Raw genomic sequence first — 56,997 nt, 5'->3', positions numbered from 1 at the left:
AGGTGATGGCGTGATGGCGGGATTCCGGAGTCTGGCCTACCAGGTGCGCGACGCGCGCAACGACCGGGCCCTGCGGCGCCACTCGCTGCGCCGCTGCCTGGAGCGGTTCGCACCCTACGGGCACCGGGCCACCTGGTGGCACCTGTGCGACCGGCACGGGATCGCCCCCGAGGACCGGGGGGCGGACCCGCTGCGGCTGGTGGCCGCGCTGGAGGAGCTGGAGGACGCGCGGACGGTCTGGCTGGAGTACGAGCGCCAGTTCGCGGAACGGCGCCGGAGGGAGAAGCACCACGGGCTGCGCCGGCCGGAGTGGGCCTGGGGCGGGAGCGGGGACGCGGTGGTGCGCTGCGCGGACCCGTGGGTGCGGCCCGAGGGGGCGCTGGGCGAGGTGCTGCGGCGGCTGGTCCGGGCGCTGGAGTCGGAGCCGGGCACGGCGTGCCCGGTCTGCGGTGACACCGAGCTGCGGTGGCCGGAGGTGGCTCCGGTGGGCCCCTGGGAGGGGGCGCTGGCCTGGGACGGGCCGGTGTGCGCGGGCTGCGGGATCGTGGTGCCGAGACCGGCCCTGGCGGACTTCCCCTCGACGGACGCGGCGTGAGGGCTGCCGGCGGGCCGGTCGTGGTGTCGGTCAACGGGTCGCGCGGCGCCGCCGACGGGCCCGCCGTGCCCATGTCGCCGCAGGACCTGGTGGAGTCGGCGGTACGGGCGGTCGCCGCCGGGGCGGACGAGGTACTGCTGCACCCGCGGACGCCGTGCGGGCGGGAGAGCCTCTCGCCGCGGGTGGTCGGGCCGGTGCTGGAGGCGCTGCGGGGCGCGGGGGCGGGCGTACCGCTGGCGGTGCCGGCGAGCGTCACGGCCGAGCCGGATCCGGCGGAGCGGCTGGCGCGGGTGGGCGCGTGGACGGTCCTGCCCGATCGGGCGGTGGTGTGCTTCGCGGAGCCGGGGGCGGCCGGGCTCGCCGAGGCGCTGCTGGAGCGGGGGGTGGCGGTGGACGCGGTGGCCCCGCCGGGCGGTCCGGCCGGGCCGGAGCCGCTGGAGCGGCTGCGGGCCTGGCTGGTACGGAGCCCGGGCGGCGCCCGCGGCGGGGTCCGGGTGGTGGCCGAGATCGCGGGGGTGCCGGTGGACGGGCCGACGCCCGGGCCGGCCCTGCCGGCCGGTCTGCGCGGGCTGCCGGCGGGGGCGCTGCTGCTGTTCGGGCGGGACGGGGCCGCCTGGCCGGCGCTGCGGCTGGCCGCCCGGTGCGGGACGGCCGCGCGCACCGGCGTGGGAGATGTGCTGCACCTGCCGGACGGGCGCCCGGCGGGATCGAACGCCGAACTGGTGGCGGCGGCCCGGGAACTGCTGCCCCGCCCGGGGGCCGTCAGAGCCGGGAGCCGGTGAGCCGTTCGCCGAAGACGTCGTCCGGGTTGGACAGGGCGCAGGTCTCCATCGAGAGGCAGCCGCAGCCGATGCAGTCCGTCAGGTGGTCGCGCAGGCGGGCGAGTCGGCTGATTCGTTCGTCGAGCTCGGTGCGCCAGGCCTCGGACAGGCGGGCCCAGTCCTCGCGGTTGGGGGTGCGCTCCTCGGGGAGCTGGGCGAGTGCCTCGCGGATGCTGGCGAGCGGGATGCCCACGCGCTGGGCCGCGCGTACGAAGGCCACCCGGCGCAGCGCGTCACGGGTGTAGCGGCGTTGGTTGCCGGAGGTGCGGCGGCTGCTGATCAGGCCCTTGGCCTCGTAGAAGTGGAGCGCGGAGACGGCGGCGCCGCTGCGGGCGGACAGCTGGCCGACGGTGAGTTCGTGGATTTTCTCGGGAATCTGCGGCACCCGGCCGAGGGTAGCCGGAGGTCCGTCGGCACACACATGAGGTCCGTTGACATAGCCATGCGGTCCCAGCATGCTGAGCAAGCGCTTATTCGTCCGTCAGTGGTCCCGCGAGAGACAGGAACAGGCATGGCCGAGCCGAGGGTCTTCACGTCCGCCGAGGAGCTGCACGCCGGGATCGGCGAACCGCTCGGCCCGAGCGGTTGGCTGGAAGTGGACCAGAAGCGGATCGACCTCTTCGCGGACGCGACCGGCGACCACCAGTGGATCCACGTGGACCCGGAGCGCGCCGCGACCGGACCCTTCGGCTCCACCATCGCGCACGGCTATCTGACGCTGTCGCTGCTGCCCAGCCTGGTGCCGCAGGTCATGCGGGTCGAGGGCATGCGGATGGGCCTCAACTACGGCACGAACAAGGTGCGCTTCCCGGCGACGGTGCCGGTCGGTTCCCGGCTGCGCGCCACCGCCGTGATCACGGAGGTCGCGGAGGCGGGCGGCGGCGTACAGGTCACCGCAACGGTGACGGTCGAACGCGAGGGCGGCGAGAAGCCGGTGTGCGTGGCGGAGTCGGTGTCCCGCTACTACTTCTGAGGGCGCGGCCGCGCGCCCACCATGCGGAGCACGAGGTCGGCGTAGAGCGCGCCGACCTCGTCGGGCGTGCGCTGTCCGGCCGCGCTGAACCAGCGGGCCACGTCGATGCACAGGGACAGCACGGCGAGGGTGGTGCCCGGCACGTCGGGGACGTCGAACTCCCCCGCCGCGACCCCGTCGGCGAGGATGCGGCGCACGGCGGCGTCGCTGCGCCGGCGCAGCGTCACGATCTCGGAGCGGTGCTCGGGGGCGAGGGCGTCGAGTTCGTACTGGACCACGCGCGCGGTGGTGTGGTGCGCGGCGTGCCACCGTACGAAGGACCGTACGGCGGCGTCGAGGCGCTCGGCGGCGCAGCCGGGGCCGTCGGCGGCGGTGGTGAGGATCTCCAGCGCCTTGTCGTGCCCGATCCGGCTGATCCGGTGGAGCAGCTCTTCCTTGGTCTTGTAGTGGATGTAGAGCGCGGCCGGGCTCATGCCGGCGCGGCCCGCGATGTCACGGGTGGTGGTGGCGTGGTAACCGCGCTCGGCGAAGGCCTCGACGGCTGCGACGAGCAGCCGCCGTGCGGCGTCCGGGGTGACCTCGGACCACGGCCGGTAGCCGTCGACCGTGTCCTCCGCGCTGTCCATCGCTCACTCACCTCTTCACCGTTCGGGAAAGAACACCCTACAGGGAAGGTGAGCAAGCGCTTAGCGTTCTCGGGTCGGCCGCCGCGGACCGTGCGGCTACTTCGGCGAGAAGGGGTCGTACTCGGCCATCATCTTCTCCATCCTGGCCTGATCCACCCGGCTGACGATCTGCGTGACCTCCTGGCGGTCGCGGATCACCTTGGCGAGGGTGAAGGCCGAGGTGGTGAGGTAGAGGACCGCGATCCCGAGGAAGGCGCGGACCCAGCCGTCGGCGTCCAGGCGGTAGATCCCGACGGCCACGGCCACGAGGGCGATGGCGAAGGAGGCGACGGCCTGTCCGTAGTACGCCCCCGTGCTGTTCTGCTTGACCGGTGTCTCGTTCATGCGTCGAGCATCGGGCGGGCGGCGGGAGAGCACATCCGCGCGCGTACTCATACCGGTACTCAGAAGGCGGAAACCCCGGTGAGGGCACGGCCGATGAGGAGCTTCTGGATCTGGCTGGTGCCCTCGTACAGGGTCGCCACGCGGGCGTCGCGGAGCAGCTTCCCGGCCGGGTACTCGTCGACGTATCCGTAACCGCCGTGCACCTGGAGGGCGTTGTTCGCGGCACGCACGGCGGCTTCGGAGGCGAAGAGCTTGGCGGTGGAGGACTCGGTGGCGAAGGGCCGTCCGCGGTCGATGAGGTCCGCGACCCGCCAGGTCAGCAGCCGGGCCGCGTCCACGTCGACCGAGATGTCGGCGATGAGTTCCTGGACGAGCTGGTGCTGGGCGATCGGCTTGCCGAACTGCTCGCGCCGGGCGGCGTACGAGACGGCCGCGTCCAGCGCGGCCTGCGCGATGCCGACGCAGCCGGCGGCGACCGACATCCGTCCCTTGGCCAGGGCGGACATGGCCACCGAGAAGCCCTTGCCGGCCGGGCCGAGCAGGGCGGAGGCGGGCACGCGGACGCCGTCGAGGACGAGTTCGGAGGTGGCCTGGCCGCGCAGGCCGAGCTTGCCGTGGATGTCGCGGCGCGTGAGGCCGGGGGTGTCGGCCGGGACGAGGAAGGCGGAGACGCCGCGGTGGCCCGCCTCCTCTCCGGTACGGGCGAAGAGCAGCACGACATCGGCCCAGGAGCCGTTGCTGATGAACATCTTGGTCCCGTGCAGGACGTAGGAGTCCCCTTCGCGCACGGCGCGGGTGCTGAGGTTCGCGGCGTCGGAGCCGGTGCCGGGCTCGGTCAGGCCGAAGCAGCCGAGCGCGTCGCCGGAGCACAGGCGGGGCAGCCAGGTGCGCTTGTGCTCCTCGGTGCCCCAGGCGGCGATGGTCTTGGCGACCAGGCCGAGGGAGACGGAGACGATGCCGCGCACGGCGGAGTCGGCGCGGCCGAGCTCCTCGGTGACGAGGACGTAGGAGAGGTGGTCGCCGCCGGAGCCGCCGTACTCCTCGGGGACGGTCAGGCCGAGGAAGCCGAGCGCGCCCAGCTTCTTCACGACGGCCCGGTCCACGCTCTCGGCCCGGTCCCACTCGGCGGCGTACGGGACGATCTCGCGCTCGCCGAACTCGCGGGCGAGCCGGCGTACGGCGCTCTGCTCCTCGCTCAGTTCCAGATTCACCGGGACCTCCTGCGGGCGGGTGACGGATGGCGGGTGGCGGGCGGCATCCGGTGCGCTTTAACTAGCACCGGTAGTTTTTCGGGGGCAGGCTTTACTATGTGGCGCATGGCCAGACCGCGCAAGCCCCTTCTCAGCCGGGACCGGATCGTCGAGGCGGCCGGGGCACTGGTCGACGCGGAGGGGCTGGAGGCGGTGTCGACCCGGCGGCTGGCGGCGGCGCTCGGGGTCAGCGGGCCCTCGCTCTACAACCATTTCCGCACCAAGGACGAGATCCTGGACGCGGTGGCGGACGCGGTGAGTTCGCGCGTCGACCTGTCGATGTTCGACGGCGGTCAGGACTGGCGGGGAGCGCTGCGGGCGTGGGCGCACTCGTACCGGGACGCCCTCGCGGACCATCCCCACATCGTGCCGGTGCTGGCGCGCGGGCCCGGTCGGCGCCCGGCGGGACTGCGGGTGGCGGACGCGGTGTTCGGCGCGATGACGGAGGCCGGGTGGCCGGCGGCGCAGGCGACCCGGATCGGCGCGCTGATGCGGTACTTCATCCTGGGTTCTGCGGTGGGTTCCTTCGCCCGGGGCTTCGTCGACGACCGGGCGGCCTACGACCCCGCGGACTACCCGCACCTGGGCCAGGCCCACCTGCTGGCCGAGCGGCAGCGCGAGGTGGACGAGGGCGCGTTCGAGACGGGCCTGGAGGCGCTGCTGGACGGACTGGCCCTCCAGTACGAGGCGCTGGCGCGCGCGAACCGGGACGACTGAGGCCCGCGCGCCCGGCTCCGGGCCGGGGCCGGTGGGGCTCAGGGCCGGGGCCGGTGGGGCTCAGGGCCGGGGCCGGGCGCGGGGGTCTAGAAGACGACGAGGGAGCGGCCGCCCTTGCCCGCGACCATGGCGTCGAACGCGGCCGGGATGTCGTCGAGGGTGATCCGGTCGGTCACCAGGGCGCCCAGGTCGAGGCGGCCCGCGCGGACGTGCTCGGCGATCACCGGGAGGTCGCGGGCCGGGTCGCTGTTGCCGTAGACGCAGCCGGTGAGGGTGCGGGCGAAGTGGAAGATCTCCAGGGCGTGGAAGGTGACCTGCTGTTCCTTGCCGCCGATGCCGACGACCGTGGTGCGGCCGCCGCGGCGGGTCGACTCCCAGGCGCCGCGGATGGTCTCGGCGCGGCCGACGCACTCGACGGCGACGTCCGCTCCCTGCCCGCCGGTGAGCGCACGGATCTGCTGGGCGGTGGTGTCGGAGGCGAGCACGAACTCGGTGGCTCCGGCCGCCCGCGCCAGCTCCTCCTTGGCCGGTGACACGTCGACGGCGACGACCGGGCCCGCCTGAGCGATCCGGGCGGCCTGCAGCGCGGCCAGGCCGACCCCGCCGACCCCGAAGACGGCCACCGACTCGCCCGGGCGGACCTGGGCACTGTGGTGGACGGCCCCGTAGCCGGTGAGGACGGCGCAGCCGAGCAGGGCGGCCTCGGCGAGCGGGATCCCCGCGGGCGCGGGCAGCACGCAGCCGGCCGCGACGACGGTCTCCTCGGCGAACGCGGCCACGTTCAGCCCGGGGTGCAGCGGGGTGCCCTGGGCGTCGTGCGCGTGGACGTTCCCGACCCCGGCGAGGGCGGTCGCGCAGAGCCAGACCTCGCCGATGGTGCAGTGGTGGCACTTCCCGCAGGACGGGGCCCAGTTGAGCACGACGCCGTCACCGGGGGCGACATGGGTGACGCCCTCCCCGACGGCGAGGACCGTGCCCGCGCCCTCGTGGCCGAGGACGGCGGGCACGGGGACCCGCATGGTGCCGTTGGTGAGGGACAGGTCGGAGTGGCAGACGCCGGCCGCGGCCAGCCGGACGCGCACCTGCCCGGGGCCGGGGTCGGGCAGCACGATCTCCCTGATCTCCAGCGGTGCTCCGACGGCGGGCAGGATGGCGGCGCGGACCATGGGCGTCGTCTCGACTTTCCGGTGCGGGGGCGGATGCGGTGGGATCTGCGGTGGAGACTGCGGCTCAGAACTGCAGCGACTTGGTCTGGAGGTACTCGGCGAGCCCGTGGGGGCCCAGCTCACGGCCCACGCCCGACTGCTTGTGGCCGCCGAAGGGCGCGAGGATGTTGTAGCGGCCGCCGTTGATGTCCACCTGCCCGGTGTCCATGCGGCGCGCGAAGGCCGCGGCCGTCTCCTCGTCCGCGGCCCAGACGGCGCCGCCCAGGCCGTAGACGGTGCCGTTGGCGATGCGCAGGGCCTCCTCCTCGTCCTCGTACGCGAGGATGGACAGCACCGGACCGAAGATCTCCTCCTGGGCGATGGCCATGTCGGGGGTCACGTCGGCGAACACGGTCGGGGCGACGAAGTACCCCTGCTCGTACGGCGCGTCCGGCCCACCGGCGACCAGGCGCGCACCCTCTTCCATGCCCTTGGCGATGAAGCCGCGGACGCGCTCGTGCTGCTTGGCGTTGACGACGGGGCCGACGCGGGTGCCGGCCTCGCGCGGGTCGCCCGTGGGGTGGTCGGCGACGGCGGCGACCGCGAGCGAGACCGCCTCCTCGTACTGGTCCCGGTGGACGAGCATCCGGGTGAGCGCGTTGCAGCTCTGGCCGGTGTTGTTCATGACGTGGCCGACGCCCGCCGCGACGGCCTTGGGCAGGTCGGCCCCGGGCAGGATGACGTTCGCCGACTTGCCGCCCAGCTCCAGCGCGACGCGCTTGACGGCGGCTCCGGCCGTGGCGCCGACCTGCTTGCCGACGGCGGTCGAGCCGGTGAAGGAGACGAAGTCGACTCCCTCGTGGGCGGCCAGGGCCTGGCCGGCGACCGGGCCCGTACCGGTCACCAGATTGAAGACTCCGGCCGGAATCCCCGCCTCGTGCACGGCCTCGGCGAAGAGCTGCGCGGTCAGCGGGGTGTCCTCCGCCGGCTTCAGGACGAGGGTGCAGCCGGCGGCGAGAGCGGGTGCCACCTTTGCAACGATCTGGTACAGCGGGTAGTTCCAGGGGGTGATGGCCCCGACCACGCCGACCGGCTCCAGCAGGACGGTGGAGTTCCCGATGCGCTCCTCGAAGGCGTACGAGGCCGCGAGTTCCACGTAGGTGGAGACGACGGCGATCGACGCGCCGACGTGGACCGCCTTGGCGAAGGGCAGCGGGGCGCCGAGTTCGGCGGTGACAGTCTCGGTCAACTCGCCCTTGCGGGCCTGGAGCGCGTCGCGGAGCGCGCCGATCAGGGCGGCCCGCTCGGCCGGGGGCGTGGCCGACCAGCCGGGCAGGGCCGCGCGTGCCGCGCGTACGGCCGCGTCCACGTCCTCCTCGGTGCCGGCCGGGACCTGGGCGATGACCTGGCCGTCGGCGGGGTTGACGACCTCGATCCGGCCGGCTGCGACGGCGGGCCGCCATGCGCCGTCGATGTACATCCCGTCCTGGGCCTTCATGGCATTCCTCCCGAGTCCGCACATGCGCGTGGATCCACCTCCCCGCCACCCTACAAACTAGCGCCGGTAGTTTTTGGCGGCCAGGGGGCGGCCGGGTCAGATGATGCCGAAAAGCATCCCTGCCGCGAGGACGACGAGGGAGGTGAGGGCCGCCCACTTCACGGTGAACCGGGTGTGGTCGCCGAACTCGACCTTGGCCATGCCGACCAGGACGTAGACGGCCGGAACCAGCGGGCTCGACATGTGCAGCGCCTGGCCGACGAGGGAGGCACGGGCGATTTCCAGCGGGGAGACACCGTGGGCGGCGCCGGCCTCGGCGAGGACGGGCAGGACCCCGAAGTAGAAGCCGTCGTTCGACATGAAGTAGGTGAGCGGCAGGCTGAGCAGGCCGGTGACCAGCGCCATGTGCGGGCCCATGCCCTCCGGGATGGCGCCGACCAGCCAGTCGGCCATGTCCTTGACCATGCCGGTTCCGGTGAGGACCCCGGTGAAGACGGCGGCGGCGAAGACCATGCCGGCGACGTTGAGGACGTTGTCGGCGTGGGCGGCGAGCCGGGCCTTCTGGTCGGGCATGTGCGGGAAGTTGACCGTGAGGGCGAGGGCCGCGCCGAGCAGGAACAGCACCGGGATGGGCAGCCACTCCATGATCATCGCGGTGAGGAGGGCGATGGTGAGGCCGGCGTTGAACCAGTAGAGGCGGGGGCGCAGGGTGGGCCGGTCGGGGTCGAGGCCCTGGAACCCGTCCTCGGGATCGGGCCCGGCGGCGGAGGCAGCGCCGCCGGTGGGGGCGGGGACGGCGGCGGAGGCGGAGGCGGGCGTGGAGGTCGAGGCGGTCGTGGAGGCGGAGGCGGGCGTGGCTCCGGCGGCCGCGCTCGATACCACGGGGCCGGCGGAGACCGTCCGGTCGGCGTTCCCGGCGGCGACCCCGACCAGGTCCTCGTCGGCCTCCACCAGGTCCTCGGGCGCCTTGTGGCCGGGGAGCGCGAGCACTCCGACGCGGCGGCGCTCCCTCAGGCCGAGGACGTACGCCAGGGCGAACACGAAGAGCAGGCCGACCGCGAGGGCCGGGATCATCGGGACGAAGATGTCGGCGGCGTCGAGCTTGAGGGCGGTCGCGGCGCGGGCCGTGGGGCCGCCCCAGGGCAGGGTGTTCATGACGCCGTTGGCCGTGGCCGCGACGCCCGTCATGACCACCAGGCTGAGGCCGAGCCGCTTGTAGAGCGGGTACATGGCCGAGACCGTGATCATGAAGGTGGTCGATCCGTCGCCGTCGAGGGAGACGATCGCGGCGAGGACCGCCGTGCCGACCACGACGCGCATCGGGTCGGCCTTGCAGAAGCGCAGGATGCCCCGGACGATCGGGTCGAAGAGGCCGACGTCGATCATCAGGCCGAAGTAGACGATGGCGAACATCAGCATGGCGGCGGTCGGTGCGAGCTTGCCGACGCCTTCGATGACGTAGTCGCCGAGGTGTGCGCCCTTTCCTGCGAACACGCAGAACAGTGCGGGGATGAGGACGAGCGCCGCGATGGGCGACATTTTCTTCATCATGATCAGGACCAGGAAGGTCGCGATCATGGCGAAGCCGAGGAAGGTCAGCATGGGGGGAAGGTAGGTGCCACCTCCTTGCGCCAACAAGACGTCGGCGCGTGAGCAATACGAGCAAAACCCCAGCTCAGGGCAGGGGTGTCAGCTCGACGGGGAAGGCGTTGAGCACGGCCGTGCCGGAGAGCCGGTCGATGCGGGTGCCGTCGAGCAGCTGGTTGACGTTGGCGCCGGGCGTGGCGGAGGCGACGCCCAGGCGGGCGCCGGCGCGGTCGTGCCCCCAGCCGTGCGGGAGGCTCACCACTCCCGTGCGTACGGCGTCGGTGACCTCGACGGGGACCTCCAGGCTCCCGCCGTCGGCGGCGATCCTGGCCCGTCCGCCGTCGGTGAGGCCCAGCCGGGCCGCGTCCTGCGGGTGGACCTGGAGGGTGCAGCGGTTGGAACCTCCGGTGAGGGCCGGGACGTTGTGCAACCAGCTGTTGTTGGACCGCAGGTGGCGGCGGCCCACGAGCACCAGGGCGGCGGGGCGGTCGGCGAGCGCGGCGCGCAGTCCGGGCAGCTCGGCCGCGATCGGGTCCGGGAGCAGGTCGATCCTGCCGCTGCGCGTCTTCAGTACGTCCGGAAGCCGCGGCCTCAGCGGACCGAGGTCGATGCCGTGCGGCGCCTCCAGCAGGTCGTCGAGGACCAGCTCGTACGGCCCGAGGCGCAGCATCATGTCCAGCCGCCTCTCCGGGCCGGTGCGCCCGGTCAGCCGGCGGGCCTGCTCGGACGGGTCGGCGCCGTGGAGCGGTGAGTGCGGGTCGGTGACGGCCCGGGCGAGGGTGTCGGCGATGACGCGTTCGTCGACGGCCCCGGGCGGGGCACCGTGCAGCCCCGACACGGCGAGGAGCAGGCGCGCGTGGATCTCGCATTCGTCCATCCGGCCTTCCTGCAGGGGGACGGCGGGCGGCGAGTAGCGGGCCTGGTTGCGTACGGCGAAGGCGTTGAACGCGAAGTCGAAGTGCGGGCTCTGCGCGGGCGGTGGCGGCGGCAGCACGACGTGGGCGTGACGGGAGGTCTCGTTCAGGTACGGGTCGACCGAGACCATGAAGTCGAGGCCGGCCAGCGCCCGGTCGAGGCGGTCGCCGTCGGGTGCGGACAGGACGGGATTGGCGGCGATGGCGATCAGGGTGCGGATCCGCCCCTCCCCCGGCGTCTCGATCTCCTCGGCCAGGGCTGCGATGGGCAGTTCGCTCTTGGCCTCGGGGCGGCCGCTGACCCGGCTGTGCCAGCGGCCGACCGTGAAGCCCTTGCCGGGGCCCGCCGGCCCCGGGGCGCGGTCGGTGGCGGAGAGCGGGAAGAGTGCTCCGCCGGGCCGGTCGAGGTTGCCGGTGAGGATGTTCAGTACGTCGACGAGCCAGCTGGCGAGCGTGCCGTGCTCGACGGTGCAGCTGCCGATCCGTCCGTAGACGGCGGCGGTGGGTGCGGCGGCGAGCTCGCGGGCGAGGCTGCGGATCTCGTCGGCCGTGAGGTCGCAGGCGGGTGCGACGGCCTCAGGTGTGAAACTCCCGAGGGCGGCGCCGAGTTCCCCGAGCCCGTCGAGGTGTTCCTCCAGCCTCCCGGGTGCGGCGAGCTTCTCGGCGAGCAGGGTGTGCGCGAGGGCGGCGAGCAGGAGCGCGTCGCTGCCGGGGCGCGGTGCGAGGTGGCGGTCGGCGAGTGCGGCGGTCCGGGTGCGGCGCGGGTCGACGACGACGAGGGTGCCGCCGCGGGCGCGCAGGGCCTTGAGGCGGCCGGGGAAGTCGGGGGCCGTGCAGAGGGAGCCGTTGGACTCGACCGGGTTGGCTCCCAGGAGCAGCAGGAAGTCCGTCCGGTCGAGGTCGGGGACGGGTATGGCCAGGGGGTCGCCGAAGAGGAATCCGCTGGAGACGTGCTTGGGCATCTGGTCGAGCGTGCTGGCGGTGAACAGGTTGCGGGTGCCGAGGGTCTTGAGGAGCAGCGGCGGGTAGAGCGCGCCCGCCATGGTGTGGACGTTCGGGTTGCCGAGGACCACGCCGACGGACTGGGGTCCGTACTGCCCGACGAGGCCGGGCACGGCGGCGGCGACGGCCTCGAAGGCCTCCTCCCAACCGGCCTCCCGCAGCCGTCCGTCACGGCGGACGAGGGGCGTGCGCAGGCGGTCGGGGTCGGCGTCGATCTGCCCGAAGGCCGCTCCCTTGGGGCAGATGAAGCCGCGGCTGAAGACGTCGTCGCGGTCACCGCGGGCGCCGGTCACGGCGGTTCCCTCGATGGTGAGGGTGAGGCCGCAGGTGGCTTCGCAGAGGGGGCAGATGCGCAGGGCGGTGCGGGGCATGGGCCCTCCAGGGCGGCAGGCTGCGGCGCGGGCATGCGGGGCACCGAGCATACCGACTGGTAGGCACGGTGGCGAGGGAGTGCGCGGCACTCCCTCGCCGCGCACTACGGGCGGATCGGGGCAGGGGTGCGGGCGGGGCCGGAGGAGCACCCGGGGGCGCCGGGCGCGGGCTCAGTCCAGTACGCGGGCCAGGTAGGCGTGCATCATCGCGCGGGTCTCGTCGACGATGCCGGGGTCCCCGGCCGGGTCGGTCCGGAAGGCGAGTTGGATGAGCGCGTCGGTGGCCTCGACGGCGACGAGGACCGCCCGCTCCAGCGTGGCGTCGGGGGTCAGGCCGAGGTGCGCGGAGAGCAGTTCGGTCAGGCGGGCGGCGACCTGGTGGTTGGGGTCGCCCTCCGGGTCCCCGGCCGGCGGGGCGGGCACGCCGAAGTCGACGAGCGCGAAGCCGGGAACGCTGCGCTTCATCGCCAGGTACTCGTCCAGTATGGCGTCCACGACCGGCCGCCAGTGGGTGGCGGGGAGGCCGTCGAGACGTTCGGCGATGCCGTCGGCGTAACGGTCCAGGTTGCGGTGGGCGAGGGCGATGGCCATGGCCCGTTTGTTGCCGAAGAAGCGGTAGACGGATCCGATCGGCACGCCGGCACGCAGTGCGACGGTGCGGGTGCTGAGGTTCTCGTACCCGGTCTCGTCCAGCAGTTCGGCGCAGGCGTCGAGGATCCGGGCGAGCCGGTCGGCGCTGCGCTGCTGGATCGGTGTACGGCGCAGGGAGTGGGCGGGAGGCACGGGGTCCATCATGCCGCTCCTCACTTCCGGGTCCGGCGGGGGCCTCGTCAGTTGAGCAGGAGACTGAGGCCCCCGATCGTGTAAATGATCATCAGGGTGAGCAGCGGCAGCTGTCCGGCCACCGCCCGGGCGGGCGGGAAGAGGCGTACGGAGCGGTCGTGGGCGGCGACGACACCGAGTACGTGGCCGGTGACGACAGCGATGACCTGGAGGGCGGCGAGGCCGCCGGGACCCAGCGGTGGAGCGGGTTCGGGGGCGTTGTCAGTGCCGAGTGCCATGATTACTGTGCGTGGTCCTTCGGCTACCAGGAGGGAGAAGTAGTGGGCGATGAGATAGCCGAGGGCGATCGGGACGAGTGAGTGCGCGAAGGCGGTCAGCGGGCCGGGGTGCGGGCCGCTGACGAGGCGGGTGGCAGCGGCGCACAGGCAGTAGAGGGTGGCGACGAGGGCGATGGAGCCGAGCAGTCCGAGGGTGGCCGTGGGGGTGCGGCCGAGGGGGGAGGTCTGGAGGGTGTTGATCCACGAGGGGTTGTCGGAGAAGCCGTCGTAGGCGGTGGATCCGAGCAGGACGCAGACGGTGGCGACGAGTCCGGGCCGCTCGGGCGTCGCGTCGAGTCCGTGGAAGGGGTTGCGGAGGACGAGGTGGCCGTCGTTGCGGCGGCCGAGGGGGGAGAGGCGGGCGAGGAGGCAGGAGTACGCCTCGAAGGCGTCCCCGTCCGCGAACCAGCTCTCGCCGTAGCGGGCGGCGAGCAGCAGTTGGGCGGCGGTGTAGGCGGCGACGGCGATCAGGAGGGTGGTGGTGGATGCGGGATCGGGAGAGACGAGTTCGAGCCAGGTGAAGCCGAACAGTCCGGCGGCGGCGGGCCACAGCCCCAGCCGGGCGGGAAGGGGGTGGTGGCCGGTACCGGGGCGGCGCAGGGCCCTGGAGATCAGGCGGTGCAGGGTGCGCAGCGGGTTGAACAGGCGCCAGACGGGGCCGAGGAGGAGGGAGGCGGGTACGAGCCCGACCCAGAGGAGGACGTAGACGGCGCCGGGAGCGGGGTTGCGGGCGGGGTCGTCGGGACCGAGGAGGAGGTACAGCAGGACGACGAGCGCGGCGGCGAGCCCGAGCCCGCGCAGGGTGGTGCGGGTGGCCGGCGCGTCGGCCGCCCGCTGGAGGGCCGCGGGCAGGGCGAGGCCCGAACGCGCTCCGCGGAAGCGGGAGGTGGACCAGAGCAGGCCGAGTGCCAGGAAGGAGACGAACAGCGCGGCGAAGGCTCCGGCGAACGCGTAGAAGGGAGAGATCGGCAGATCGTGCTGGGATCCGATGCCGTGCGCCAGCGCGGTGACCGGTTCGGCCGGGTGACGGACCACGCCCTGGCCGAGGCCGAGGCCGAGATCGAGGCTGCCGAGGCCGGGGCCGGGGCTGAGGGGGCTCGGGTTCACCGTCGGACCGCCGAACTCGGCGTGCCGCCGCCGGATCGGCCTTGCGTCCCGTGCTCGGGCCCGAGCACGGGCGGCGGGGCCGCGGCCTCGGTGGCGGGCGGGGTGTCGGTGGCGGGCGGGGTGTCGGAAGGGTGCGGGGTGCCGGAAGGGGGTGCGGCGCGGCGGGCGTTCATCGGACGAGGAGTTGGGTCAGGACGAGGCCGGACTCGTGGGTCTCGACCTCGAAGAGGCCCGTGCGGTCGGTCGTCAGGATCAGGGTGGCCTCCTGGCCTGCCGGCAGGGCGAGTTCCTTGTCGTAGCCGTGGACGTGCAGGGTGTCAGCGCGGTCGCTGGTGACGCGCAGGGCGACGCGTTCGCCGCGCCGCAGCTCGGTGCGGGCCGGGGCGGGGCTGACCTTGCCGTCCCGGACGGTGATGGTGACCGTGCGGTCCGCCTGCTCCTGGCCCGGTGTCGGCGACTGCTGCGACTGCGGCGGCTGTGCGGGGGCTTCGCCGTGGCTGTGGCCGCCAGACGTGCCCGGAGCGGGAGCGGTGAGCTGTACCGCGCCCTCGACGGGTTTGCCGGAGACCGCCCAGGCGGTGTGGTCGTCCGCGTAGAGGCGGACGGTCAGGGTGTGCGCGCCCTCGGGGACCTGCGCCGCGGGCAGGTGGAACCAGGGGCCGTACACCCTGGCGATCTTGCGTCCGTCGAGTTCCAGGTGGGCATGGCCGGCGCCCGGGAGGGCGGCGCCGCCGGTGCTGTCGGGGGTGAAGCGGAAGTTCTTCACGCTCAGCTGGAGGTTCCAGCCGTCCTCGGAGTCCGGGCGGAGGGCCAGTTGGACCTCCGGGGCGCCCTCGGCCGGGACCTCGCGGAGCTTGTGGCCGGCCGCGTCGGCCGTGGCGAGCAGGGTGCCGACGCTGCCGGAGGCCTGCTCGTGGCTGGTGCCGGGCTTGTGGTGGGTGGTGGCCCGCCCGCCGCAGCCCGTCGCCGCGCCGCCCGCGAGGAGCAGGGCGAGGGCGAGCAGGGCCGCGGTACGGGTGGCTCCGCCGGTTCGCGCGGTACGGGCGGTGCGCCGGGGCCCGCGTGCTGCCCGGGGTGCCCCGGCCGCGCGGTGCGGCGTCCCGCAGACGCCGCACCGCATCCGGCCGCCGACCCCGGCTCCGGACCGCGTGTCGGGCTGGCCGTCGGCGCCGTGGCCGGACCGGGCAACGGTCCGACCGCCGGTCCGGTCCACGAGCCGCGTGGTGGGCCCGCCCTCGGACCGCAGGTCGGGCCCGGATTCGGGCCGGCCATCAGGCCGGCCCTCGGTTCCGTCGCCGGAGCGTACGTCGGGCTGCGCACCGAACCGCGTGGTGGGACCGCTCCCGGGCCGGTCGTCTGACCGCATGCAAGGCCGGCCCTCGGTTCCTTCGCCGGAATGTATGTCGGGGAGGCCACCGGGCCGGCCCTCGGGCCGCGCGGTGGGACCACCCCAGGGCCGGTCGGCGGGCCGGGTCTCGGGCCCGGGTTCGGGTCCGCTCCGGGGGTGGCCGTCGGGCTGCGCGGTGGGGGTGGGGCGGGGCTCGGGGTACCGGGTCACGCCTGGCCTCCCGTGGCTCCGGGTGCCTCGGCGGGCTCGGCCGGCCGGGACTCGTGCAGGGTGGGGGCGGGGCCGGGCGGGGCCGGGGCGCGGTCGCCCTCGGGGTCGTCGCCGGGGCCCGCGGGGCGGGCCGGGGCGGCGCCCGGCCGGGCGGAGGCCACGACCGCCCACAGGACCCAGACCACGGCCACCAGGGCCCGCACCCAGGCGGGGCTCAGCGGGGTCCACGGGATCATCAGGACCGCCTTGTCGAAGGCGTCCAGCAGGGTGAGCCCGGCCAGCAGCAGGGTCAGGCGGGCCAGCCAGGGACGGGTGGCCCGCAGCACCAGGCCGGCTCCCGTCCACCACAGGCCGAGCAGCAGCAGCGCCAAGGCCGGGACGAAGGTGGCGGTCAGCGCCGTGGTGGAACCGGCCACGTCGAGGGCCAGGCCCGCCAGCCCGGCGAGCGTGGCCGCCGTGCCCAGGCGGGTGCCGCGCAGGCGGCGCCACCACAGGACCCCGCCGACCAGCAGCAGCACCGCGGCCACGGCCAGCGCGAGCTGGGTCTCCACCCGTTCGAGTCCGCGCGCGCCGTACCAGTCGCAGCCGGCCGGGAGTTTGCGCGCCTGGACGTTGTAGTCCGCGCAGACGAGGAGCTGGACCAGCTTGACCGGTTCACCGACCAGGCGGGCCGACGCCCCCGAGACCTCGCCCCGGCGCTCGCCGCACCGCGGGACCGTGCCGGGGGTGGAGCTGTCGGGGCCGTCCTGCCAGCAGTTCCCGCTGCCCTGGCCGTCCCACCAGACGTCCATGCCGTTGGGGCGGGAGGCTCCGGACCTGTCCTTGCCGAGGACGTTGCCGGCGTAGCGGTTGTGGTGGGAGGTGTCCGTCTGCTTCGACCAGGCCTCCTCGCCGCGGATGAAGGCGGGAACCGCACTGAGGAAGAAGCCCGCGCGCTGGTGCCCGTACACCCAGTTGCCCTCGTAGAGGTTCCAGTTGCCGCCCGCGGTGATGATGCCGGTGCCCGGCGGCATGGAGATCTGCGGGCAGACCACGCCGCGCTCGTAGCCGCGCTCGATCGGGGGTTTGGCGCAGGTTCCGTCGGCGACGTGGCGGTAGTAGTCCTGGTTGTTGTCGTGGATGAGGTTGCGCTCGAACTTGGCGTGATTCTGCGGGAGTCCGGGGTGGCCGGGGAAGGCGCTGTCCATCGAGGCGCCGCCCATGTTCTGGTCGAACTCGTTGTCGTGGACCCACACCGAGTCGCCCGCGGTGCCGGAGTAGCCGACCATGTTGTGGTGGCTGCGGCAGCCGGTGATCTCGATGGAGTAGCGGGGGACCTCGTAGCCGCGGCCGTCGTTGATGTTGGAGGCGCTGCCGGGGTAGATGCCGGAGTCGCCGTTGCCGTACGACTCGCAGTTCTTGTAGAGCCCGTGGTCGCTGGCGAAGGTCAGGAAGCCGTACTCGTCGTTCCAGCGGGTGAGGACGTCGTCGATGACGAAGCCGTCGGCGGCCAGGACGTACAGCGAGTTGAAGGTGGTGCGCTGGGCGGTGAAGTTGCGGAAGTAGACGCCGTCGGACTTGTCGGCGCGGATGGCGTTGAGCTTCTGGTACTTGGCGTCGACGACCACGTCCAGGCGGGAGGCACCGGTGCCCTCGATCTGCAGGTTCTTCTTGCCGAGGATGGCGACGAGGTTCTGGTTGTGCCGGCACTGCACCTGCTGCTCGTAGGACAGGATCTGGTAGCCGAGCGCGGAGTCGGGCGCCTTGAGCGCGGCGCACTCCCCCGTCGGCTTGGGCAGTGAGGGCTCCTCCTCGTAAAGGCCGGGGAGGATCGCGATGTTCATCCCCGGCCGGTCCACGGCGTCGACGGCTTCCTGGAGGTGCCGGTAACCGCTCTTCTCGCAGCGCTCGTACAGGGCGAGGTTGCGGGCCTTGAGGTCCTCGGGGAAGGCGGATATCCGGCGTTCGAAGGCAGGCCGGTCCGTCTTGCAGACGATGAGGTCGGGGTCGGCCTTGCGGTACTCCGGAACGGATCCGGAGCCGTCCGGGAAGGTGACCGGGCGCTCTTCGTGCGCGCGGGCGGCGGGCGCGGCGGCGAAGAGGGACAGGAGGGCGAGGAGGGCGGCGAGGAGCGCCGCCGGCACGGCAGGGAACCTGCGGGTCCACGACATGCGCGTGAGAGTAGAGCAATGTTCATCTTTTGTGATCCCCCCGGGAGCGAATCCGCGCGGCCGCCCCGCCGCCCCGCCGGCCTTCCTCCCGTTTCCCGCCGTTTCCTCCCGCCCGGACCGCGGCCTCGCGCCGGATGCCGCCGGGACGCCGTTGACGCGCGGGCCGCGGAATCCTACTGTCGACCATAGGATTCCTTCGACGGAGCGGGAGCAGCACATGAGCGAGCAGGCCGGCAGCGAGCAGGCCAGGAAGACGGCCGAGGCACTGGAGTACCTCACCGGCTTCGGCAACGAACACAGCTCCGAGGCCGTCCCCGGCGCACTGCCGCTCGGCCGGAACTCGCCCCAGCGCGCACCCCTCGGCCTCTACGCCGAGCAGCTCAGCGGCAGCGCCTTCACCGAGCCCCGCAGCCACAACCGCCGCTCCTGGCTCTACCGGATCCGCCCCTCGGCCGCGCACCCGCCCTTCACCCGGATCGACAACGGCGCCCTGCGCACCGCCCCCTTCACCGAGGCGCCCGCGGACCCGAACCGGCTGCGCTGGAACCCGCTGCCCGACCCGGCCCCCGGCACCGACTTCCTGGCCGGCCTGTGGACCCTCGGCGGCAACGGCGACGCGACCCAGCGCACCGGCATGGCCGTCCACCTCTACGCCGCCAACGCGTCCATGACGGACCGGGTGTTCAGCGACTCCGACGGCGAGCTGCTGATCGTCCCGGAGCGCGGCGGGCTGCTCCTGCGCACCGAGCTGGGCCTGCTCTCCGCCCGCCCGGGCGAGGTGGCGCTCATCCCGCGCGGCGTCCGCTTCCGCGTCGAGCTGCTGGACGCCGACGCCCGCGGCTACGTCTGCGAGAACTACGGCCAGCCCTTCGTCCTGCCGGACCTCGGCCCGATCGGCGCCAACGGCCTGGCCGCCGCCCGCGACTTCCGGGCCCCGGTGGCCGCGTACGAGGACGTCGAGCGCCCCACCGAGGTGATCAACAAGTTCTGCGGGAACCTCTGGTCGGCCACCTACGGCCACTCCCCGCTCGACGCGGTCGCCTGGTACGGCACGCACGTCCCCTACGTCTACGACCTGCGCCGCTTCAACGTCCTGGGCACGATCAGCTACGACCACCCCGACCCGTCGATCTTCACCGTCCTGACCTCGCCCTCGGACACCCCGGGCCTGGCGGGCGTGGACTTCGTGGTCTTCGCGCCGCGCTGGCTGGTCGGCGAGGACACCTTCCGCCCGCCGTACTTCCACCGCAACGTGATGAGCGAGTACATGGGCCTGATCGAGGGCGCCTACGACGCCAAGGCGGAGGGCTTCGTCCCCGGCGGCGGCTCGCTCCACAACATGATGTCCGCGCACGGCCCCGACCACGAGACCTTCGACAGGGCCAGCGCCGCCGAGCTGAAGCCGCAGAAGATCGACGACGGCCTGGCCTTCATGTTCGAGACCCGCTGGCCGATCACCGCCACCGCCCAGGCGGCCGGCGCGGACCACCTCCAGCGCGGGTACGACGACGTGTGGCAGGGTCTGCAGCGCCACTTCCGCGCCTGACCTGCACTGCATACCCTGCATGCGCCGCCGCGCGTCAGCCCCGTCCAGCCGTTCGGAGATCCACCCGTGACCGCCTTCGCCCCCGACTCGCTGGTCCTGAACCGGAAGCTCCCGCTCTGGTACCAGGTCTCGCAGTCACTGCGCGCCTCGATACTGGGGCGCACCCCGGACGCCTCGCTGCGCCTGCCCACGGAGGAGCAGCTGGCCGAGCACTACGGGGTGAGCGTGCTGACCATGCGGCAGGCGCTCAAGGAGCTCGAGGGCGAGGGCCTGATCAGCCGGCACCGGCGGCGCGGCACCTTCATCGAGCCGGGCGCGCTGCGCAGCACTCCGGTGCGGCTGCTGGGCTCGGTCGACGCGATCGTGGCCCAGCAGTCGGGCGAGCGCACCACCGTCCTCGGCCACGGGCCCACGCCCGTGGCCGGGGAGCTGCTGGACCACTTCCCCGACACGCCCGAGGTGGTCACCTACCGGCGTCTGCGGCGCGACCGCGAGAGCGGCGAGCCGACCAACTGGGCGGAGAACGCGGTCCTGCCGGAGTTCGCGGAGGCCGTCGACGTGGCCGACCTGGAGCGCTGGCCGATGACGAAGGTGCTGCGGGACGTCGTGGGGGTGCGCATCAGCCGGATCACGGACACCGTGGAGGCCCGGCTCGCGGACCCGGAGACGGCCGAACTGCTTCAGGTCCCGCTGCTCAGCCCGATCCTGCACTACACGGGCGTGACCTACGCCGAGGACGGGCGGGTGGTGGACGTGGCGCGGATCCGCTACCGGGGCGACCGGTTCTCCTTCACGGTGACGGTCGACGCGCACTGATCGGCGGCACCGCTTCCGCTTCCGCCCCCGCCCGTTCCGCCCCCGCCGGCGCTCGTCGTCACTTCTTCTCGTCGTCGGCGGTGCGCTCGCCCTCCGCCTGGGACGGCGTGGTGCGCATGGTCTGCGGGTGGCGCTCCTTGCGCTGCGCCTCGTCCATGTCCTCGTCGAGGCGTTCCCCCTCGGCCTGGGACGGGGTCGAGTATTCGTCGTACTGGCTCATGACCGGCTCCTCGGTCGACACCGTACGTACCGACGTACCGTACGTATGCGTACATAAGGAGCGTAGCTCTTCGGCCTGGACGCAGCCCGGCCATCGGAGCCCGTCGCTACCATCGGCGGCGTGAGCGCTGACACACCGCGACCGGACCCGCTGCTGGACGATCTGATGCCCTGGGCCGTGGGCGGCCTGCGCCTGGGCCGGGACTGGGTGGCCTCGCCCGATCCGGCGGCCCTGCGCACCCGCTGGGCCGTCCTGGCGGGCTCCGAAGGCGCGGAGCGGGAGCGGCTCTTCCGCCCCAGCCGCAGCCGCACGCCCACCGCCTCGGCGGCCGCGCTGCCCGGGCAGCGCTCGGCGGGCACGGCCCGGTTCGCCGACGCCCCCGGGCCCTGCCCCGACCCCGTACGGGTGCTGCGCGAGCCCTTCGACGAGCAGTGGCTCCTGCCCGACCAGCGGCTCATCGACACCGCCCGCCCGGAGCTCTGGCGGGTCCTCGACGAGCACCAGCTCTTCCTCGTCGAGAGCCCGGAGCCGCTGGTCACCGGGCTTCTCCCGGCCGGCCGGCTCGGCCGGATCCGCCCGCTGCACCGGCGCCCGGGCGGTGCCGAGCCGAACCTCGCCCCCGGCCTGCTGCCGCTGCTGGGCGAACGCCACGGCGGATGGGTGACCCCCGAGGACGTCCTGTGCTGGATCCTGGCGGCCGGCCGCCCCGGTCCGCGCGGGTACGAGGTCCCGCTGGCGGCCGACCCTGCGCGCTGGCGGGCGGGGCTGGAGCTGGGGCACCGGCTGCTCACCGTCCAGCTGCGCGGAGCGCGCGGCGGGGAGGCGCCCCGGCTGCCCGGCGGGCGCCGCCCGTACGTCCGCTCCGCGGTCGGGGGATGGCCGCGCGAGCTGTCGTACGACGCGGAGACCGAGACGCTCGGGCTGGGGAGCGGGACGGTCTCCCCCGTACCGGCCGGGGCGTGGGAGTACGAGGTGCAGGGCGTACGCGTGCTGGAGAGCTGGTTCGCCGCCCGTACGGCGCACCGCGGACCGGAGGCCGAGGGACTGGCGGCGCTGGGCCCCGCCGAGTGGCCGCAGAGCTGGACCTCGGAACTGCTGGCGCTGGTCACGACGTTGGCGCTGCTGGCCGAACTGGCTCCGGAGCGGGCCGCGTTCGAGCCGGGCCCGGGCCTTCCCGCTGCCGAGCTGCGCGCGGCCGGGGTGCTGCCGCCGCCGGCCTGGAGCCGGCGCCCGGCCTCGGTGCTGGACCACCAGGAGGAGGGCCCGGGCGGCCAGTTCGCCCTACTGTGACCGGCCGGGCGCCCGGGCGCCGCGGCCGGAGGGGGCACGCCGCCACGGGTCCGCGCCACGCCCGCGTCCACGCCCGCGCCCGCACCGGCCGCGCGATACGGCCTACGTCCCCCAGGCGCCCAGCAGCCGGGTCACCGAGCGGTCGAAGACCGCGTCCATGTCCAGGCCCGCCCCGGGGACGGGGCCGGTGCCCGACACGGCCGCCGCCAGCCGCGGGTACCGGCCCGTGGCCAGCCGGGAGCCGAGCCAGGCCGTCCGTACGGCCTGCTCCTCGCCCTCGCTCCAGGGCAGGGCGCGGGCCCGCTCGGCCAGCGCCAGCTCCCCCGCCACGTAGGTGGCGACGGTGCCGTTGACGGCGGCGACGAGTTCCAGCTTCTCGGCGTCGGGCGCGTCCAGCGACTCCAGGCACTCCAGGCTGTGCTCCAGGTAGCGCAGCGCGTTCGGGCTGAAGCCGTACACGGGGGTCAGCAGGCGCGGCAGCCACGGATGGCGGTGCATCAGCGCCCGCGTCTGACGGGCGAGGGCCAGCAGGTCGGCCCGCCAGTCGCCGGTCGGCGCGGTGAACTCGTACTCCCCGCTGACCGCGTCGACCATGAGCTCGTAGAGCTCCTCCTTGCGCGGCACGTAGTTGTAGAGGGACATGGTCCCGGCGCCGATCCCGGCGGCGACGCGCCGCATGGAGACGGCCTCGATCCCCTCCGCGTCGGCTATGCGCACCGCCTCGGCCGCGATCGACTCGCGGCTGTGCGCGGGCCTGGGGCCGCGGCCGGCCCGCTGCGGGCGGGACCAGATCACTTCGGGTTCAGCGGGTCGCCCGCCGGCTGTCATCGCTCAGATCACCTCGTCGTCTCGACACCATCTTAGTTACGTACGCCGTACGTAGTGCGGTACGGTGACACGCATGACAACTACGTACGCTGTACTTAGTGAAGGTCTGGAGAAGAGCTACGGGCAGGTGCACGCCCTGCGCGGCCTCGACCTCGCCGTCCCCGAGGGCTCGGTGTGCGGACTCCTCGGGCCCAACGGCGCGGGCAAGACCACCGCCGTCCGGATCCTCACCACCCTCACCGCGCCCACCGGCGGCCGGGCCCTCGTCGCCGGCCACGACGTCACCCGCGACCCGGCGGCCGTGCGCCGCGCCATCGGCGTGACCGGCCAGTACGCCTCCGTGGACGGGGACCTGACGGGCCGCGAGAACCTCCGGCTCTTCGCGCGCCTCGCCGGACTGCGGGGCTCCGCGGGCCGCTCCCGCGCCGACGGACTGCTGGAGCGCTTCGGACTCGGCGAGGCCGCCGACCGGGTGGCCTCCACCTGGTCCGGCGGCATGCGGCGACGCCTGGACCTGGCCGCCGGACTCGTCACCCGCCCCCGGGTGCTCTTCCTCGACGAGCCGACCACCGGTCTGGACCCGGCGGCGCGCGAACACATCTGGACGGCAGTGCGGGAACTCGCCCACGAGGGCACCTCGGTACTGCTCACCACCCAGTACCTGGAGGAGGCGGACCGGCTGGCCGACGACATCGCGGTGGTCTCCGGGGGCCGGGTCCTCGCCGGCGGCACTCCCGCCCGGCTCAAGGCCCGGATCGGGTCCCGCGCCGAGGTGGCCGTCACCGCCCGGGAGGACCTCGCGGGCGCGGCCGCCGTACTCGACCGGCTCACCGGCCGCCGCCCCGTGCTCGACGAGGAACGGCTGACCGTGGGCGTGACCGTCCTGGACTCCGCGACCACCCTGCCGCGGATCATCCGCGAGCTCGACACCGCCGGCGTCCCGGTCACCGACGCACGCCTGCGCCCGCCCACCCTCGACGAGGTGTTCCTCCGCCTCACCCGCGTGCCCGCCGCGGCGGACACCGCCGGCCGGGAACAGGAGACCGCCGCATGAGCACGCTGCTGTCCGACGGCGGAGCCGTCCTCGCCGGCCGGCTCCAGAAGGCCCGGCACGCACCGGCACTGCTGGTCCTCACCCAGACCATGCCGATCGCGATGCTGCTCTTCTTCGGCTACGTCTTCGGCAGCGCGCTCGCCATGCCGGGAGCCGAGTACCGGGAGTTCCTGGTGCCCGGGCTGCTCGCCGCCACGGCCGCGAACGGCCTGATGACCGGCATGTTCACGGCCGCGCAGGACGCCCACCGCGGGGTGATGGACCGCTTCCGGACCCTGCCGATGAGCCGCGGCGCCGTACCGCTCGGGCAGACCGCTGCCGACCTGCTCACCACGGCCGCATCGATGGTGCCGCTGATGGTGGTGGGGCTGGCGATGGGCTGGCGGATCGAGAACGGCCTGCCCGGCGCGCTCGGCGCCCTGGGCGTGCTGCTGCTCTTCCGCTTCGCCACGGCCTGGGTGGGCACGTACCTGGGGCTGCTGAGCAGCAGCGAGGAGGCGGCGGGCCAACTGGGCAGCGCCACCTTCCTCCTGCCGATGCTCTCCAGCGCCTACCTGCCGACCGCCGGCCTGCCGGGGTGGCTGCGCACGGCCGCCGAGTGGAACCCGATCAGCGCGGTGGCCACCGCCGTGCGCGAGCTCTGCGGGAACGCCGGGGCGCGGGCCGGGGCGGACGCCGCCTGGCCCGCCGCACATCCGGTGGCCGGGGCACTGCTGTGGTCGGCGCTGCTCCTCGCGGTGTTCGCGCCCCTGGCCGCCCGCCGGTTCGCCCGCGGCGGGGCCTGACACGGGCGCCGGGCCCTCCTGAGCGCCGCACCTCGGCGATCAACGGCGGATTTCGCCCGGCGGGTGGTGACAGACCCCTGCCCGACCCGGTAGGCAGGGCTCCATGACCACCGAACCGCTGCCCCTGGACGGCATCACCGTCGTCGCCGTCGAACAGGCCGTCTCGGCCCCCTTCGCCACCCGCCAGCTCGCCGACCTCGGCGCCAGGGTGATCAAGGTCGAGCGTCCCGACGGCGGCGACTTCGCCCGTGGCTACGACACCGCCGCGCACGGCCTCGCCTCGCACTTCGTCTGGGCGAACCGGGGCAAGGAGTCGATCGCGCTCGACCTGAAGGACCCGCGCGGCCGCGAGGTGCTGCACGGCCTGCTGGCCGGTGCGGACGTCTTCGTGCAGAACCTGGCCCAGGGGGCCGCCGCCCGCCTCGGGCTGGACTCGGCCGCCCTGTGCGCCCGCTACCCGCGGCTGGTCGCCGTGGACGTGTCCGGCTACGGCGCGCAGGGCCCGTACGCCCACAAGCGCGCCTACGACATGCTCGTGCAGTGCGAGGCGGGGCTGGTGTCGGTGACCGGCACTCCGGAGCAGCCCGTCAAGGCGGGGATCCCGGCGGCCGACATCGCGGCGGCCATGTACGCCTTCTCCGGGGTGCTGGCCGCGCTGCTGCGCCGCGGTGTCACCGGGCGCGGCGGCCGGGTGGAGGTGTCCATGCTGGACGCGCTCGCCGAATGGATGGGGCACCCGCTGCACCACACGATGCACGGTGGGGAGCAGCCCGTGCGCACGGGGCTCGCGCACGCGGTGATCGCCCCGTACGACGCCTACGCGACGGCGGACGGGGACCGGGTGCTGCTGTCGGTGCAGAACGACCGCGAGTGGCGGCGGCTCGCGCAACAAGTACTGGAGAGGCCCGAGTTGGCCGAGGATCCGGCGTACGCGACGAACACGGCGCGGACGGAGAACCGGGAGAGGACCGACGCGATCGTGGCGCGGGCGCTGGGCCGGCTGGGCGCGGACGAGGCGATCGGGCGGCTGGAGGCGGCGGGCATCGCCTGCGCGCGGCTGAACTCGGTGGCCCAACTGGCCGGACATCCGCAGCTCGCGGCCCGGGACCGGTGGCGGGAGGTGGGATCTCCGGCCGGTCCGCTGCGGGCCCTGCTGCCGCCGATCGGGCTGCCGGGCGGCGCGGCACCGCACATGGGTGCGGTGCCAGCGCTGGGCGAGCACACCGATGACCTCTTGCGCGCCCTGGGGATGGCGGGCGCACGGATCTCGGAACTGCGCCGGGACGGTGTGATCGCGTAGGGCCGGGTGGCCGGATGCCGGGAGGGCGAACGGCCGCGGGTGCGGGTTGTGCTGCGAGCGGGTGCGCTGCGAGCGGGCTCTGCTACGAGCGGCGGCTGCCGAAGAGCGTGCGACGCAGACGGCGCAGCGGCGCGAAGAGCGAGACGCGCGCGCTCCGGCTCCGCAGACGGTGCGTGTGGTCGCGGGAGGTGAGCTCGCGCATCAGCAGCGTCGCCTCCGCGGCCTCCCGGTGCGGGACGGCAGGTCCGCCCAGCACGGCGAGATGGCGGTCGAGGCGCGAACTGGTCGCACTGCTGCCGCAGGTGATGGCAGGCACGCGAGGCGGCCTGCTGCGCATTGCTATCTGTTCCATGATCTCTCCCCACCCGTACGAGGGCACCCGGCCCGGGCAGGTTAACCCTATCGCCCCCGCGTTGCCCGCGGGTATCCCGGTGGTGTGAATTACCCCTGTGGCGACGGGGAGTTGACGATTACTCAGCGGAGTCGACCGTTACTCTCCGCACAGGATCGGGTGCGGAAATCACGCTCCGGAAGACCTCGGCACGAGTCTCGTCACGACAGGAGCCACTCGGCGCCCACTGCGCTAACTTGGAGTGACGGGTCGATGACACATGGGCGCACGGAAGCATTCGGGGGGCTCGCGTGAGTGAGGAATCCAACTCCGATCGTGTCGTCGCGGGCCGCTACCGGCTGTTGGAGCAGATCGGCCGCGGCGGGATGGGCGTGGTGTGGCGGGCCCGGGACGAGGTGCTCGCCCGCGACGTGGCCGTCAAGGAGGTCCGCGCACCGGCCGGCCTGGACACCGCCGGAATCCAGCGCATGTACCGGCGCCTGGAACGGGAGGCCTGGGCCGCCGCCAGGGTCTCGCACCGCGGGGTGGTCACGGTCTACGACGTGGTCTCCGAGGACGGCCGGCCCTGGATCGTGATGGAGCTGGTGCGCGGGCTCTCCCTGGCCGACGTGCTGGAGGCGGAGGGGCCGATGACCCCGCAGCGCGCCGCGCACATCGGCGAACAGGTCCTGGCCGCGCTGCGCTCCGCGCACGACGCGGGGGTGCTGCACCGGGACGTGAAGCCGGCCAACGTGCTGATCGCGAACGACGGCCGGGTGGTGCTCGGCGACTTCGGGATCGCGAGCCTGGAGGGCTCCTCCGCCATCACCATGACGGGCGAGGTGGTCGGCTCCCCCGAATTCCTCGCGCCCGAGCGGGCGTTGGGCCGCGAACCCGGCCCCGGGTCGGACCTGTGGTCGCTCGGGATCATGCTCCACGCCTGCGTCGAGGGGGTCACGCCGTTCCGGCGGGCCACCGCGCTGGACACGCTGCGGGCCGTGGTGGACGAGGAGCCGCCCCCGGCGCGCCGGGCCGGCCCTCTGGAACCCGTACTGGCGGGGCTGCTGCGCAAGGACCCGGCGGAGCGGCTGGACGCCGCGGAGGCGGCCCGGATGCTGCGGGTGGTGGGCGCGGGCGGAGCCGTACGGGCCTCCGGCGGGCCGGTGTCGGGACCGGGCGCCCCGGCGCCGGCGGCCGTGGCCCGGCACGGGCACGAACCGCGGGGCGGCGGCGGGCCGTACGGGCCCCCGGCGCCGCCCACCCCCGCGCCCGGGCCCGGGCCGGCTCCGGCGAACGGGTACGCCGGGGGCTCGGGCGGGAGTGCGGGCTCGGGCGGGAGTGCGGCCGGGCCGGTGCTCGTCGTCGGCATCGTCGTGCTGCTGCTCGCCCTGGCCGCGCTCGGCTGGATCCTGCTCAAGGACTTCGGGGACAGGGCCGACCGCGGCGGGAACGGGGGCGCCCCGACGGGCTCGGCCACCGCACCGGCCGCCACCACGGCTCCCCCCGCCACCGCCTCGGCCTCCGCGCCCGCGTCCCCCTCGGCCTCGGCGGCTGCGGGACGGCACGTGTCCGTGTACGTCGACGCGGTGCGCACCCGGTACAGCGGGAGCTGTCCGCCGCCCGCCGGGCAGGCGCCCGCCTTCGGCGCGACCGTCGAGGTGGAACAGGTCCCGGTGGTACTGGAGTACCGCTGGGCCACCCGGAGCGGCCGGACGTCCGGGCCCGGCTGGCAGTCCGTCACGTACGAGGCGGCCGGGCCGAAGAGCCGGCGGCTGGAGCACACCGAGCTGACGCACGTGCCCGGCGAGGTCTTCGAGGACGCGGTCCGGCTGGAGGTGCGGGCACCGGCGGAGGTCGCCACCGCGTGGGTGACGACCTCCGTGACGTGCGAGGAGGCGACCCCGTCGGCCGGGGCCTCCTCCCCCGGCGCGAGCCCGTCCCCGGCGCCCCCGGCAGCCCCGACGTCGCCGGAGGCGAGCGCCGGGGCGACCCCGGAGGCGGGCGGGGCGGATCAGGCGGCGTTGGTGAGGACGGGCAGGTAGCCGCCGGACTGTCCGGCGGCGGTCGGGTGGTAGGACTCGGCGATGTTCAGCCAGTTGACGCTGTGCAGCCACGGGCTGCCGGAGCAGATCTCGTGGCCGGTGAAGGAGCCGGCGACCGAGGCGAAGGTGAAGCCGTGGTTCGCGGCGCGCTTGGCGATGGCGGCGTTGAGGTGGTCGGCCGCGCCGTTGATGGCGGCGCGCTCACCCTCGGTCAGACCGGTCGTGCAGGTGCCGTTCAGCTTGTAGAAGCGGGGATAGCCGAGGACGACGACGCGGGCGGCGGGTGCCCGGCTGTCGATGGCGTTGTAGACCTGGTCGAGCTGGGCGGGGAGGGTGGAGTCCACGTAGGCCTTGGCCTGGTTGACGCGGTTGACGCAGGTGGATTCGGACTGGAGCACACAGGTCGTCATGACGTCGGAGAATCCGGCGTCGTTGCCGCCGATGGTGATGCTGACCAGGTCGGTCCCGGAGTTGAGGGGGCCGAGCTGGCCGGAGAGCACATCACCCGTACGGGCTCCGGAGCAGGCGGTGAAGGCGAAGGTCTGCGGGGAGTGGGCCGCGGCCCAGAGGGCGGGGTAGGCGCGGGTGGTGCGCTTGCAGTTGCCGCTCGCACCGTCGTAGTTGCCGGCGCCGAGGCCGGAGGAGTACGAGTCGCCGAGGGCGACGTAGCCGAAGTCGGCCTGGGCGGCGGACGCCTGGCCGGCACCGAACAGCGCGGCGGTGGCGGCGAGTAAGAGGGAGGAGGTCAGGGCAGCGAAGCGCGACAAGCTGATGCTCATGTGTGCGGCTCCTTGTGGGGGTTACTCCTGAGTTGTTGGTACAAGCAGCCGGGGGTTGCCGGAAGTGTCCATGCCAAGAATGTTCGGAGCAGGGTTACGGCTCGAATCTTCACCCGCCCTGCGTTTGAAGAGGGAACTTGGCACCCGATCCGGCGAAACACGGGTGCACGAGGGCACCTCGTGCCGGATCATGGGCGCCATGCCAGCCAACCCGCATGACGCGCTGCCGATCCGGCTCAACGTCGACGACAGCGATTCACCGTCGGACGTCGTCGACGCGCTGTTCCTCGGCCGGTTCGCCTCGGGCGAGCAGCCCTACTCGCACAGCGTGTCGATCGAGCGGGTCAAGGCGGAGGCGACCCTCCTGCCGCCCGAGGCCACGGTGTTGCGCTCGGCGCGCGACAGCGACCGCAGCGCCACCCTCGCCGAGGGCGAGGGCTGGACCATGCTCGTCTCCCGCTGGAGCCGGGGCGCGGACGTCACCGTGACGGCCGTCAGCGACGAACTGGCCGCCGGCGTGCTCGGCCTGGCCACCGAGGGCGTGCAGGACGAGCCGGAGCCGCAGCCGGAGAACGTCACGATGGGGTTCTGGTACGTCTCCCCGCGCCGCGGCCCGTACCGGACGACCCGCCAGATCGCGGCCGGGACCTGGGCGGAGGTGCGGCCCAACTACACCGCGCCGGTCGCCGGGGCCATGGACCGGCTGATGAAGGTGACCCCGGACGACATCGCGGGCCGGCTGCTCCTGCTGCACGGGCCGCCGGGCACGGGCAAGACCTCCGCCCTGCGCACGCTGGCCCGGTCCTGGCGGGACTGGTGCCAGGTGGACTGCGTCCTGGACCCGGAGCGGCTGTTCAACGACGTCGGCTACCTGATGGACATCGCGATCGGCGAGGACGAGGGCACGGCGAAGGGCCGCTGGCGGCTCCTGCTGCTGGAGGACTGCGACGAACTGATCCGCGGCGAGGCCCGGCACACGGCCGGGCAGGCGCTGTCGCGGCTGCTGAACCTGACGGACGGCCTGCTCGGCCAGGGCCGCAACGTCCTGGTCGGCGTGACGACCAACGAGGACCTGGAACGGCTCCACCCCGCGGTGGTCCGCCCCGGGCGCTGCCTGGCCCGCATCGAGGTCGGCCGGCTGACCCACCGCGAGGCGGTGGACTGGCTGGGCACCGACGAGGGCGTCTCCCGCGAGGGTGCCACCCTCGCCGAACTCTTCGCCCTGCGCCGCGGCACGGGCCCGGCCGCGGTCCTGCCCCCGCAGCCCCACTCGGAGGCGGGCCTCTACCTCTAGCCTCCGGCGGCCCGAATCCAGCCCCGCCGGCGTTCGAGGCGCGGGGCCCGAAATTCAGCCGCGCCGGCGTTCGCGGCGCGGGCCCGAAATTCAGCCCCGCCGGCGTTTGAGGCGCGGGGGTCCGGGGGCGGAGCCCCCGCAGGCCGGGGCACGGGCCGGCCTACTTCGCGGCGTACCTGGCCCGGAGGGCTTCGGTGGCGGCGGAGACCGCCTCGGCCTCCGTCAGCCCCAGCCGGTGCACCCGCTCCGCGAACGCCTGCGCGGCGGACGCGGCCTCACGCGCCGCGCCCTCCCCCGCCGCCGCGACGAAGGTCCCGTTGCGGCCCCGCGTCTCGATCACCCCGTCGGCCTCCAGCGCCCGGTAGGCCTTCGCGACGGTGTTGGCGGCCAGCCCCAGTTCCTCCGCCAGCCCCCGTACGGTCGGCAGCTTGAAGCCGGCCGGCAGCTTCCCGGACCGGGCCCGGGCGGCGATCTGCGCGCGCAGCTGTTCGTACGGGGCGGCCGAGCCGGCCGAGCCGTCGATGGCGATCTTCAGGTTCGTCGAGCTCACGGGGGTGATTGTCCACCATCGGCGGTTAATTGGGAGGCGCCGGGCGTGCGGGCGCGCATAGCGTCTGCCGCATGACCGTTCTGATCCGCGATCTCCGTCCGGCCGACCTCCGGGACGTGGAGTCGGTGGTGCGGGTGCGCCGTGCGGCCCTGCCGTTCCTGATCACCAGCGCCGGGGAAGTGGCCCACGAGCTCGCCGGCTCCCACCCCGCCAGGCACCACCGCGTCCTCGTCGCCGAGACCCCGGACGGCGAGGTCGTCGGCAGCGCCCAGGCCGGCATCGCCCACGACAGCCCGCGCCCCGGCCAGGGGTACCTCAACGCGTACGTCGACCCGGCCCGCCGCGGCCTCGGCGCCGGCCGGCTCCTGCTGCGCGCGGCCGAGGAGCACCTCGCCGCACGGGGCGCGGTGGACTCGTACGCCTGGGTCCTCGACGAGCCCGCGCACCGCGCCTTCGCCGAACGGCACGGCTACCGGCCCGGCCGCTCGGCGCACTTCCTGCGGCTGGACCTGGCCTCGGCCGCGCTGCCCGCGCTCCCGGACGCCCTCCCGGCCGGGGTGGAGCTGCTGCCCGCGGCCGCCTTCGCCGCCGACCCGCGCCCCCTGTTCGCGATCGACGCCGAGTCGACGGCGGACGAGCCGGGCGACGTGGCGGCGGAGTTCGACGACTACGAGGACTGGCTGGCCGACACCTGGCACAACCCCTCCCTGGACAAGGAGCTGACGACCGTCGCCCTGGTCGACGGGGAGGCCGTGGCGTTCAGCGCCGCCCGGACGGACGGCGCCACCCGCTACGGCTCGGCGATGACCGGCACGCTGCGCGCCTTCCGCGGCCGCGGTCTGGCCAAGCTCGCCAAGAACGCCTCCCTCCACCGGGCCCGCGCGGCCGGGTACACGGAGGCGTTCACCGGCAACGACGCCGGCAACGAACCGATGCTCGCCATCAACCGGTGGTTCGGGTACGAGATCTGCGCGACCGAGACGCGCCACACGAGGAAGCTGGGGGCACCGTGGCCGAGCAGCTGACCGTCGTCCTGACCAAGGCCGGCCGGACCAAGATCCGCTATCCGGCGACGCAGGTCGCCGACGACGGCGACCGCATCTCCGTACGGGCCCCGTGGGCCGCGGAGGGCGTACGGGACTTCGGCTTCGTCCGCTTCGAGCCGGGCGACGTGTTCACCGAGCACTTCTGGCGGACCCGCTGGTACGCGGTCAAGGAGGTGCGCACGGGCGACGGTGTCCTGAAGGGCTGGTACTGCGACGTGACGCGCCCGGTCCACGTCAGCAGCGGGGAGATCATCGTGGAGGACCTGGACCTCGACCTGTGGGTCTCGGCGGACGGGGCGACCGTACTGCGGCTGGACGAGGACGAGTTCGCCGAGAGCGGGCTCGCGACGAGCGACCCGGAGGCGGCGGCCCAGGCCGTCCGCGCCCTGGACGCCCTGGACGACCAGGCCCACTCGGAGCCGGGCCTGGCGGCGCTTCTTCCCTAGCTGAGGCGGCCTTCCCGCGCGGGCCGGGGACGGTTCCTGATGCCGCGCTTTCCCCCTCCTTAAGCGGAGCCTAAGGATCCTCCTCCGGGGGGTCCGTACGGCGAAAAGGCGTGGTCCGGGGGCTAGCTTGGCGTGGCCAGGACAGGAAGGGCCGGTCGTGGCGCCGCCGGGGGGCGGCGCCGCCGAGCCCGCTTGCGCAGGCGCGCCCCCGCCTTTGCCCGAAGGAGATCCACTCATGCCCGCACGCCGCCGTACCGTGACGCCGATCCGTATCGCCGCCGCCGGTCTCGCCCCGCTCGCGCTGGCCGCGTACGCCGCCGTTCCCGCGGCCGCCCACGGCTCGATGACGGATCCGGTCAGCCGGGTCGCGGCGTGCTACGCGGAGGGACCGGAGTCGCCGAAGTCGGCGGCGTGCAAGGCGGCGGTCGCCGCGAGCGGGACCCAGGCGTTCTACGACTGGAACGCCGTCAACATCGCCAACGCCGCCGGGAACCACCGGACGCTGATCCCGAACGGCCGGCTGTGCTCGGCCGGCAACGACAAGTACCGGGGCTTGGACCTCGCCCGCGGCGACTGGCCGGCCAGCCCGATGTCCGCCGGTCCGCACACCTTCCGCTACAAGGGCACGGCCCCGCACAAGGGCTCCTTCGAGCTGTACGTGACGAAGGACGGCTACGACCCGTCGAAGCCGCTGAAGTGGTCCGACCTGGAGCCCGCGCCGTTCGCGAAGGCCACCGACCCGGGCATGCAGAACGGCGACTACGTGTTCTCCGGGACCGTCCCGAACAAGTCCGGCCGCCACCTGATCTACAGCATCTGGCAGCGCTCCGACAGCCCGGAGGCCTTCTACACCTGTTCGGACGTGGTCTTCGGCAAGGACAACGGCGGTACGGGGACCGCGCCGAGCACCAGGCCCAGCACCGGCACCGGGTCCGGCACCGGGTCCGGCGACGGCACCGGCAACGGGTCGAAGCCGTCGGACAAGCCCTCCGCCCCGACCGACCAGCAGATCTCCGACGGCGCCGGCAAGTCCTCGGTGGAGCACAACGGCCACGGCGACAACGACCCGAAGACGAACGGCGCGGCCGGCGCCCCGCTCCCGTCGCAGTCCTCGCCGGCCTCCGCACACCCGGCGGACCCGGCGGGTTCGGGTTCCTCGGCGGGCGGCAACCTCGCGGAGACCGGCGGCAACAGCGCCACCCCCTCTATCGCGATCGCCGGGGCCGGCGCCCTGGCCGTCGGCGCGGGCGTGCTGTTCGCGGTGACCCGCCGCCGTGCGACGACGGCGGGCCGCCACGGCCGCTAGTCGAACCGGAGCGGTTCTCCCGAGCGGACCGCCCGCGCCCGGTGTCAGTCGAACACCGAGGCGCAGGTGGTCCGTTCGGCGTTGGCCGGGTCGAGGGCGTTGACCGCCTCGTGCCAGGCGATCCGGTCGGTGAGCCCGATGGCCACGTGCTCCGAGAGGTCCAGGAAGCACAGGTCCTGGAGCACGACGTTGCGTACGTTCGGCCCCTCCAGGAAGCCGCTCCGGTACGGCGTCACCACCTCGTCGTACTTGGTGGCGATCACGGTGTACTTCACCCCGGGCACGGTGTCCCCGCCCGCGTTGAGCTTCTGCAGGAAGGCGGAGCCGGCGATCTGGTCGGCGAGGCCGGGGGTCGCGGTGCTGATCAGGTCCTCGGCCCCGGGGAAGTACGGGAGGAGCTTGGTGAACCCGAGCAGGGTGGTGCCGTGGTTGTCGGGGGCCAGCCCGACCAGCGCGTTCACCTTCTCCGCGCCCCCGAGGAACTTCAGGTAGTAGCGCGGCATCATGCCGCCCTGGGAGTGCCCGATGATGTCCGTCTTGGAGGCGCCGGTCGAGGCGAGCACCTTGTCGACGAAGACGTCGAGCTGTTCGGCGGACTTGTCGATGGGGCCGAGCCCGTTGAAGAAGGGCACGCCGGGCAGCTGGCCGTAGTCGAGCGAGTAGACGCAGTACCCGCGGTGGACCAGGTACGGGGCGAGGCCGAGCCAGTTGTCCCAGGAGTTGCCGAAGGTTCCGTGGACGAGGACGACGGGGCGCGGGTGGGCGGCGGACGGCTTGCAGGACCAGTTGTTCCAGCCGCTGCTGGGGGCGGCTGCGGCCTGCGCCGCGCCGGTGGGGGCGACGAGTGCGGCGGCGGTGAGGACGAGGACGGCCAGCGGGCGGAGCAGGCGTCTCCAGGGCAGCATCGTGTGATCTCCTTGCGGTCGACTCAAGGGGATGAGCGTGGGGATTCGTCCCGTGATCCGGATCACAAGGGGGCGCTGCTGCCGCTAAATTACGGGTGAGTAGCAACACAGGGAAGTTACGCGTCGGTAAAAACTCGCGTGTCGTCCGACGGGCCGTGCGTCCGACCGTCCGTCAGGCGGCCAGCGTGCCGCGGGCGATGGCGTGCGGACCGAAGCGCGAACGGACCCGGTCCGTGACGGCCTCCAGGCGGCGGGCCTTCTCGTCCTCGGGGTCGAAACTGAGCTGCCGCACGGCCCGTTCGGCCGGGATCAGCTCCTCGGCCCGCAGGGACAGCGCGCGGACCCGGGCCCGCTGCAGGCCCAGGCCGCCGTAGAGGGCGTAGGCCGTGGCGGTCAGGACCGCCGAGTGCGCGGTGGGTTCGGCCAGGGTGCGGGTCCGGGTGAGCGTGGTGCGGTCGGCGCAGCGGACGGTGAGGGTCAGGACGCGGCACACCCGCCCGCCCTCTTGTGTACGAAGCTCCGCACCGAGCTCCTCCGTCAGCGAGAGCAGCGCCCGCCGGTGCCGTACGGGATCCAGCTCGTCCCGGTCGAAGAGCCGCTCGGCGGCGACGGCGCGGGCGGCCGCGCCCGGCCGGACGGGGGTCCGGTCGATCCCGAGGGCGCGCTCGTGCACCTCGCGGCCGAGCCGGGCGCCGAGGATCCGCCGCAGGGCGGCGGGCGGGGCGGCGGCGACCCGGCCGACGGAATCGAGGCCGTAGGAGCACAGGGTGCGGGCGGCCTTGGCGCCGACCCCGTCGAGTGCGGTGACGGGCTTGTCCGCCAGGAAGTCCCGTACGGCGGCGGGGTCTTCGGGGAGTACCAGGGTCCCGCCGGGCCGGGCCTCGCGGGCCGCCGCCCGGGCCAGCATGGGGTTGCCGGCCACGCCGACGGCGGCGTCCACCCCGTACAGGGCGAGGGCCCGGACCCGGATCACGGCGGCCAGCCGGCGGGCGTCGCAGCCGAAGTGGCGCAGCGCGCCCCGGACGTCGGCGAGGGCGGCGTCCGGCGGCAGGGCCTGCACGGCAGGGGTGATCCCGCCGAGCAGCGCGAGCACCCCGGCGTACTCCCGCGCCCCGAGCGGTCCTCCGCCGGCGGGGTGCAGGCGCAGGCACATCACGGCCTTCCCGGTGGCGCTCATCCCGCGCTCCCCGGGCTGGAGTGCCACAGCTTGCGGCCGGTGGCGGGGCCGGTGCCCGGCGGCTGGAGGTCGGCCCAGGGGTTCATCTCGTACCCCGTGGACATGCGGATCGTGCGCCCGGGCCCCTTCGCGGCCGGCTCCCCGCCGGACGCGGCGCCGGAGCCGCCGGAGCCGTCGCCGTCACCGGAGCCGTCGCCGGAGTCGTCGCCGGAGGGGCCGCCGGCCGGTTCGGCGAGGCGGGCCGCGACCGCGTCCAGGCCGCCCGCCGCCCGCAGTTCCACCAGCTCCGCCAGGTTCCACGCGGCCGCCCCGACCACGCTCAGGCTCTGCGGGCCCCTGCGCTGCACGACACCGCGCACCAGCAGCAGGAAGGAGTGGAAGACGGTGTGCGCGCACCGCTCGTGGCTGTCGTCGAAGAAGGCCAGGTCGACCAGGCCGGTGCCGTCGTCCAGCGTCGTGAAGATGACCCGCTTCCCGGACCGGATCGGCGGGGTCTGGGTGGCCGCCTTGGCTCCCGCGACGAGCACGGTCTGCCCGTGCTCGGTGCCGCACAGCCGGCGTGCCGGGATCACTCCCAGTTCGGCCAGGAAGGCGTGGTGGTCGCCCATCAGGTGCCGCGAGGCGTCCATGCCGAGGACGCCCAGCTCGGCGCTGAGCCGTTCCGCGTCGGTCAGGTCGGGCAGCCCGACGGACGCCGTGGACCGGCCCCCCTCCAGCGGGAGTTGGGCTCCGCGTACGCCCGCCGCCCGCTGCGCGCCGTGCAGTTCGGTCAGGTGCAGCAGCAGGTCGCGCCGGTTGGCGCCGAACGAGTCCAAGGCTCCCACCTGGGCGAGCCGTTCGGCGACCGGGCGCCCCGGGTGCGCCCGGTCCCAGAAGTCGCGCAGGGAGGCGTAGGGCTGTCCGGACTCGATCCGGGCCGCTTCGGCCCCGCTGATGCCGTGGACGTCGGCGAGCCCGAGCCGCAGCCCCCACACACCACCCGTATCGGACACCAGTTCGATGCGGTGGGCGACCGCCGACCGGTTCACGTCCAGCGGCAGCACCGGCACGCCCCGCCGCCGCGCGTCCGCCAGCAGCAGCCGCTTGGGGTACATCCCCGGATCGTGGGTCAGCAGCCCGGCGTAGAAGGCGGCCGGGTGGTGCGCCTTCAGCCAGGCCGACTGGTAGGTGGGCACGGCGAAGGCCACCGCGTGCGCCTTGCAGAAGCCGTACGACCCGAAGGCCTCCACGATCTCCCAGGTACGGGCGATCACCTCCACCGGATAGCCGCGTTCGGCGGCCCTGGCCGCGAACCAGACCTTGATCCGCGCCTGCGAGGGCGGGTCGGACAGCCCGCGCCGCACGCGGTCCGCCTCGTCCCGCCCGCAGCCGGTCATGACGTCCACGATCTCGATGATCTGCTCGTGGAAGACGACCACCCCGTACGTCTCGCGCAGCGCGTCGGCCAGGTCCGGGTGCGGGAAGCGCACCGGCGCCCGCCCGTGCCGGGCCTCGATGAAGGGCCGCACCATGTCGGCGGCCACCGGTCCCGGGCGGAAGAGGGAGATGTCGACGACCAGGTCGTGGAAGGTGGCCGGCTGGAGCCGTCCCACCAGGTCCCGCTGGCCCGGCGATTCGATCTGGAAGCAGCCCAGCGTCTCGGCCGAGCGGATCAGCTCGTACGCGGCCCGGTCGCCCGGCGGCACCTGCGCCGGGTCGTCCAGGTCGAGCTCCTCCCCCGTGCCGCGCCGGATCTCCGCGACCGCGTGCGCCATCGCGGACTGCATCCGCACGCCCAGCACGTCCAGCTTGAGCAGTCCGAGCTCCTCCACGTCGTCCTTGTCGAACTGGGACATGGGGAAGCCCTCTCCGCTGGTGGGGACCACCGGCGTACGGGCGAGCAGCGAGGCGTCGGAGAGCAGCACCCCGCACGGGTGCATGGCGGTCCCGCGCGGCAGCGCGTCCAGCGCTTCGACGAGCTCCCACAGCCGCCCGTACGACTCCCCGCGCACGTCCCGCAGTTCGGGCAGTTCCTCCAGCGCGGCGCGGGCGTCGCGGGCCCGGATGTGCGGGAAGGCCTTGGCGAGCCGGTCGACGACGGCCGGGTCCATGGACAGGGCGGCGCCGACGTCGCGGACGGCGTGGCGGACGCGGTAGGTCTCGGGCATGGAGACGGTGGCGACGCGCTCGGCGCCGAACCGGTCGATGATCCGCCGGTAGACCTCCAGCCTGCGGGCGGACTCCACGTCGATGTCGATGTCGGGCAGGACCCGCCGACGCTTGGACAGGAAGCGCTCCATCAGCAGGCCGTGCTCGACGGGGTCGGCGTGCGCGATCCCGAGCAGGTGGTTGACGAGGGAGCCGGCGCCGGAGCCGCGGGCCGCCACCCGGATGCCCATCTCCCGTACGTCGTCCACCACCTGGGCGACCGTCAGGAAGTACGAGGCGAAGCCGTGGTGGGCGATGATGTCGAGCTCGTGGTGCATCCGCTCCCAGTAGGCGGGGTCGCCCGCGTAGCCGCGCAGCACCATGCCGGCGGAGGCCCTGGAGGCGAGGACCCGCTGGGCGCTGCGGTGGGCCGCGCCGACGAGCCGCGCCTCGGGGAAGTGCACGGAGCCGATGCCGAGGTCGTCCTCGGGGTCCACGGAGCAGGCCTCGGCGGTGTGCCGGGTCTGCGCGAGCAGGCGTCTGGCGTCGGCGGGGCCGAGACCGGCCGCCCGGGCGACCAGGTCGGCGGCCTCGGCCATGGCGGTGGGGCCCTTGAGCCAGCGCTCGCCGGTGTCGAGGGGGCCGCGGCGGTCGATGGGGACCAGGCGGCGGGCCGCGTCGAGGATGTCGGCGACCGGTCCCTGGCCGGGGTCGGCGTAGCGGACGGCGTTCGTCAGCACGGCCGGGACGCCCTGCTCGACGGCGAAGCCGACGGTACGGGCGGCCAGGCGCAGCGAGCCGGGGCCGGTGCCGGTGCGGCCGTGGTGGACGGCCTCCAGGCGCAGGGAGTCGCCGTAGACCTCCCGCCAGGGCGCGAGCAGCCGGGCGGCCCGGTCGGGTCGGCCCGCGGCGAGCGCCCGCCCCACCTCGGAGCCGGGCCCGAGGAGGACGAAGACGCCCTCTCCGCGCAGGGCGTCCCAGGGGACGAGCGGGACCTCGGCGGCCGCGGCGTGGGCGGCGGTGACCATCCGGCACAGCTCGGCCCAGCCGGTGGCTCCGTCCCGGGCCAGGAAGACGGCCCGGGCGGCGGACTCGTCCAGGAAGGCGCCTCCCTTGACGGGGGTGCGCCGCCGGTACGAGCCCGGACCGCCGCCCGCGGCGGACGCGGTCGGGCCCCCCGGCCCGGCCGATCCCGTCGCGGGAGACCCCGCGGGAGACACCGCCATGTCCGCGCCGAACAGCGGCCGGATGCCCGCGCCGGCACACGCCTTCGCGAACCGGACCGCGCCCGCCAGGGTGTCGCGGTCGGTCAGGGCGAGGGCGTCCATGCCCCGCTCGGCGGCACGCTCCGCCAGCCGTTCCGGGTGGGAGCCTCCGTAGCGCATGGAGAACCCCGAAACGGTGTGCAGATGCGTAAAACCAGGCACCCGCGGCCTCCTGCTTCGCTCGTAGAACACCACCCCCGCTCTCCACCATAGAGCAATTCGAATACCCGTGCGAAACACTTGTTCGATCATCCGGTGGGGTGCGGGTCATCCGTTCGGCCCGCCCCTGCTGCGACCCGCCCCCCGCACGCCGAGCGTGTGAGACATGACCCCGTCCCAAGGTTTCCTCGCCGAGATCAAGGACGCCGTGACCACCCGGGCGGCACTGCTCGTCCTGGGGGTGCTGGTGCTCCAGCTCGCCTTCATCACCTCGTACATCGGGGCCTTCCACCATCCGAAGCCCAGCGAGATCCCGATCGCCGTGACCGCGCCGGCCGCGCAGGTGGCCGAGCGGTCCGCGCAGCAGCTCGGCGCCCTGCCCGGAGACCCGCTCGACCCGCACGTCGTCGGGGGCGAGGCCGCGGCACTCGCCCAGGTACGGGACCGGGAGGCCGACGGCGCCCTGATCATCGACCCGGCCGGCCGGACCGACCGGCTGCTGGTCGCCTCGGGCGCCGGAGCCTCGCTGTCCCAGGCCCTGGAGGAGGTCGTGGGCGCCGCCGAACGGGCCCAGGGACGGACCGTACGGGTCACCGACGTGGCCCCGGCGGCCAAGGGCGACAGCCGCGGCCTGAGCTCCTTCTACCTCGTCATCGGCTGGTGCGTGGGCGGCTACCTGTGCGCCGCGATCCTCGCGATCAGCGCCGGCGCACGGCCCGCCAACCCGCACCGCGCCGTCATCCGGCTCGGCGCGCTGCTCGTGTACGCGATCGCCGCCGGACTGCTCGGCGCGGTCATCGCCGGCCCGGTCCTGGACGCGCTGCCCGGCAGCATCTGGGGCCTGTGGGGGCTGGGCACCCTGGTCGTCTTCGCGGTCGGCGCGATCACCCTCGCCTTCCAGGGGCTGGCGGGGGTGATCGGCATCGGCCTCGCGATCCTGGTGGTCGTGGTGCTCGGCAACCCGAGCGCGGGCGGCGCCTACCCGTACCCGCTGCTGCCGCCGTTCTGGAACGCCATCGGGCCGGCCCTGCCGCCGGGCGCCGGTACGTACGCCGCGCGCTCCATCACGTACTTCAACGGCAACGGCGCCGGCGGGCCGATGCTGGTGCTCTCCGCCTGGGCCCTGGCCGGCGCGGCAATCACCCTGGCCTGCGCGACCTTCCGCCACGACCGCCCGTCACCGACCTGACCCCTGCCTCGCCGGGGGTCCGGGCTCGGTGGCGGGTGGGTCGCGGTGCCGATTCCCTCGCGGGAGGCCGGGCGGGATCCGGGCTCGGTGGCGGCCGGGTCGCGGTGCCGCCGAGGGGTGTCTCCTCGGCTCGGCGCGTGCGGCCACTTCTCGGCTGTGCAGGGTGGTCGCGCGCTCGTCCTGCGGGGACACCCCTCACCGTCCCCACTCCAACAGCGCGAGCCCGGTTCCGCGGGCGCCGAAGCACCGGCGTGGGGTGGGGACACGGCGGAGTGTCCCCGCAGGACGAGCGCGCAACCACGGTCGCCTGGCCGCGAGGTACCCGCACGCGCCGAGCCGAGGAGACACTCCGCCGGGGCGCCGCCCCACCCCTCGCATCCCGCCCCGCGAAAACCCCGCCACCCCGGCGGGAGCCCAACGGCACGCGCCGAGCCGAGGAGATACTCCGGCGGGGCACCGCGCCACCAGCGCCATCCCGCCCCGCGGAAACCCGGCCCCATTCAGCCTCGCCGGCGATTGAGGCGCGGGGTCCGGGGCGGAGCCCCGGGAACACCGGCCGCGCCGAAGCAGACCCGCCCACCCCGGTGGGAACCGGAGCCTTCCGCCGAGCAACCCCGCAGGGGCACGGCATGATCGGGGTGTGATCACCACCCTCGCCGTCGAGAACTACCGCTCCCTCCGCCGCCTGGTCGTCCCCCTCGGCCGGCTCACCGTCGTCACGGGAGCCAACGGCACGGGCAAGTCCAGCCTCTACCGCTCCCTGCGCCTCCTCGCCGACTCCGCCCGCGGCGGTGCGATCGCCGCCCTGGCGCGGGAAGGCGGGCTCCCCTCCACCCTGTGGGCGGGCCCGGAGAAGCTGGGGCGCGCGGTGCGCGAGGGGCACCAGCCCCTCCAGGGAACGGTCCGCACCGAACCGGTCAGCCTCCGCCTCGGCTTCGCGGGCGACGAGTTCGGCTACGCGGTGGACTTCGGGCACCCGGTGCCGGTCGCGAACTCCCTCTTCTCCCTCGACCCCGAGATCAAGCGCGAGTGCACCTGGTCGGGGCCGGTCCTGCGCCCGGCGGCGGTCCTGTCCGACCGATCGGGGCCCGCCGTACGGACCCGCACTGCGGACGGCGGCTGGCACCGTACGCAGAACGCCCTGCGCCCCTACGACTCCATGCTCAGCGAGCTCGCCGACCCCCAGCTGGCCCCCGACCTCCTCGCCCTGCGCGAGCTGATGCGGTCCTGGCGGTTCTACGACCACGTCCGCACCGACGCCGGCGCCCCGGCCCGCACCCCGCGGATCGGCACCCGTACGCCGGTGCTCGGCGCCGACGGCTCCGACCTGCCCGCCGCGCTCCAGACGATCCGCGAGACCGGGGACGCGGCGGCGCTGGACGAGGCGGTGTCCGCGGCCTTCCCCGGCAGCCGGATCTCCGTCACCGACCGCGACGGCCGCTTCGCGCTGGAGCTGCACCAGCACGGCCTGCTGCGCCCGCTGGGCGCGGCCGAGCTGTCCGACGGGACCCTGCGCTACCTGCTCTGGACCGCGGCCCTGCTGACCCCGCGCCCGCCGGCGCTGATGGTCCTCAACGAGCCGGAGACCAGCCTCCACCCGGACCTGCTGGCTCCGCTCGCGGACCTGATCCTGACCGCCGCCCGGGACACCCAGACGGTGGTCGTCACCCATGCGGAGCCCTTGGCCGAGGCCCTGGCGGCCGGCACCCGCCGGCACCGGGTGGACCTGAGCACGGTCGAGCTGGTCAAGGATTTCGGCCGGACCGAGGTGGCCGGCCGCGAGGGCCCCCTCGACGAGCCCCTCTGGTACTGGCCCAAGCGCTGACCCTCCGCTCCGGGGAGCTGGACGGGATACGGGCTCGGTGCGGGTGGGTCGCGGTGCCGCCGAGGGGTGTCTCCTCGGCTCGGCGCGTGCGGCCACTTCTCGGCTGTGCAGGGTGGTCGCGCGCTCGTCCTGCGGGGACACCCCTCACCGTCCCCACTCCAACAGCGCGAGCCCGGTTCCGCGGGCGCCGAAGCACCGGCGTGGGGTGGGGACACGGCGGAGTGTCCCCGCAGGACGAGCGCGCGACCCGGGCCGCCTGACCGAGACGTGCCCGCAGGCGCCGAGCCGAGGAGACACTCCGGCGGGGCACCGCCCCACCCATGACATCCCGCCCCGCGAAAACCCCGCAACCCTGCAGGAGCCGAACCGCCCGACCCCGCCCCGCGGAAACCCGGCCACCCCGGCGGGAGCCGGCCGGCGGGGTCACCTCAGGCACGGGAAGCGACGGCGGTCATGACGCCCGGTGGACGATCTCGCCCGCCACCACCACCGTTTCGGCCACCGTGCCCGGGATCCGCTCCACGGGGACGGCGAGGATGTCGCGGGACAGGACCACGAAGTCCGCCGCCTTGCCCACGGTGAGCGAACCGCGCTCCCGCTCCAGGAAGTTGGCGTGGGCGGAGCCCATCGTGTAGCCGTGCACCGCCGTGGCGACGTCCACCGTCTCGGCCGGCTGCCAGGCCGGGCCGTCGCCGGACAGCGGGCGGCGCGTCACGGCCGTGTAGATGCCGATCATCGGGTCCATCTCGGCCACGTTCCAGTCGCTGGAGAACGCCAGTACCGCTCCCGCCTCGTGCAGGCTGCGCATCGGCCAGGCCTTGTGCCAGCGGTCCTCGCCGACGTTCTCCGCCCAGTCCTTGCCGGGGCCGGCGATCTCCGGCGCGCAGTGCCTCGGCTGCATGCAGGCGACCACGCCGAGTTCCTCGAAGCGCGGTACGTCCGCCGGATCCAGGCACTCCACGTGGACCACCTGGTGGCGGGCGTCGCGCGGGCCGTTCACCGTCCGCGCGTGCTCGACGGCGTCCAGGACGGTGCGGATGCCCCGGTCGCCGGTGGCGTGCACGAAGCACTGGAAGCCCCGCGCGTCCAGGCCGGCCAGCAGCTCCGCGAACTCCTCGGCCGGGTAGAAGGTCTCGCCGCGGTGCGCGCCGCATCCGGTGTACGGCTCCAGCAGCGCGGCCGTGCGCGGTTCCACGACGTCGTCGATGTAGAGCTTGAGGGGGCCGACGCGCAGCCGGTCCCCGGCGTAGGAGCGGGCGGCCGCCTCGAAGTCGTCGAGGTCCTGCGGCGTGGTGCCGCGCGGGTGGAAGAGGGCGGCGACGATCCGGGAGCGCAGCCGGCCCTCCGCCCGGGCCCGCTCGTACAGGGCGAGGTCGTCGAGGGAGTTCTGCGGTTCCACCACGGTGGTGATGCCGTAGCCGATGGCGTCGTCGAGGCTCTTGGCGAGCCGGCCGTACTGCCGGTCCGGGGAGGCCCACGGGACGCCGAGGTGGCGCAGCGCCCGGTGGCCTTCACGGGAGAGGCCCTTGACGGCGAAGTCCTTGACGAATCCGGTGGGTTCGCCGGTGGCGGGGTCCACGGCGGCCGTGCCGAAGGGGAGGTCCGTGCGGTCCCGGGTGACGCCGAGCCGGCGCATGGCGGCCGTGTTGAGCCAGGCCGTGTGGACGTCGTACGAGAGCACGATCGCCGGGGTGTCCCCGGTGACGGGGTCGAGGTCGGCGGCGCACGGCATCCGCCCGTCGGGGATCGCGGAGTAGCCGAAGGCCTCGGCCTCGATCCATTCGGCGTCGGGGTTGGCCTCCCGCCAGGCGAGGATCCGCTCGTGGATGCCGTCCAGGCTCGTCACGCCGGCGAGCTGGACGCAGGCGTCGTCGGAGCCGAGGCGGACGTGGTTGTGCGCGTCGATGAAGCCGGGGAGGACGAGGCGGCCGGCGGCGTCGATGCGTTCGGTGTCCGGTCCGGCCCAGGCGGCGGCCTCGTGGTCGGGGCCGATCCAGACGATGCGGCCGTCGCGCACGGCGAGGGCCTCGGCCTCGGGCAGGTCCGGGTCCACGGTGTGGATGCGGGCGCCGGTGAGCAGCAGGTCGGCGGGCGCCGGGTCGGCGGGGTGGTTCATGGGGTGGTGCTCCTGTTGCGGTGGTGGGAGGGGTCGGGCGGCGGCTGGACGGACGGGCGTCAGGCGGCGGTCGGGACGGCGGCGGGTGCGGGGGTCCTGCGGTACAGCGCCGTGTAGACGAGGCCGGAGACGACCGCGCCGAGCAGGGTGAGGTCGGCGCCGCCCAGCGGTGCCACGAGTGGGCCGGTCCACAGCTCGGAGTCGCAGGTCAGGGCGGCGAAGGTGATGCCGGCGAGGAGCGCGGCCAGGCCGGCCGGGTGGTAGCCGGAGCGGTACCAGTAGGCGCCGTCGGGGCCGGTGGTGTGCAGGGCGTGGCCGTCGTAGCGGCAGCGGCGCAGCAGCATGTCGGCGAGGAAGACGCCGCCCCAGGGCGCGAACACGATGATCAGGAGGGAGAGGAAGGAGGTCAGCGCGCTCGTGAAGTCGGTGAGGAAGAGGGCGGCGAGGGAGCCGAGGCCGGTGATGGCGGCGCTGACGACGATGGCCCGGGAGCGGCTCCACGGGATGCCGAGGACCTGGAGGTTCAGGCTGGAGGAGTAGAGGGTGATGATCGAGTTGGTGACGGAGCCGCCGAGGACCAGGGCCAGGAAGACGGGCTGGAACCAGCCGGGCAGCAGGCTCTCGGTGCCGGCGACGGCGTCGGTCATGTCGGTGCGGGTGGCCGCGGCGACGCCCGCGATGCCGAGGGCGACGGAGGAGAGGAAGCCGCCGAGGGCTCCGTACCAGGTGATCGACTTCAGCGAGGTGGTGCGGGGCAGGTAGCGGGTGTAGTCGGCGGGCATCGGCAGGTACGAGAAGGGGGCGGCCAGCATGATCACGAAGGCCAGGCTCCAGCCGGACGCGCCGGGCACGCCGGTCGCGGGGGCGGCGGTGTCGGCGCCGGGCAGCAGGAAGGCGAGCAGGGCGGCGAAGCCCGCGGCCAGGACGTAGGCCATCCAGCGTTCGGCGAACTGGACGGTGGCGTGTCCCCACATGGCGACGACGAAGGTCAGCGCGAGGGTGACGAAGAGGGCGGCGGCGCGGGCGGGGGTGCCGTGCAGGAGGCCCAGCTCTTCGAGGAAGACCTCCAGGGCCAGGGTGCCGACGACGGTGTTGAGGATGGTGTAGCCGATGCCGACGAGCCAGTTGAGGACTCCGGCGGGCAGGTTGCCGCGGACGCCGAAGGCGGCGCGGGAGATGACCAGGGTGGCGGTGCCGGTGCGGATGCCGGACAGTCCGGCGGCGCTGATCGCGAAGAAGGCCAGTCCGCTGACCACGACCACGGCGGTGGCCTGCCAGAAGGTGAGGCCGAAGGCGACGGCCAGGGCTCCGTTGATCACGTAGGTGAACGTCAGGTTGGAGCCGAACCAGAGCCAGAAGAGGTCGCGCGCCCTGCCGTGCCGCTCGCCGTCCGGGATCGGATCGATGCCGCGCGTCTCGACTCTGAAGATCTCGTCACTCATCGCTGCACGCACCCTTGATCTTGAATGGCGTTCTAAGTTCTTGAATGGCATTCAAGATGAGGGGTGGACCGGACCCCCGTCAAGACCCTGTCCGGGATAAGGTCGGCCCACGAAGATCGGGAGGCGGCAGCGGTGGCAGGAACGGCACGGCGGCGCGACGGGCAGGTGGCCCAGGAGCGGATGCTGGAAGAGGCCATGGCGGCGATCGCCGAGGACGGGCTCGCGGCGCTGACCATGTCCAAGCTCGCCGACCGGCTCGGCACCAGCGGCGGCCACATCCTGTACTACTTCGGCAGCAAGGACCGGCTGCTGCTGGAGGCGCTGCGCTGGAGCGAGGAGCAGCTCGCGGTCGAGCGCGCGGCCCTGCTGCGCCGCCGGGTCACGGCCGCCCGCAAGCTGGAGCTCTTCCTGGAGCTGTACCTGCCGCGCGGCCCGCGCGACCCGCGCTGGACCCTGTGGATCGAGCTGTGGGCCCGTACGCCGTCCAACGAGGACCTGCGCACGGCCCAGGAGGAGATCGACGCGGGCTGGTACGAGGACCTGCGGGCGCTGCTGGAGAAGGGCGTCGAGCAGGGCCGGTTCGCCCCGACGGACACGGCGGGCCGGGCCTCGGAGCTGCTCGCGCTGCTGGACGGGCTGAGCACCCGGGTGGTGCTGGGCCAGCGGGACGCGGACCGGGTGCGGGCGCTGGAGCGGGCGCGCTCGGCGACGGCCCTGCTCGTCGAACACCTCTGAGCCGCCCCAGCCCCCGCGGCCACGGCACTCGAACGCCGCCCCCGCGGTCACCGCACTCCCCGCACTCACCGACAGCCCCCGCGGCCACGGCACTCACGCCTCCCGAACCCCACGGGGCGGCGGCGCGCGCTCGCGGGCACCCGCACGGGAATTGCCCCCGAAGTGCGCCCTACCGCACTCCTCCCCCAGCGAGCACAATCGCCGTGACGACCCACACCGATCGTGAGGGAGGGAGCGCGTGCGCCATCAGGTGCGCACAGCGGACGGGCGCGCCCTGACCGTGGAGCGCTGGGGCGATCCGGACGGCAAGCCCGTCTTCCTGCTCCACGGCATGCCCGGCAGCCGCCTGGGCCCGGCCCCCCGGGGCATGGTCCTCTACCAGCGCCGGATGCAGCTCATCGCCTACGACAGACCCGGCTACGGCGGCTCCGACCGCCACCCGGGCCGCACCGTCGCCGACGTGGCCCACGACGTGGCCGCCGTGGCCGACTCCCTCGGCCTGGACCGGTTCGCGGTGGCCGGCCGCTCCGGCGGCGCCGCGGGAGCCCTGGCCTGCGCCGCCCTGCTGCCGGACCGGGTCACCCGTACCGCGGCGATGGTCGGACTGGCGCCCCGGGACGCGGAGGACCTGGACTGGTTCGCCGGGATGGCCGCCTCCAACGTCAGGGAGTACACCACCGCCTCCACCGACCCCGAGGAACTGGCCGCCCGGCTGATCCCGCGCGCCGCCGGCATCCGCAAGGACCCGGGCAGGCTCCTGGACGAGCTGCGCCGGGAACTGACCGCCAACGACCGCATGATCGTCTCGGACGCCGGGCTGCGGTCGATGCTGCTGCGGAACTACCGCGAGGGGCTGCGCCATTCGGCGTACGGATGGATCGACGACGTCCTCGCCTTCAGCCGCCCCTGGGGCTTCGATCCGGCCGACATCCGCTGCCCGGTGCTGATCTGGCACGGGGAGCTCGACGTGTTCTCCCCCGTGGGCCACTCCCGCTGGCTGGCGCGCCGGATCCCGGGGGCCACCACCACGATCGAGCCGGCCGCCGCCCACTTCGCGGCCCTGCGCGCGCTGCCCGACGTACTGAACTGGCTGCTGCGCGAGCTCCCCACCCCGGACGTGACCGAACAGCAGCCCGCGTAGCGGCCGTTCGAACCCCGGAGCCCTCCCGGCGATCACCGGAGGGCATCGGCGGCGGGGCGCGGGGCGGCCTGCGGGGCGGCTGCCGTCCCGTCCGGCCGGACCGCCCTCGGTGGGGTCCCGGCCCGGCGGGCACCCCGCCCGGGCGGGCCCGGGCGAATTGGATCTTGCCGTCCGGCGAACGGCCGAATAAGCCACCTCGGGAAATACGCCGCACTCGCTATAGAACGGTTGACCAGGCGTCATGTCTCGGTTGCCAATGGGGTGTGGCCGAGTAAAGTCCACGCTTGACGGCAGCGCGTCGCTGCTGTCATTCACATGCCCATTCCATATGGCTTCCCCGAGGACGGTGTCGTGAACACTTCCGCAACCCCCCCGACCAGCACGGTCAAGGCCCACCGGGTCCCGCTCGGCAAGATCGACGTCGAGACCGCGTCCGCGGCTGCGACGCTCGGTCGCGTGCTCCCGGCTGAATCCGGCCGTCCGGTTCAGGCGCCGATCTTCAACTCCGCACTCTGAGGCGGAGCGAGAGCTCTAGACTGGCGGAATGACCGGCCTGATCGCATTTCGCGAGATCGTCCTGAAAGTTCACAGCAGATGCGATCTTGCTTGTGATCATTGCTATGTCTACGAACACGCAGATCAGAGCTGGCGGGCCCGGCCGAAAGTGATCTCCCCCGAGGTTATTTCACGGACCGCGTCCAGGCTCGCCGAACATGCCCGTGACCATGCACTCCCCTCCGTCACGGTGATTCTCCACGGAGGGGAACCCCTGTTGGCGGGCACGGCCCGGCTCCGACTCGTCTGCGAGGAGTTCGGCCGGGCGCTCTCCGGGATCGCCGCCCTCGACCTGCGGATCCACACCAACGGGCTCCAGCTCAGCACCCGTTACCTCGACCTCTTCGCCGAGTTCGGCGTCCGGGTCGGCATCTCCCTCGACGGGGACCGCGCCGCCAACGACCGCCACCGCCGCTTCGCGGACGGCCGTACGAGCCATCCGCTGGTCCTCGCGGCCGTCGCGCTGCTGCGTTCGGCGCCCTACCGCCACCTCTACCAGGGCCTGCTCTGCACCGTGGACGTGGCCAACGACCCCGTCGCCGTGCTCGACGCCCTCGTCGAACTCGAGCCCCCGCGCGTGGACTTCCTCCTGCCGCACGCCACCTGGGAGACACCGCCCGTCCGGCCGGACGGCGCCCCGGACGCCTACGCCCGCTGGCTCCTGCGGATCTTCGACCACTGGGAGCGGCTGGGACGCCCGGTGCCCGTACGGCTCTTCGAGTCCCTCCTGTCGACGCTGCGCGGCGGACCCAGCCTCACCGAGTCGCTCGGCCTCGCGCCCACCGACCTCGTCGTCGTCGAGACCGACGGCACCCTGGAGCAGGTGGACTCCCTCAAGAGCGCCTTCGAGGGGGCGGCGGCCACCGGGTTCAACGTCTTCGACCACTCCTTCGACCGGGTCGCCGCCCATCCCGGCGTCCGCGCCCGGCAACTGGGCCTGGCGGGTGTCAGCGACCCGTGCCGCCGCTGCCCCGTCGTACGCTCGTGCGGGGGCGGGCTCTACACCCACCGCTACCGCGACCGCAACGGCTTCGACAACCCCTCCGTGTACTGCACCGACCTGCGCGAACTGGTGGACGGGGTCGAGGGCCGCACGGCACCCCGGGAGACGGCTCCGCAGCTGTCCGACCCGGCCGAACTGGCCCGCTCCCAGGAGGAGCTGACCCGGATCCTGCTGGCCCGGCTGAACGCGGACCTCACCGGCGACCCCGACTGGGCGCACGCCTGGGAGCTGGTGGCCGCCGTGGAGCGGGCCGGGCCGGCCGGCGCCGACGCGCTGGACGCCGTACTGGACCACCCCTTCACCCGGACCTGGGTGCTGGCGGCCCTGGACGCCGCGCGCGACGGCCTGCCCGACGGCGCGGAGGCGGCCCGCAGGCTCACCGCGCTGGCCGCCGCGGCCGTGCTGCGCGGCGGGCTGGACCTGCCGGCCGAGGTCGCCTACCGGGACGGCGAGGTGTACCTGCCGACGCTCGGACTGCTGCGGCTCGGGGAGCCCGGTACGCAGGGCCGGGCCTCCCTGCACGTCACCGACGACGGCTACGTCGCACGGGACGGCCGCTCCGAGCACCGCTTCGGACCGGCCGCGGGCGACGCCCGCTGGCAGCCCGTACGCACCTGGTCGCCCGGCCCGGACGCGGCGCCGGTGGCCCTGGAGGACCTCGACCCGTACCGCAACTGCTTCCCGCGCCCGCCCCGGCTGCGGCTCGGCTCCGGCGAGACCGAGGAGTGGCGGGGCCGGCTCGACCGGGCCTGGGCGCTGCTGCACAAGGCGGTGCCCGGGTTCGCCCGGGCGGCGGCGACCGGGCTGACCACGCTGACCCCGCTCGCGGGCGGCCCGCGGGCCGGCGGCTGGGGCGAGGCCGGCCGGCACGGGCCGGGGGCGCTCGGGGTGCCGTACGCGGCGGGCGTGCGGGAGACCGCGCTCGCGCTGCTGACCGGGCGGCGGCGGACCCGGCTGCGGGCCCTGACCGAGGTGACCGACCTGTACGCGCTGGACGGGGAGTGGCAGCACCCGTCGCCGTGGCGGTCGCGCCCGGTGCCGGTGTCGCGGCTGCTGGCCGACGTGCACGAGCGGGTGGCGGTGGAGGCGTACCGGCGGGCGACGGCGGGCCCCGAGCCGGGCGGCTCGGACCGCATCCACGAGGCCCTGGACCGGCTCTCGACCGCGGCCGAGCTGACGGTGACCGGCAAGCGGCTGGTGGCGGAGCTGCGCTACGAGCTGAAGGCGGTCGACGCGTGAGCGCCCACTCCCACTCCCCCGCCCCGGCCCCTTCACCGGCCGGCCCGGGCCGCGGCCCCCGGGCCTCGGGGGCCCTCCGGCTCGCGGTGCAGCTGAGGCTGCTCGGCGTGCGGCCGGGGATGCGGCTCCTGGTGCACGCCTCCCTGCGCGGGACGGGGCTGCGCGCGGAGCAGCTGCGCGACGCCCTGACGGGCGTCCTGGGGCCGCGCGGGACCCTGGTGGTGCCCGCGTTCACCCCGGAGAACTCCAGGACCTCCAGCGCCCACCTGGAGCGGATCGCCGGCATGGACGAGGCCGAGGTGCGGGCCTTCCGCGACCGGATGCCGGCCTTCGACCCGGCGAGCACCCCCAGTCAGGGCATGGGCTCCCTCGCGGAGGCCGTGCGCACCGCGCCGGGGGCCGCGCGCAGCTCCCACCCGCAGACCTCGTTCGCCGCGCTCGGTGCGGACGCGGAGCGGCTCTGCGGCGGGCACCGGCTCGAATGTCACCTGGGTGAGGAGTCACCCCTGGGAAAGCTGTGCTGGGAGGGCGGACAGGTACTGATGATCAATGTGGGGTTTTCCGTCTGCACCGCTTTCCATCTCGCGGAGTATCGAATTCCGAAGCCCCCCTTGCGCATGTACGAGTGTGTGGTGAAGGTGAACCTTCCGGAGGGGCGGCAGCGCTCCCGCCAGGAGGGGGAGTGGACCGCGTACGAGGACGTCGCGCTGGACGACGGCGATTTCGCGGAGATCGGCAGGGCGTTCCCGGATTCGCGGGTGCGCAGGGGGCGGGTCGCAGGGGCGTCGACCATGCTCTTCTCCGTCCCGGAAGCCGTCGACCACGCCCTTGAGTGGATGACCGAAAACCGATGCTGATTGACTGAACGATGAGGGGATGTGGCGAAGCAGCTCCGGAATGATGTTTCTTCGCTCGCATCTTCGGGACGGGGGGCGTGTGCCCGCATCAGTGCAGCCGTATTTTTTTCTCAGTTATGCGCATACACCGAGATTCGGGGCCGGGGGGCCCGATCCCGACATGTGGGTGGAGCGCCTGTTCCGTGACCTCTGCAGCCATGTCATGGCGCTGACGGATCTGCCCGCCGGAGCCGAGGCCGGCTTCATGGACCGGGAGATACGCAGCGGCGAGGGCTGGTCGGAGCGGCTCGGGGCGGCGCTCGCCACCTGCCGGGTCTTCGTCCCGCTGTTCTCGCCGCGGTACTTCGCCAGTGAGATGTGCGGCAAGGAGTGGTACGCCTTCGCGCAGCGGGCGATCCACCAGGGGGCCCTGAGCAACCAGCCCGCCGAGGCCATCGTGCCCGCGTTATGGGTGCCGGTCCCGCCGTCCCAACTGCCCGGTCCGGCCGAGCGGTTGCAGTTCAACCACAACACCTTCGGCGAGCGCTACGTCACCGACGGGCTGTACGGGCTGATCAAACTCCGCGGTTACGCCGAGCAGTACGAACGGGCGGTGTACGAGCTCGCCAAGCGCATCGTCCGGGTCGCCGAGACCGTCCGCCTCGACCCGGTCCGCCCGCTGGACTACCGCGGGGTGCCGAGCGCCTTCGGCCCCACCGGCAGCAGCCCCGCCCGCACCCTGCACGTGACCGTGGCCGCCGCCTCCCGGCACGACCTGCCGGACGGGCGCAGCCCCGAGTACTACGGGGACAGCGCGCTGGAGTGGAACCCGTACCACCCGGTGGCCCAGCGGCCCATCGCCTACGTCGCCGAGGACCTGGTCAAGAACCTCAACTACCAGACCAGCATCGGCTCCTTCGACGACGAGGCCGGCCACTACGACAGCAAGCAGCCGCCGACCCGGCCGGAGATCCTGATCGTCGACCGCTGGGTGGTGGAGGACGAGCACCGCCGCCAGCGCCTGGCCGCCTTCGACCAGGAGTCCCGCCCGTGGGTCAACGTGGTCGTGCCGTGGAACCGCTACGACCACCAGAGCCGCGCGAAGGAGATCGAGCTGGCGCAGCGGCTGGAGGAGACCCTGCCCGTCAAGATGGGCCAGGGCCGGGCCGCCTGCCGGGCCGCCGCCAACGGGGTGGCCAACATGGAGACCCTCGGACAGATCCTGCCGCAGGTGGTCGAGGCCGCGGCGCAGCAGTTCCTCCGGCACGCCCAGGTCTACCTGCCGGCCGGCAGCACCCACACCGAACGCCCGCGGCTGCTCGGGCCGATGGGGATGAGCGGGCCTCCGGCCCCGCCGCGGGCGCCCTTCCCGCCCGACGCGTTCGGCGGCCACAACGACGGCAACGACAGCAACGACACCGACCGGGGGGACGCGGATGACAGCGAGTCGTGACACCAGGGACGGCCGTGACGGGCGCATCGTCACCTTCTACTCGTACAAGGGCGGCACGGGCCGCACCATGGCGCTGGCCAACACCGCCTGGATCCTGGCGGCCAACGGCAAGCGGGTCCTGGCGGTGGACTGGGACCTGGAGGCCCCTGGCCTGCACCGCTTCTTCCACCCGTTCCTGGACCCGTCCACGCTCGGGGCCACGACCGGGGTCATCGACCTGATCAGCGAGTACGCGTGGGCCGCCACCAGTCCGGTGGCGCGGCCCGACGACTGGCACAAGGACTACGCGCGGATCCAGCCGCACGCGGTCTCGCTGACCCCGGAGACCCTGGGCTGGGAGTTCCCCGACGGCGGCACGCTGGACTTCGTCTCGGCGGGCCGGCAGAACCGCGAGTACTCGGCGACGGTGTCCACCTTCGACTGGGACAACTTCTACGACCGGCTCGGCGGCGGGCTGTTCTTCGACGCCTTACGCGCCGACATGAAGCGGAACTACGACTACGTCCTGATCGACAGCCGCACCGGTCTGTCCGACATCGCGGACATCTGCACCGTGCACCTCCCGGACGTCCTCGTGGACTGCTTCACCCTGTCCGACCAGTCCATCGACGGCGCCGCGTCCGTGGCCCGCCAGATCGACGAGCGGTTCAACGACCGCGGCATCAAGATCTATCCGGTCCCGATGCGGATCGACGAGGGCGAGAAGGAGAAGGCCGACGCGGGCCGGGCTCTGGCCCGGATCAAGTTCGACCGGTTCCCCGGCGGCCTGGTCGGGGACGAGCTGACGTCCTACTGGGGCGCGGTGGAGATCCCCTACCGGCCGTACTACGCCTACGAGGAGACGCTGGCCACCTTCGGCGACGAGGCCGGGCTGACCAACTCCCTGCTCTCGGCGTTCGAGCGGCTGACCGCCGTGGTCACCGAGGGCGAGATCACCTCCATGCCGGCCATCGGCGAGGAGGTCCGCCTGCGCATCAGGGACGCCTTCACCCGGCGCCGTCCGGCGCTGCCGGCGGACCTGTTCCTGTCCTACGTCGCCGAGAACCGGATGTGGGCCGACTGGATCGAGTCGGTGCTCACCCGGGCCGGCTTCCGGGTGGTGCCCAAGGACGTCTCGGCCGAGCGGCCGCCGCCGGGCGCCACGGGCTCCGCAGGGGACACCCTCGGCGGCGGCACGGGCATCAGCATCGACACGGCCGCGCGCACGGTGGTGCTGCTCTCCACCGCCTACCTGAAGTCGGCCCGGGCGGTGGACGTGTGGGAGCGGGCGGCCGCCGAGGACCCGACCGGGGGCCGGCGCCAGCTGGTGCCGTTGAGGGTGGGCGACGTACGGCTGTCCACGCCGTACATCGACCGCAACCCGGTGGACCTCTTCCGCCTGGACGAGGTGCACGCCACCGCCGCCCTGCTGCGCGCGGTGGAGCGGCCCATGGCCCTGCCCGACAGCGTGGCGAGCGCCTCGCAGCCCGGTCCGCGCTTCCCGGGGACCGTTCCGAAGATCTGGAACGCCCCGCCCCGCAACCCCGGGTTCACCGGCCGCAGCATCGTGCTGGAGCGGATGCGCGACCAGCTCGGCGGCGGCATGGCCGTGGTGCTCCCCCAGCCGCAGACCCTGTTCGGCCTCGGCGGCGTCGGCAAGACCCAGGTGGCGCTGGAGTACGTGCACCGGTTCATGGCCGACTACGACCTGGTGTGGTGGATTTCCTCGGAGCAGACCGACGACGTGGTCGCCGCGCTGGCGGAGCTGGCCGTACGGCTGGGTGCGCAGACCGGCGAGGACATGGCGGCCGCCTCCCAGGAGGCGATCGACCTGCTGCGGCGCGGGGTGCCGTCCTCCCGCTGGCTGCTCGTCTTCGACAACGCGGACGATCCCGAGACCCTCAAGCGGTTCTTCCCGCCGGGCGGTCCGGGGCACGTGCTGGTGACCTCCCGCAACCAGTCCTGGTCGCAGTACGGCGACGCGCTGCCGGTGGACGTGTTCCTGCGCGAGGAGTCCATCGAGCACCTCCAGCGCCGGGCCCCGGGGCTCACCAAGGAGGACGCCGAGCAGGTGGCGGTCGCGGTGGGCGACCTGCCGCTGGCCGTCGAGCAGGCGGGCGCCTGGATCGCGGAGACCGCGACCCCGGTGGCCGCGTACATCGAGCAGCTGGCCCAGCAGGCGGCGAGCGTCCTGGGCCTGAACCAGCCGCCGGGATATCCGGAGCCGGTGGCCGCCACCTGGAACATCTCCATAGAGCGGCTCCAGTCCCGTTCGCCGGCCGCGGTGCGGCTGCTGCAGCTGTGCGCCTTCCTGGCTCCCGAGCCGATCTCGGCGAACCTGCTGTACAGCAAGGAGATGATCGACGCCCTCAAGCCCTACGACGCCTCGCTCCAGGAGAAGCTGGTGCTGGGCCGGGTGATCCGGGAGATCGGCCGGTTCGCGCTGGCCAAGGTCGACCAGGTCAGCAACAGCATCCAGGTGCACCGGCTGGTGCAGGCGGTGATCCGGTCGCAGATGCCGGAGGAGGACCAGCGGGAGGCCCGGCACGCCGTCCACCGGATCCTGGCCGGGGCCCGGCCGGACGACGACGAGCCGATCGACAACCCGGAGACCTGGCCGCGGTTCAACACCATCTGGTCGCACCTCACCCCGTCCGAGGCCCGGTACTGCAAGGAGCCGGAGACGCGCCGGCTGCTGATCGACCGGGTCCGCTACCTGTGGAAGCGCGGCGACTTCAAGGCCGCCTACCAGCTCGGCGAGGAGCTGCGCGAGGCCTGGAAGGAGATGCTGGGCAACGACGACCTGCAGTACCTGTACCTGCGCTTCCACCTGTCGAACATCCTGCGTTCGCAGGGCCGGTTCGTGGAGGCGAAGGAGCTGGACGAGGTCACGCTGGAGCGGCAGCGGGCGGTGCTCGGCCCCTCGCACCCGCACACGTACATGACCATGAGCGGTCTGGCCAACACGCTGGGCGCGCTGGGCCAGTACGGGATGGCGATGGAGCTGGCGACCGACGCCCACGAGGGGTTCAGCCAGATCTTCCACGAGGCGCACCCGCGCACCCTGGCGGCCGCGAACAACCTGGCGCTGAACCTGCGGCTGGTGGGCCAGTACACCCGGGCCCGCGAGATCGACCAGGAGGTGTACGACCTGCGCACGGAGGTGCTCGGCCCGGAGCACCCGTACACCCTGTCGTCGGCGCAGAACCTAGCCCGCGACCTGCGCGAGGTGGGCCGGTACGAGGACTCGGTGCAGCTGCTCAGCCGGACGTACGAGATCTACAAGCGGACGCTGGGGCGGGCGTTCCCGGGCACCCTGTCGGCCGCGAAGAACCTGGCGGTGTCGCTGCGCCGGGCCGGCCAGCTGGAGGACGCGGTGCGGCTGACCACGGCCACCCGGGCCCGCTACCGGGCCAAGTACACCTCGGTCAACCCCGACCTGCTGTCCTGCGAACTGAACCTGGCCTCGGACCTGTTCGCGACCGGGGACCCGGGCGGGGCGCGGGACCTGGCGCAGGAGGTGGTGGACGAGTACATGAAGGTGCCGGGCGAGCGGCACCCGTACACGCTGGCGGCCGTGAACAACCTGGCGGTCTTCCACTGGGGCACGGGCTCGGCGGAGGCGGCGGAGGCGATGCTGCGGCAGACGATCCGGGGGATGCGGGACGTCCTGGGCGACAACCACCCGCACACGGTCTTCGCGCACCTCAACCTGGCCAACGCCCGGGCGGACCTGGGCGATCCGGAGGGCGCCCTGGAACTGGAGCGGCTCTCCGTGCTGCGGCTGCGTGAGGCGCTCGGGGCGCACCATCCGGAGACCCTGGCGAGCAGCTCCAACATGGCGATCAGCCTGGACTCGATGGGCCGCAAGGAGGAGGCGGCGCGGCTGCGCGCCGAGGTGGTGTCCGAGCTGACCCGGCTGCTCGGCGAGGACCACAGCCTGACCCGGTACGCGCGGGACGAGCGGCGGATCCACCGGGACCTGGAGCCGCTCGCCGTGTGATCCGACGGAGGGCGGCGGGGGCCTCGGGCTCCCGCCGCCCGCCACCCGAGACGAGGGGGGCGTTGTGACCGACAGCACGACCTTTCGAAACGAGGACCTGCCGGCCCTCTTCCACCACACGGACCAGGCGGCGATATCCCGGCAGCGGGAGTCCACCCAGGCCACGAGGGCCCAGCTGCTGCTGCTCGTCGCGGCCGCGGGGGCGGCGGCGCTGCCGCCGGGGCCGGAGCTCGGCTCGCTGCACCTGTTCGGGCTGCTGAGCGTGCTCGGGTACGCGGGGGTGCTGGCCGTCGGCATGCGGGCGACCAGGCGCCGGGCCCGCCCGCAGTGGCAGCTCAACCGCAGTGCGGCGGAGTTCATCAAGTCGCTGGCCTGGCGGTACGCGGTGCACGGGGCGCCGTTCGGCACTGACGTGGC

General features: G+C 73.9%; 47 protein-coding genes (1 of these 47 cut by a window edge). 25 read left to right on the top strand and 22 right to left on the bottom strand.

The features are described 5' to 3' along the window. Nucleotides 1-13 precede the first annotated feature (13 nt). Both AB0O53_RS26600 and AB0O53_RS26595 read left to right on the top strand, forming a co-directional pair. A complete protein-coding gene (locus AB0O53_RS26600) occupies nucleotides 14-595 on the top strand; it encodes a hypothetical protein (protein ID WP_350998356.1) in 582 nt (193 codons plus the stop codon). After that, nucleotides 592-1,377: a 3-keto-5-aminohexanoate cleavage protein gene (locus AB0O53_RS26595; RefSeq protein WP_365198773.1), complete on the top strand. Its 786-nt coding sequence runs from the start codon at nucleotides 592-594 to the stop codon at nucleotides 1,375-1,377. The genes AB0O53_RS26600 and AB0O53_RS26595 overlap by 4 nt, the downstream gene beginning before the upstream one ends. On the opposite strand, the gene soxR is transcribed toward AB0O53_RS26595, so the two are convergent. Continuing rightward, nucleotides 1,358-1,801, bottom strand: coding sequence for a redox-sensitive transcriptional activator SoxR (soxR, locus tag AB0O53_RS26590; RefSeq protein ID WP_350998362.1), 444 nt, complete (start codon nucleotides 1,799-1,801; stop codon nucleotides 1,358-1,360). The genes AB0O53_RS26595 and soxR overlap by 20 nt on opposite strands. A 126-nt stretch (nucleotides 1,802-1,927) precedes the next feature. Here soxR and AB0O53_RS26585 point away from each other — a divergent pair, with 126 nt between their 5' ends. Beyond that, nucleotides 1,928-2,389, top strand: coding sequence for a MaoC family dehydratase (locus AB0O53_RS26585; RefSeq protein WP_030901938.1), 462 nt, complete (start codon nucleotides 1,928-1,930; stop codon nucleotides 2,387-2,389). Here AB0O53_RS26585 and AB0O53_RS26580 read toward each other — a convergent pair. The 3 genes from AB0O53_RS26580 to AB0O53_RS26570 form a co-directional block, all read right to left on the bottom strand. After that, entirely contained in the window at nucleotides 2,380-3,015 is a 636-nt protein-coding gene (locus AB0O53_RS26580; RefSeq protein ID WP_350998366.1) for a TetR/AcrR family transcriptional regulator, read from the bottom strand. The genes AB0O53_RS26585 and AB0O53_RS26580 overlap by 10 nt on opposite strands. 96 nt (nucleotides 3,016-3,111) lie before the next feature. Next, a complete protein-coding gene (locus AB0O53_RS26575; protein ID WP_350998369.1) occupies nucleotides 3,112-3,399 on the bottom strand; it encodes a YiaA/YiaB family inner membrane protein in 288 nt (95 codons plus the stop codon). Between the two features lie 59 nt (nucleotides 3,400-3,458). After that, a complete protein-coding gene (locus AB0O53_RS26570; RefSeq protein WP_365198768.1) occupies nucleotides 3,459-4,610 on the bottom strand; it encodes an acyl-CoA dehydrogenase family protein in 1,152 nt (383 codons plus the stop codon). 105 nt (nucleotides 4,611-4,715) lie between these two features. Between AB0O53_RS26570 and AB0O53_RS26565 the strand changes: the two genes are divergently transcribed. Continuing rightward, nucleotides 4,716-5,366 carry a TetR/AcrR family transcriptional regulator gene (locus AB0O53_RS26565; RefSeq protein ID WP_403137720.1) on the top strand — a complete coding sequence of 217 codons (651 nt, stop codon included), beginning with the start codon at nucleotides 4,716-4,718 and terminating at the stop codon, nucleotides 5,364-5,366. 86 nt (nucleotides 5,367-5,452) lie between these two features. On the opposite strand, the gene AB0O53_RS26560 is transcribed toward AB0O53_RS26565, so the two are convergent. From AB0O53_RS26560 to AB0O53_RS26525, 8 genes are all read right to left on the bottom strand, one after another. Beyond that, the gene (locus AB0O53_RS26560) at nucleotides 5,453-6,532 is read right to left on the bottom strand and encodes a Zn-dependent alcohol dehydrogenase (RefSeq protein WP_350998378.1); all 1,080 of its coding nucleotides are present in this window, start codon (nucleotides 6,530-6,532) and stop codon (nucleotides 5,453-5,455) included. A gap of 64 nt (nucleotides 6,533-6,596) precedes the next feature. Next, nucleotides 6,597-8,009 (bottom strand): aldehyde dehydrogenase family protein, encoded by a 1,413-nt coding sequence (locus tag AB0O53_RS26555; RefSeq protein ID WP_350998381.1) that lies wholly within the window; start codon nucleotides 8,007-8,009, stop codon nucleotides 6,597-6,599. Between the two features lie 96 nt (nucleotides 8,010-8,105). Continuing rightward, nucleotides 8,106-9,611 (bottom strand): CitMHS family transporter, encoded by a 1,506-nt coding sequence (locus AB0O53_RS26550; protein WP_350998384.1) that lies wholly within the window; start codon nucleotides 9,609-9,611, stop codon nucleotides 8,106-8,108. 73 nt (nucleotides 9,612-9,684) lie between these two features. Beyond that, nucleotides 9,685-11,883, bottom strand: a complete 2,199-nt coding sequence (locus tag AB0O53_RS26545) for a molybdopterin-dependent oxidoreductase (RefSeq protein ID WP_365198762.1) — start codon at nucleotides 11,881-11,883, stop codon at nucleotides 9,685-9,687. A 171-nt stretch (nucleotides 11,884-12,054) separates the two neighbouring features. Next, the gene (locus tag AB0O53_RS26540; RefSeq protein ID WP_365198837.1) at nucleotides 12,055-12,675 is read right to left on the bottom strand and encodes a TetR/AcrR family transcriptional regulator; all 621 of its coding nucleotides are present in this window, start codon (nucleotides 12,673-12,675) and stop codon (nucleotides 12,055-12,057) included. Between the two features lie 38 nt (nucleotides 12,676-12,713). Further along, nucleotides 12,714-14,018 carry a hypothetical protein gene (locus AB0O53_RS26535; RefSeq protein ID WP_365198834.1) on the bottom strand — a complete coding sequence of 435 codons (1,305 nt, stop codon included), beginning with the start codon at nucleotides 14,016-14,018 and terminating at the stop codon, nucleotides 12,714-12,716. Nucleotides 14,019-14,259: 241 nt separating this feature from the next. After that, nucleotides 14,260-15,456 (bottom strand): cupredoxin domain-containing protein, encoded by a 1,197-nt coding sequence (locus AB0O53_RS26530; protein WP_365198759.1) that lies wholly within the window; start codon nucleotides 15,454-15,456, stop codon nucleotides 14,260-14,262. Nucleotides 15,457-15,644: 188 nt separating this feature from the next. Then, nucleotides 15,645-17,798: a right-handed parallel beta-helix repeat-containing protein gene (locus tag AB0O53_RS26525; protein WP_365198756.1), complete on the bottom strand. Its 2,154-nt coding sequence runs from the start codon at nucleotides 17,796-17,798 to the stop codon at nucleotides 15,645-15,647. A gap of 217 nt (nucleotides 17,799-18,015) precedes the next feature. Here AB0O53_RS26525 and hmgA point away from each other — a divergent pair, with 217 nt between their 5' ends. Further along, nucleotides 18,016-19,344: a homogentisate 1,2-dioxygenase gene (gene hmgA / locus AB0O53_RS26520; RefSeq protein WP_365198753.1), complete on the top strand. Its 1,329-nt coding sequence runs from the start codon at nucleotides 18,016-18,018 to the stop codon at nucleotides 19,342-19,344. Nucleotides 19,345-19,410: 66 nt separating this feature from the next. Beyond that, the gene (locus AB0O53_RS26515) at nucleotides 19,411-20,160 is read left to right on the top strand and encodes a GntR family transcriptional regulator (protein ID WP_350998397.1); all 750 of its coding nucleotides are present in this window, start codon (nucleotides 19,411-19,413) and stop codon (nucleotides 20,158-20,160) included. A gap of 58 nt (nucleotides 20,161-20,218) precedes the next feature. Here the strand turns inward: AB0O53_RS26515 and AB0O53_RS26510 are convergent, their stop codons facing one another. After that, entirely contained in the window at nucleotides 20,219-20,380 is a 162-nt protein-coding gene (locus tag AB0O53_RS26510) for a hypothetical protein (RefSeq protein ID WP_167344737.1), read from the bottom strand. A gap of 165 nt (nucleotides 20,381-20,545) precedes the next feature. Between AB0O53_RS26510 and AB0O53_RS26505 the strand changes: the two genes are divergently transcribed. Next, nucleotides 20,546-21,670: a type ISP restriction/modification enzyme gene (locus tag AB0O53_RS26505; protein WP_350998463.1), complete on the top strand. Its 1,125-nt coding sequence runs from the start codon at nucleotides 20,546-20,548 to the stop codon at nucleotides 21,668-21,670. Between the two features lie 102 nt (nucleotides 21,671-21,772). Here AB0O53_RS26505 and AB0O53_RS26500 read toward each other — a convergent pair whose 3' ends face one another. Continuing rightward, entirely contained in the window at nucleotides 21,773-22,498 is a 726-nt protein-coding gene (locus tag AB0O53_RS26500) for a TetR/AcrR family transcriptional regulator (RefSeq protein WP_365198746.1), read from the bottom strand. Nucleotides 22,499-22,571: 73 nt separating this feature from the next. Here AB0O53_RS26500 and AB0O53_RS26495 point away from each other — a divergent pair, with 73 nt between their 5' ends. From AB0O53_RS26495 to AB0O53_RS26485, 3 genes are all read left to right on the top strand, one after another. Further along, nucleotides 22,572-23,552 (top strand): ATP-binding cassette domain-containing protein, encoded by a 981-nt coding sequence (locus AB0O53_RS26495; protein WP_365198743.1) that lies wholly within the window; start codon nucleotides 22,572-22,574, stop codon nucleotides 23,550-23,552. Beyond that, nucleotides 23,549-24,337 (top strand): ABC transporter permease, encoded by a 789-nt coding sequence (locus AB0O53_RS26490; protein WP_365198740.1) that lies wholly within the window; start codon nucleotides 23,549-23,551, stop codon nucleotides 24,335-24,337. The genes AB0O53_RS26495 and AB0O53_RS26490 overlap by 4 nt, the downstream gene beginning before the upstream one ends. A gap of 103 nt (nucleotides 24,338-24,440) precedes the next feature. Then, nucleotides 24,441-25,637: a CaiB/BaiF CoA transferase family protein gene (locus AB0O53_RS26485; protein ID WP_365198737.1), complete on the top strand. Its 1,197-nt coding sequence runs from the start codon at nucleotides 24,441-24,443 to the stop codon at nucleotides 25,635-25,637. Nucleotides 25,638-25,719: 82 nt separating this feature from the next. Here the strand turns inward: AB0O53_RS26485 and AB0O53_RS26480 are convergent, their stop codons facing one another. After that, a complete protein-coding gene (locus AB0O53_RS26480) occupies nucleotides 25,720-25,989 on the bottom strand; it encodes a hypothetical protein (RefSeq protein ID WP_172671376.1) in 270 nt (89 codons plus the stop codon). 290 nt (nucleotides 25,990-26,279) lie between these two features. Between AB0O53_RS26480 and AB0O53_RS26475 the strand changes: the two genes are divergently transcribed. Next, complete coding sequence (locus AB0O53_RS26475; RefSeq protein ID WP_365198734.1) at nucleotides 26,280-28,010, top strand: serine/threonine-protein kinase; 1,731 nt, start codon at nucleotides 26,280-26,282, stop codon at nucleotides 28,008-28,010. Here AB0O53_RS26475 and AB0O53_RS26470 read toward each other — a convergent pair. Further along, a complete protein-coding gene (locus AB0O53_RS26470; protein WP_403137699.1) occupies nucleotides 27,980-28,789 on the bottom strand; it encodes an SGNH/GDSL hydrolase family protein in 810 nt (269 codons plus the stop codon). The genes AB0O53_RS26475 and AB0O53_RS26470 overlap by 31 nt on opposite strands. A 199-nt stretch (nucleotides 28,790-28,988) precedes the next feature. On the opposite strand from AB0O53_RS26470, the gene AB0O53_RS26465 reads away from it, so the two are divergent. After that, nucleotides 28,989-30,083 (top strand): DUF5925 domain-containing protein, encoded by a 1,095-nt coding sequence (locus AB0O53_RS26465; protein ID WP_350998416.1) that lies wholly within the window; start codon nucleotides 28,989-28,991, stop codon nucleotides 30,081-30,083. Between the two features lie 160 nt (nucleotides 30,084-30,243). Here the strand turns inward: AB0O53_RS26465 and AB0O53_RS26460 are convergent, their stop codons facing one another. Then, complete coding sequence (locus AB0O53_RS26460) at nucleotides 30,244-30,633, bottom strand: GntR family transcriptional regulator (RefSeq protein WP_350998419.1); 390 nt, start codon at nucleotides 30,631-30,633, stop codon at nucleotides 30,244-30,246. Between the two features lie 71 nt (nucleotides 30,634-30,704). On the opposite strand from AB0O53_RS26460, the gene AB0O53_RS26455 reads away from it, so the two are divergent. The 3 genes from AB0O53_RS26455 to AB0O53_RS26445 all read left to right on the top strand — a co-directional run bounded on the left by AB0O53_RS26455 (nucleotide 30,705) and on the right by AB0O53_RS26445 (nucleotide 33,431). Next, nucleotides 30,705-31,658, top strand: a complete 954-nt coding sequence (locus AB0O53_RS26455; RefSeq protein ID WP_365198729.1) for a GNAT family N-acetyltransferase — start codon at nucleotides 30,705-30,707, stop codon at nucleotides 31,656-31,658. After that, nucleotides 31,643-32,125: a ribonuclease FAU-1 family protein gene (locus AB0O53_RS26450; RefSeq protein ID WP_350998424.1), complete on the top strand. Its 483-nt coding sequence runs from the start codon at nucleotides 31,643-31,645 to the stop codon at nucleotides 32,123-32,125. The genes AB0O53_RS26455 and AB0O53_RS26450 overlap by 16 nt, the downstream gene beginning before the upstream one ends. A 235-nt stretch (nucleotides 32,126-32,360) precedes the next feature. Continuing rightward, nucleotides 32,361-33,431, top strand: a complete 1,071-nt coding sequence (locus AB0O53_RS26445; protein ID WP_365198725.1) for a lytic polysaccharide monooxygenase auxiliary activity family 9 protein — start codon at nucleotides 32,361-32,363, stop codon at nucleotides 33,429-33,431. A gap of 44 nt (nucleotides 33,432-33,475) precedes the next feature. On the opposite strand, the gene AB0O53_RS26440 is transcribed toward AB0O53_RS26445, so the two are convergent. From AB0O53_RS26440 to AB0O53_RS26430, 3 genes are all read right to left on the bottom strand, one after another. Next, entirely contained in the window at nucleotides 33,476-34,336 is an 861-nt protein-coding gene (locus AB0O53_RS26440; protein WP_350998428.1) for an esterase/lipase family protein, read from the bottom strand. Nucleotides 34,337-34,508: 172 nt separating this feature from the next. After that, complete coding sequence (locus AB0O53_RS26435; protein ID WP_403137691.1) at nucleotides 34,509-35,513, bottom strand: DNA polymerase Y family protein; 1,005 nt, start codon at nucleotides 35,511-35,513, stop codon at nucleotides 34,509-34,511. Continuing rightward, nucleotides 35,510-39,025 (bottom strand): DNA polymerase III subunit alpha, encoded by a 3,516-nt coding sequence (locus tag AB0O53_RS26430; RefSeq protein ID WP_365198722.1) that lies wholly within the window; start codon nucleotides 39,023-39,025, stop codon nucleotides 35,510-35,512. The genes AB0O53_RS26435 and AB0O53_RS26430 overlap by 4 nt, the downstream gene beginning before the upstream one ends. 205 nt (nucleotides 39,026-39,230) lie before the next feature. On the opposite strand from AB0O53_RS26430, the gene AB0O53_RS26425 reads away from it, so the two are divergent. Then, nucleotides 39,231-40,253, top strand: a complete 1,023-nt coding sequence (locus tag AB0O53_RS26425) for a DUF3533 domain-containing protein (protein WP_350998434.1) — start codon at nucleotides 39,231-39,233, stop codon at nucleotides 40,251-40,253. Nucleotides 40,254-40,893: 640 nt separating this feature from the next. Then, the gene (locus tag AB0O53_RS26420; RefSeq protein ID WP_365198719.1) at nucleotides 40,894-42,078 is read left to right on the top strand and encodes an AAA family ATPase; all 1,185 of its coding nucleotides are present in this window, start codon (nucleotides 40,894-40,896) and stop codon (nucleotides 42,076-42,078) included. Between the two features lie 451 nt (nucleotides 42,079-42,529). On the opposite strand, the gene AB0O53_RS26415 is transcribed toward AB0O53_RS26420, so the two are convergent. Continuing rightward, nucleotides 42,530-44,194: an amidohydrolase gene (locus AB0O53_RS26415; protein WP_365198716.1), complete on the bottom strand. Its 1,665-nt coding sequence runs from the start codon at nucleotides 44,192-44,194 to the stop codon at nucleotides 42,530-42,532. A gap of 59 nt (nucleotides 44,195-44,253) precedes the next feature. Next, nucleotides 44,254-45,636, bottom strand: coding sequence for a purine-cytosine permease family protein (locus AB0O53_RS26410; protein WP_351001427.1), 1,383 nt, complete (start codon nucleotides 45,634-45,636; stop codon nucleotides 44,254-44,256). Between the two features lie 132 nt (nucleotides 45,637-45,768). On the opposite strand from AB0O53_RS26410, the gene AB0O53_RS26405 reads away from it, so the two are divergent. The 8 genes from AB0O53_RS26405 to AB0O53_RS26370 all read left to right on the top strand — a co-directional run. Continuing rightward, nucleotides 45,769-46,371 carry a TetR/AcrR family transcriptional regulator gene (locus AB0O53_RS26405; RefSeq protein WP_365198713.1) on the top strand — a complete coding sequence of 201 codons (603 nt, stop codon included), beginning with the start codon at nucleotides 45,769-45,771 and terminating at the stop codon, nucleotides 46,369-46,371. 238 nt (nucleotides 46,372-46,609) lie between these two features. Then, complete coding sequence (locus tag AB0O53_RS26400) at nucleotides 46,610-47,512, top strand: alpha/beta fold hydrolase (RefSeq protein WP_351001433.1); 903 nt, start codon at nucleotides 46,610-46,612, stop codon at nucleotides 47,510-47,512. 351 nt (nucleotides 47,513-47,863) lie between these two features. Then, nucleotides 47,864-48,028, top strand: a complete 165-nt coding sequence (fxsA, locus tag AB0O53_RS26395; RefSeq protein ID WP_351001436.1) for an FxSxx-COOH cyclophane-containing RiPP peptide — start codon at nucleotides 47,864-47,866, stop codon at nucleotides 48,026-48,028. A 28-nt stretch (nucleotides 48,029-48,056) separates the two neighbouring features. After that, a complete protein-coding gene (fxsBH, locus tag AB0O53_RS26390) occupies nucleotides 48,057-50,309 on the top strand; it encodes a radical SAM/SPASM protein FxsBH, inactivated beta-hydroxylase extension form (protein ID WP_365198708.1) in 2,253 nt (750 codons plus the stop codon). A gap of 119 nt (nucleotides 50,310-50,428) precedes the next feature. Next, a complete protein-coding gene (locus AB0O53_RS26385) occupies nucleotides 50,429-51,166 on the top strand; it encodes an AAC(3) family N-acetyltransferase (protein WP_351001538.1) in 738 nt (245 codons plus the stop codon). A gap of 43 nt (nucleotides 51,167-51,209) precedes the next feature. Further along, a complete protein-coding gene (locus tag AB0O53_RS26380; RefSeq protein ID WP_351001540.1) occupies nucleotides 51,210-52,598 on the top strand; it encodes a TIR-like protein FxsC in 1,389 nt (462 codons plus the stop codon). Next, nucleotides 52,582-56,580, top strand: coding sequence for an FxSxx-COOH system tetratricopeptide repeat protein (fxsT, locus tag AB0O53_RS26375; protein ID WP_365198705.1), 3,999 nt, complete (start codon nucleotides 52,582-52,584; stop codon nucleotides 56,578-56,580). The genes AB0O53_RS26380 and fxsT overlap by 17 nt, the downstream gene beginning before the upstream one ends. Nucleotides 56,581-56,644: 64 nt before the next feature. Beyond that, nucleotides 56,645-56,997, top strand: the start of a protein-coding gene (locus AB0O53_RS26370; protein ID WP_365198702.1) for a DUF4231 domain-containing protein. 556 nt of this gene lie beyond the right edge of the window; 353 of the gene's 909 nt are visible here — the first part of the coding sequence; the start codon lies at nucleotides 56,645-56,647; the stop codon falls past the right edge of the window.

This window comes from Streptomyces erythrochromogenes, from assembly GCF_040684695.1.
Taxonomy (GTDB): domain Bacteria; phylum Actinomycetota; class Actinomycetes; order Streptomycetales; family Streptomycetaceae; genus Streptomyces; species Streptomyces erythrochromogenes_C.
This window is presented reverse-complemented; position numbering and strand designations above follow the sequence as displayed.

Coding starts and splice junctions, on each gene's coding strand:
- AB0O53_RS26600 (WP_350998356.1), top strand. CDS start 14: ATGGCGGGATTCCGGAGTCTGGCCTACCAGGTGCGCGACGCGCGCAAC.
- AB0O53_RS26585 (WP_030901938.1), top strand. CDS start 1,928: ATGGCCGAGCCGAGGGTCTTCACGTCCGCCGAGGAGCTGCACGCCGGG.
- AB0O53_RS26580 (WP_350998366.1), bottom strand. CDS start 3,015: ATGGACAGCGCGGAGGACACGGTCGACGGCTACCGGCCGTGGTCCGAG.
- AB0O53_RS26575 (WP_350998369.1), bottom strand. CDS start 3,399: ATGAACGAGACACCGGTCAAGCAGAACAGCACGGGGGCGTACTACGGA.
- AB0O53_RS26565 (WP_403137720.1), top strand. CDS start 4,716: ATGGCCAGACCGCGCAAGCCCCTTCTCAGCCGGGACCGGATCGTCGAG.
- AB0O53_RS26560 (WP_350998378.1), bottom strand. CDS start 6,532: ATGGTCCGCGCCGCCATCCTGCCCGCCGTCGGAGCACCGCTGGAGATC.
- AB0O53_RS26555 (WP_350998381.1), bottom strand. CDS start 8,009: ATGAAGGCCCAGGACGGGATGTACATCGACGGCGCATGGCGGCCCGCC.
- AB0O53_RS26550 (WP_350998384.1), bottom strand. CDS start 9,611: ATGCTGACCTTCCTCGGCTTCGCCATGATCGCGACCTTCCTGGTCCTG.
- AB0O53_RS26545 (WP_365198762.1), bottom strand. CDS start 11,883: ATGCCCCGCACCGCCCTGCGCATCTGCCCCCTCTGCGAAGCCACCTGC.
- AB0O53_RS26540 (WP_365198837.1), bottom strand. CDS start 12,675: ATGGACCCCGTGCCTCCCGCCCACTCCCTGCGCCGTACACCGATCCAG.
- AB0O53_RS26530 (WP_365198759.1), bottom strand. CDS start 15,456: ATGCGGTCAGACGACCGGCCCGGGAGCGGTCCCACCACGCGGTTCGGT.
- AB0O53_RS26525 (WP_365198756.1), bottom strand. CDS start 17,798: ATGTCGTGGACCCGCAGGTTCCCTGCCGTGCCGGCGGCGCTCCTCGCC.
- hmgA (WP_365198753.1), top strand. CDS start 18,016: ATGAGCGAGCAGGCCGGCAGCGAGCAGGCCAGGAAGACGGCCGAGGCA.
- AB0O53_RS26510 (WP_167344737.1), bottom strand. CDS start 20,380: ATGAGCCAGTACGACGAATACTCGACCCCGTCCCAGGCCGAGGGGGAA.
- AB0O53_RS26505 (WP_350998463.1), top strand. CDS start 20,546: ATGCCCTGGGCCGTGGGCGGCCTGCGCCTGGGCCGGGACTGGGTGGCC.
- AB0O53_RS26500 (WP_365198746.1), bottom strand. CDS start 22,498: ATGACAGCCGGCGGGCGACCCGCTGAACCCGAAGTGATCTGGTCCCGC.
- AB0O53_RS26495 (WP_365198743.1), top strand. CDS start 22,572: ATGACAACTACGTACGCTGTACTTAGTGAAGGTCTGGAGAAGAGCTAC.
- AB0O53_RS26490 (WP_365198740.1), top strand. CDS start 23,549: ATGAGCACGCTGCTGTCCGACGGCGGAGCCGTCCTCGCCGGCCGGCTC.
- AB0O53_RS26485 (WP_365198737.1), top strand. CDS start 24,441: ATGACCACCGAACCGCTGCCCCTGGACGGCATCACCGTCGTCGCCGTC.
- AB0O53_RS26480 (WP_172671376.1), bottom strand. CDS start 25,989: ATGGAACAGATAGCAATGCGCAGCAGGCCGCCTCGCGTGCCTGCCATC.
- AB0O53_RS26470 (WP_403137699.1), bottom strand. CDS start 28,789: ATGAGCATCAGCTTGTCGCGCTTCGCTGCCCTGACCTCCTCCCTCTTA.
- AB0O53_RS26465 (WP_350998416.1), top strand. CDS start 28,989: ATGCCAGCCAACCCGCATGACGCGCTGCCGATCCGGCTCAACGTCGAC.
- AB0O53_RS26455 (WP_365198729.1), top strand. CDS start 30,705: ATGACCGTTCTGATCCGCGATCTCCGTCCGGCCGACCTCCGGGACGTG.
- AB0O53_RS26445 (WP_365198725.1), top strand. CDS start 32,361: ATGCCCGCACGCCGCCGTACCGTGACGCCGATCCGTATCGCCGCCGCC.
- AB0O53_RS26440 (WP_350998428.1), bottom strand. CDS start 34,336: ATGCTGCCCTGGAGACGCCTGCTCCGCCCGCTGGCCGTCCTCGTCCTC.
- AB0O53_RS26435 (WP_403137691.1), bottom strand. CDS start 35,513: ATGAGCGCCACCGGGAAGGCCGTGATGTGCCTGCGCCTGCACCCCGCC.
- AB0O53_RS26430 (WP_365198722.1), bottom strand. CDS start 39,025: ATGCGCTACGGAGGCTCCCACCCGGAACGGCTGGCGGAGCGTGCCGCC.
- AB0O53_RS26425 (WP_350998434.1), top strand. CDS start 39,231: ATGACCCCGTCCCAAGGTTTCCTCGCCGAGATCAAGGACGCCGTGACC.
- AB0O53_RS26415 (WP_365198716.1), bottom strand. CDS start 44,194: ATGAACCACCCCGCCGACCCGGCGCCCGCCGACCTGCTGCTCACCGGC.
- AB0O53_RS26410 (WP_351001427.1), bottom strand. CDS start 45,636: ATGAGTGACGAGATCTTCAGAGTCGAGACGCGCGGCATCGATCCGATC.
- fxsBH (WP_365198708.1), top strand. CDS start 48,057: ATGACCGGCCTGATCGCATTTCGCGAGATCGTCCTGAAAGTTCACAGC.
- AB0O53_RS26385 (WP_351001538.1), top strand. CDS start 50,429: ATGCGGCTCCTGGTGCACGCCTCCCTGCGCGGGACGGGGCTGCGCGCG.
- AB0O53_RS26380 (WP_351001540.1), top strand. CDS start 51,210: ATGTTTCTTCGCTCGCATCTTCGGGACGGGGGGCGTGTGCCCGCATCA.
- fxsT (WP_365198705.1), top strand. CDS start 52,582: ATGACAGCGAGTCGTGACACCAGGGACGGCCGTGACGGGCGCATCGTC.